This window comes from Mesorhizobium sp. WSM4850 (assembly GCF_055811735.1).
Map to the genome: position 1 here is coordinate 1 of NZ_JBVVPV010000041.1, position 56,243 is coordinate 56,243.

At 61.7% G+C, this 56,243-nt stretch carries 54 protein-coding genes, 1 tRNA gene and 1 riboswitch (1 of these 56 running past the window's edge); of the genes, 27 read left to right on the forward strand and 28 right to left on the reverse strand.

The annotated features are described in order from the left end of the window. Nucleotides 1-203, reverse strand: a 203-nt coding sequence (locus tag AC0L2Z_RS27835) for a hypothetical protein (protein WP_473629847.1), incomplete at its 3' end; no start/stop codon positions are given. 735 nt (nt 204-938) lie between these two features. Here AC0L2Z_RS27835 and AC0L2Z_RS27840 point away from each other — a divergent pair. Both AC0L2Z_RS27840 and AC0L2Z_RS27845 read left to right on the forward strand, forming a co-directional pair. Then, nucleotides 939-1,649 carry a response regulator transcription factor gene (locus tag AC0L2Z_RS27840; protein ID WP_287250799.1) on the forward strand — a complete coding sequence of 237 codons (711 nt, stop codon included), beginning with the start codon at nt 939-941 and terminating at the stop codon, nt 1,647-1,649. Nucleotides 1,650-1,657: 8 nt separating this feature from the next. Then, on the forward strand, nt 1,658-2,140 hold the full coding sequence (locus tag AC0L2Z_RS27845) for a hypothetical protein (RefSeq protein ID WP_287068788.1): 483 nt from the start codon (nt 1,658-1,660) through the stop codon (nt 2,138-2,140). Between the two features lie 213 nt (nt 2,141-2,353). Here AC0L2Z_RS27845 and AC0L2Z_RS27850 read toward each other — a convergent pair whose 3' ends face one another. Further along, nucleotides 2,354-2,833 (reverse strand): transglutaminase-like cysteine peptidase, encoded by a 480-nt coding sequence (locus AC0L2Z_RS27850; protein ID WP_287068792.1) that lies wholly within the window; start codon nt 2,831-2,833, stop codon nt 2,354-2,356. 529 nt (nt 2,834-3,362) lie between these two features. On the opposite strand from AC0L2Z_RS27850, the gene AC0L2Z_RS27855 reads away from it, so the two are divergent. The 4 genes from AC0L2Z_RS27855 (at nt 3,363) to AC0L2Z_RS27870 (ending at nt 8,146) form a co-directional block, all read left to right on the forward strand. After that, entirely contained in the window at nt 3,363-3,779 is a 417-nt protein-coding gene (locus AC0L2Z_RS27855; RefSeq protein WP_473629848.1) for a hypothetical protein, read from the forward strand. 359 nt (nt 3,780-4,138) lie between these two features. After that, the gene (locus AC0L2Z_RS27860) at nt 4,139-5,203 is read left to right on the forward strand and encodes a glycoside hydrolase family 88 protein (protein ID WP_473629849.1); all 1,065 of its coding nucleotides are present in this window, start codon (nt 4,139-4,141) and stop codon (nt 5,201-5,203) included. A 213-nt stretch (nt 5,204-5,416) separates the two neighbouring features. Then, nucleotides 5,417-6,400: a D-alanine--D-alanine ligase family protein gene (locus AC0L2Z_RS27865; RefSeq protein ID WP_473629850.1), complete on the forward strand. Its 984-nt coding sequence runs from the start codon at nt 5,417-5,419 to the stop codon at nt 6,398-6,400. Between the two features lie 51 nt (nt 6,401-6,451). Then, nucleotides 6,452-8,146 carry a GNAT family N-acetyltransferase gene (locus tag AC0L2Z_RS27870; protein ID WP_473629851.1) on the forward strand — a complete coding sequence of 565 codons (1,695 nt, stop codon included), beginning with the start codon at nt 6,452-6,454 and terminating at the stop codon, nt 8,144-8,146. Nucleotides 8,147-8,225: 79 nt separating this feature from the next. Here AC0L2Z_RS27870 and AC0L2Z_RS27875 read toward each other — a convergent pair whose 3' ends face one another. Then, nucleotides 8,226-9,290 carry a DUF2332 domain-containing protein gene (locus tag AC0L2Z_RS27875; RefSeq protein WP_473629852.1) on the reverse strand — a complete coding sequence of 355 codons (1,065 nt, stop codon included), beginning with the start codon at nt 9,288-9,290 and terminating at the stop codon, nt 8,226-8,228. A 136-nt stretch (nt 9,291-9,426) separates the two neighbouring features. Between AC0L2Z_RS27875 and AC0L2Z_RS27880 the strand changes: the two genes are divergently transcribed. After that, the gene (locus AC0L2Z_RS27880) at nt 9,427-10,359 is read left to right on the forward strand and encodes an alpha/beta hydrolase family protein (RefSeq protein WP_473629853.1); all 933 of its coding nucleotides are present in this window, start codon (nt 9,427-9,429) and stop codon (nt 10,357-10,359) included. Nucleotides 10,360-10,448: 89 nt separating this feature from the next. Here the strand turns inward: AC0L2Z_RS27880 and AC0L2Z_RS27885 are convergent, their stop codons facing one another. Then, nucleotides 10,449-11,177: a S1 family peptidase gene (locus AC0L2Z_RS27885; protein WP_473629854.1), complete on the reverse strand. Its 729-nt coding sequence runs from the start codon at nt 11,175-11,177 to the stop codon at nt 10,449-10,451. A gap of 371 nt (nt 11,178-11,548) precedes the next feature. Beyond that, nucleotides 11,549-11,755, reverse strand: coding sequence for a ribbon-helix-helix domain-containing protein (locus AC0L2Z_RS27890; protein WP_473629855.1), 207 nt, complete (start codon nt 11,753-11,755; stop codon nt 11,549-11,551). 112 nt (nt 11,756-11,867) lie between these two features. On the opposite strand from AC0L2Z_RS27890, the gene AC0L2Z_RS27895 reads away from it, so the two are divergent. Together AC0L2Z_RS27895 and AC0L2Z_RS27900 are read left to right on the forward strand one after the other, a co-directional pair. Next, entirely contained in the window at nt 11,868-12,203 is a 336-nt protein-coding gene (locus tag AC0L2Z_RS27895) for a hypothetical protein (RefSeq protein ID WP_473629856.1), read from the forward strand. After that, complete coding sequence (locus tag AC0L2Z_RS27900; RefSeq protein WP_473629857.1) at nt 12,200-12,493, forward strand: hypothetical protein; 294 nt, start codon at nt 12,200-12,202, stop codon at nt 12,491-12,493. The genes AC0L2Z_RS27895 and AC0L2Z_RS27900 overlap by 4 nt, the downstream gene beginning before the upstream one ends. Before the next feature lie 296 nt (nt 12,494-12,789). Here AC0L2Z_RS27900 and AC0L2Z_RS27905 read toward each other — a convergent pair whose 3' ends face one another. The 5 genes from AC0L2Z_RS27905 to phaC form a co-directional block, all read right to left on the reverse strand. Next, entirely contained in the window at nt 12,790-13,098 is a 309-nt protein-coding gene (locus tag AC0L2Z_RS27905; protein ID WP_473629858.1) for a hypothetical protein, read from the reverse strand. 115 nt (nt 13,099-13,213) lie between these two features. Further along, nucleotides 13,214-13,486 (reverse strand): hypothetical protein, encoded by a 273-nt coding sequence (locus AC0L2Z_RS27910; protein WP_473629859.1) that lies wholly within the window; start codon nt 13,484-13,486, stop codon nt 13,214-13,216. Nucleotides 13,487-13,608: 122 nt separating this feature from the next. Then, a tRNA-Glu gene (locus tag AC0L2Z_RS27915) sits at nt 13,609-13,683 on the reverse strand. A 189-nt stretch (nt 13,684-13,872) separates the two neighbouring features. Beyond that, nucleotides 13,873-15,129 carry a YcbK family protein gene (locus tag AC0L2Z_RS27920; RefSeq protein WP_473629860.1) on the reverse strand — a complete coding sequence of 419 codons (1,257 nt, stop codon included), beginning with the start codon at nt 15,127-15,129 and terminating at the stop codon, nt 13,873-13,875. Nucleotides 15,130-15,343: 214 nt separating this feature from the next. Next, nucleotides 15,344-17,179 (reverse strand): class I poly(R)-hydroxyalkanoic acid synthase, encoded by a 1,836-nt coding sequence (gene phaC, locus AC0L2Z_RS27925; RefSeq protein ID WP_473629861.1) that lies wholly within the window; start codon nt 17,177-17,179, stop codon nt 15,344-15,346. Between the two features lie 172 nt (nt 17,180-17,351). On the opposite strand from phaC, the gene AC0L2Z_RS27930 reads away from it, so the two are divergent. From AC0L2Z_RS27930 to recJ, 5 genes are all read left to right on the forward strand, one after another. Further along, on the forward strand, nt 17,352-17,669 hold the full coding sequence (locus AC0L2Z_RS27930; protein ID WP_473629862.1) for a hypothetical protein: 318 nt from the start codon (nt 17,352-17,354) through the stop codon (nt 17,667-17,669). A gap of 93 nt (nt 17,670-17,762) precedes the next feature. After that, nucleotides 17,763-18,980, forward strand: coding sequence for an LL-diaminopimelate aminotransferase (locus AC0L2Z_RS27935; RefSeq protein WP_077383891.1), 1,218 nt, complete (start codon nt 17,763-17,765; stop codon nt 18,978-18,980). A gap of 47 nt (nt 18,981-19,027) precedes the next feature. Further along, nucleotides 19,028-20,341: a homoserine dehydrogenase gene (locus tag AC0L2Z_RS27940; protein ID WP_473629863.1), complete on the forward strand. Its 1,314-nt coding sequence runs from the start codon at nt 19,028-19,030 to the stop codon at nt 20,339-20,341. Nucleotides 20,342-20,483: 142 nt separating this feature from the next. Continuing rightward, nucleotides 20,484-21,467, forward strand: coding sequence for a class II fructose-bisphosphatase (gene glpX, locus AC0L2Z_RS27945; protein WP_473629864.1), 984 nt, complete (start codon nt 20,484-20,486; stop codon nt 21,465-21,467). A gap of 61 nt (nt 21,468-21,528) precedes the next feature. After that, nucleotides 21,529-23,313, forward strand: coding sequence for a single-stranded-DNA-specific exonuclease RecJ (recJ, locus tag AC0L2Z_RS27950; protein ID WP_473531066.1), 1,785 nt, complete (start codon nt 21,529-21,531; stop codon nt 23,311-23,313). 45 nt (nt 23,314-23,358) lie between these two features. On the opposite strand, the gene AC0L2Z_RS27955 is transcribed toward recJ, so the two are convergent. The 3 genes from AC0L2Z_RS27955 to folE form a co-directional block, all read right to left on the reverse strand. After that, the gene (locus AC0L2Z_RS27955; RefSeq protein WP_128186154.1) at nt 23,359-24,327 is read right to left on the reverse strand and encodes a patatin family protein; all 969 of its coding nucleotides are present in this window, start codon (nt 24,325-24,327) and stop codon (nt 23,359-23,361) included. 84 nt (nt 24,328-24,411) lie between these two features. Continuing rightward, nucleotides 24,412-24,882, reverse strand: a complete 471-nt coding sequence (hisI, locus tag AC0L2Z_RS27960) for a phosphoribosyl-AMP cyclohydrolase (RefSeq protein ID WP_473531065.1) — start codon at nt 24,880-24,882, stop codon at nt 24,412-24,414. 138 nt (nt 24,883-25,020) lie between these two features. Continuing rightward, complete coding sequence (gene folE / locus AC0L2Z_RS27965; RefSeq protein ID WP_023801043.1) at nt 25,021-25,656, reverse strand: GTP cyclohydrolase I FolE; 636 nt, start codon at nt 25,654-25,656, stop codon at nt 25,021-25,023. A 240-nt stretch (nt 25,657-25,896) separates the two neighbouring features. Here folE and AC0L2Z_RS27970 point away from each other — a divergent pair, with 240 nt between their 5' ends. From AC0L2Z_RS27970 to AC0L2Z_RS27990, 5 genes are all read left to right on the forward strand, one after another. Next, a complete protein-coding gene (locus AC0L2Z_RS27970; RefSeq protein ID WP_023801044.1) occupies nt 25,897-26,343 on the forward strand; it encodes an iron-sulfur cluster assembly scaffold protein in 447 nt (148 codons plus the stop codon). Between the two features lie 7 nt (nt 26,344-26,350). Continuing rightward, entirely contained in the window at nt 26,351-26,728 is a 378-nt protein-coding gene (yidD, locus tag AC0L2Z_RS27975) for a membrane protein insertion efficiency factor YidD (protein ID WP_128244790.1), read from the forward strand. A 124-nt stretch (nt 26,729-26,852) separates the two neighbouring features. Beyond that, on the forward strand, nt 26,853-27,692 hold the full coding sequence (gene blaOXA / locus AC0L2Z_RS27980; RefSeq protein WP_473531063.1) for a class D beta-lactamase: 840 nt from the start codon (nt 26,853-26,855) through the stop codon (nt 27,690-27,692). Nucleotides 27,693-27,858: 166 nt separating this feature from the next. Continuing rightward, entirely contained in the window at nt 27,859-29,835 is a 1,977-nt protein-coding gene (gene thrS, locus AC0L2Z_RS27985; RefSeq protein WP_473629865.1) for a threonine--tRNA ligase, read from the forward strand. A 115-nt stretch (nt 29,836-29,950) separates the two neighbouring features. Next, nucleotides 29,951-30,889: a lysophospholipid acyltransferase family protein gene (locus AC0L2Z_RS27990; protein WP_473629884.1), complete on the forward strand. Its 939-nt coding sequence runs from the start codon at nt 29,951-29,953 to the stop codon at nt 30,887-30,889. 50 nt (nt 30,890-30,939) lie between these two features. Here the strand turns inward: AC0L2Z_RS27990 and AC0L2Z_RS27995 are convergent, their stop codons facing one another. Next, on the reverse strand, nt 30,940-31,905 hold the full coding sequence (locus tag AC0L2Z_RS27995; RefSeq protein WP_473629866.1) for a hypothetical protein: 966 nt from the start codon (nt 31,903-31,905) through the stop codon (nt 30,940-30,942). A 156-nt stretch (nt 31,906-32,061) separates the two neighbouring features. Between AC0L2Z_RS27995 and AC0L2Z_RS28000 the strand changes: the two genes are divergently transcribed. Together AC0L2Z_RS28000 and AC0L2Z_RS28005 are read left to right on the forward strand one after the other, a co-directional pair. Next, nucleotides 32,062-32,646 carry a nitroreductase family protein gene (locus AC0L2Z_RS28000; protein ID WP_128244793.1) on the forward strand — a complete coding sequence of 195 codons (585 nt, stop codon included), beginning with the start codon at nt 32,062-32,064 and terminating at the stop codon, nt 32,644-32,646. After that, a complete protein-coding gene (locus AC0L2Z_RS28005) occupies nt 32,647-33,255 on the forward strand; it encodes a flavin reductase family protein (protein WP_128172304.1) in 609 nt (202 codons plus the stop codon). A gap of 12 nt (nt 33,256-33,267) precedes the next feature. On the opposite strand, the gene AC0L2Z_RS28010 is transcribed toward AC0L2Z_RS28005, so the two are convergent. Both AC0L2Z_RS28010 and AC0L2Z_RS28015 read right to left on the reverse strand, forming a co-directional pair. Further along, nucleotides 33,268-34,149 (reverse strand): HpcH/HpaI aldolase/citrate lyase family protein, encoded by an 882-nt coding sequence (locus AC0L2Z_RS28010; protein ID WP_473629867.1) that lies wholly within the window; start codon nt 34,147-34,149, stop codon nt 33,268-33,270. A 3-nt stretch (nt 34,150-34,152) separates the two neighbouring features. Beyond that, nucleotides 34,153-34,626: a MaoC family dehydratase gene (locus tag AC0L2Z_RS28015; protein ID WP_461435579.1), complete on the reverse strand. Its 474-nt coding sequence runs from the start codon at nt 34,624-34,626 to the stop codon at nt 34,153-34,155. Between the two features lie 238 nt (nt 34,627-34,864). Between AC0L2Z_RS28015 and AC0L2Z_RS28020 the strand changes: the two genes are divergently transcribed. Beyond that, a complete protein-coding gene (locus tag AC0L2Z_RS28020) occupies nt 34,865-35,986 on the forward strand; it encodes a DUF2336 domain-containing protein (RefSeq protein ID WP_473629868.1) in 1,122 nt (373 codons plus the stop codon). 77 nt (nt 35,987-36,063) lie between these two features. Here the strand turns inward: AC0L2Z_RS28020 and dapB are convergent, their stop codons facing one another. From dapB to AC0L2Z_RS28035, 3 genes are all read right to left on the reverse strand, one after another. After that, entirely contained in the window at nt 36,064-36,846 is a 783-nt protein-coding gene (gene dapB / locus AC0L2Z_RS28025; protein WP_473629885.1) for a 4-hydroxy-tetrahydrodipicolinate reductase, read from the reverse strand. 144 nt (nt 36,847-36,990) lie between these two features. Further along, the gene (locus AC0L2Z_RS28030; protein ID WP_473629869.1) at nt 36,991-37,872 is read right to left on the reverse strand and encodes a dienelactone hydrolase family protein; all 882 of its coding nucleotides are present in this window, start codon (nt 37,870-37,872) and stop codon (nt 36,991-36,993) included. 159 nt (nt 37,873-38,031) lie between these two features. Next, complete coding sequence (locus AC0L2Z_RS28035) at nt 38,032-38,262, reverse strand: hypothetical protein (RefSeq protein WP_473629870.1); 231 nt, start codon at nt 38,260-38,262, stop codon at nt 38,032-38,034. Between the two features lie 183 nt (nt 38,263-38,445). Between AC0L2Z_RS28035 and AC0L2Z_RS28040 the strand changes: the two genes are divergently transcribed. After that, nucleotides 38,446-38,778 carry an Imm8 family immunity protein gene (locus tag AC0L2Z_RS28040; protein WP_473629871.1) on the forward strand — a complete coding sequence of 111 codons (333 nt, stop codon included), beginning with the start codon at nt 38,446-38,448 and terminating at the stop codon, nt 38,776-38,778. Nucleotides 38,779-38,859: 81 nt separating this feature from the next. On the opposite strand, the gene parE is transcribed toward AC0L2Z_RS28040, so the two are convergent. Then, complete coding sequence (gene parE, locus AC0L2Z_RS28045) at nt 38,860-40,911, reverse strand: DNA topoisomerase IV subunit B (RefSeq protein ID WP_236374409.1); 2,052 nt, start codon at nt 40,909-40,911, stop codon at nt 38,860-38,862. A gap of 267 nt (nt 40,912-41,178) precedes the next feature. Here parE and AC0L2Z_RS28050 point away from each other — a divergent pair, with 267 nt between their 5' ends. Together AC0L2Z_RS28050 and AC0L2Z_RS28055 are read left to right on the forward strand one after the other, a co-directional pair. Then, complete coding sequence (locus tag AC0L2Z_RS28050; RefSeq protein ID WP_473629872.1) at nt 41,179-41,739, forward strand: hypothetical protein; 561 nt, start codon at nt 41,179-41,181, stop codon at nt 41,737-41,739. Further along, the gene (locus AC0L2Z_RS28055; protein WP_473629873.1) at nt 41,700-42,347 is read left to right on the forward strand and encodes a GGDEF domain-containing protein; all 648 of its coding nucleotides are present in this window, start codon (nt 41,700-41,702) and stop codon (nt 42,345-42,347) included. The genes AC0L2Z_RS28050 and AC0L2Z_RS28055 overlap by 40 nt, the downstream gene beginning before the upstream one ends. Before the next feature lie 71 nt (nt 42,348-42,418). Here AC0L2Z_RS28055 and gcvP read toward each other — a convergent pair whose 3' ends face one another. From gcvP to AC0L2Z_RS28095, 8 genes are all read right to left on the reverse strand, one after another. Further along, entirely contained in the window at nt 42,419-45,229 is a 2,811-nt protein-coding gene (gene gcvP, locus AC0L2Z_RS28060) for an aminomethyl-transferring glycine dehydrogenase (RefSeq protein WP_473629874.1), read from the reverse strand. Nucleotides 45,230-45,248: 19 nt separating this feature from the next. Continuing rightward, nucleotides 45,249-45,617: a glycine cleavage system protein GcvH gene (gcvH, locus tag AC0L2Z_RS28065; protein ID WP_027156276.1), complete on the reverse strand. Its 369-nt coding sequence runs from the start codon at nt 45,615-45,617 to the stop codon at nt 45,249-45,251. A gap of 5 nt (nt 45,618-45,622) precedes the next feature. Beyond that, nucleotides 45,623-46,738, reverse strand: coding sequence for a glycine cleavage system aminomethyltransferase GcvT (gene gcvT, locus AC0L2Z_RS28070; protein WP_473629875.1), 1,116 nt, complete (start codon nt 46,736-46,738; stop codon nt 45,623-45,625). Nucleotides 46,739-46,890: 152 nt separating this feature from the next. Beyond that, a riboswitch (glycine riboswitch) is annotated at nt 46,891-46,978 on the reverse strand. Between the two features lie 78 nt (nt 46,979-47,056). Then, nucleotides 47,057-47,845, reverse strand: a complete 789-nt coding sequence (locus AC0L2Z_RS28075; RefSeq protein ID WP_473629876.1) for a molybdopterin-binding protein — start codon at nt 47,843-47,845, stop codon at nt 47,057-47,059. A 1-nt stretch (nt 47,846) separates the two neighbouring features. Beyond that, entirely contained in the window at nt 47,847-48,719 is an 873-nt protein-coding gene (locus AC0L2Z_RS28080; RefSeq protein WP_287238169.1) for a cytochrome b/b6 domain-containing protein, read from the reverse strand. 123 nt (nt 48,720-48,842) lie between these two features. Next, on the reverse strand, nt 48,843-49,526 hold the full coding sequence (locus tag AC0L2Z_RS28085) for a DUF1345 domain-containing protein (RefSeq protein ID WP_473629877.1): 684 nt from the start codon (nt 49,524-49,526) through the stop codon (nt 48,843-48,845). 130 nt (nt 49,527-49,656) lie between these two features. Then, nucleotides 49,657-50,124, reverse strand: coding sequence for a YaiI/YqxD family protein (locus tag AC0L2Z_RS28090; RefSeq protein ID WP_091597173.1), 468 nt, complete (start codon nt 50,122-50,124; stop codon nt 49,657-49,659). 150 nt (nt 50,125-50,274) lie between these two features. Further along, nucleotides 50,275-51,402, reverse strand: coding sequence for an S-(hydroxymethyl)glutathione dehydrogenase/class III alcohol dehydrogenase (locus tag AC0L2Z_RS28095; protein ID WP_128172311.1), 1,128 nt, complete (start codon nt 51,400-51,402; stop codon nt 50,275-50,277). A gap of 202 nt (nt 51,403-51,604) precedes the next feature. On the opposite strand from AC0L2Z_RS28095, the gene AC0L2Z_RS28100 reads away from it, so the two are divergent. Together AC0L2Z_RS28100 and dnaE are read left to right on the forward strand one after the other, a co-directional pair. Then, nucleotides 51,605-53,617 carry an acetyl-CoA carboxylase biotin carboxylase subunit gene (locus tag AC0L2Z_RS28100; RefSeq protein WP_473629878.1) on the forward strand — a complete coding sequence of 671 codons (2,013 nt, stop codon included), beginning with the start codon at nt 51,605-51,607 and terminating at the stop codon, nt 53,615-53,617. Between the two features lie 347 nt (nt 53,618-53,964). Next, nucleotides 53,965-56,243, forward strand: the 5' portion of a protein-coding gene (dnaE, locus tag AC0L2Z_RS28105; protein WP_473629886.1) for a DNA polymerase III subunit alpha. The gene runs 1,201 nt beyond the window's last position; the window shows 2,279 of its 3,480 coding nt (coding positions 1-2,279); its start codon is at nt 53,965-53,967; the stop codon falls past the right edge of the window.

Genomic DNA, 56,243 nt, shown 5'->3' on the forward strand with positions numbered 1-56,243 from the left:
ACACCGGTGGCGTCAGCGTCGCTCTTGGCGTCAGCGTCGGATTTGGCATCGGCTTTGGCGTCGGCGCTGGCGTCGCTCTTGGCGTCGGCGCTGGCGTCGCTCTTGGCATCGCCATCTCCGATATCGATTACGGTGTCGTCATCGGAGACATCGCCGATGAACTGCCAACCGGTGTTGGAGTTATTGCTGTTGCGAGTAGTCATTGTCGTTCCCTCGGTTAGAGGCCACGACAACCGAACCACATTCAATCTGACGTGGTCTTGGGCTGCTCGCGGCCGTTAAGTTTTCTCGGTAAGAGGCCGCGACAACCGAACCACATTCAATCTGACGTGGTCTTGGGCTGCTCGCGGCCATTAAGTTTTCATGTGGTTGGTTTTGGATCGCCTGCGCCTAGGGGACTAAGGCCGGAGATCCGGTCATCGTCTGTTTTTATGGCGTCACCTCCCTTTGACGGGGGAGCGAGGCAGCCAGATTGCGCACGAGTTACCGCCTGCGCCGCCCAACGGTGCGGTCGCTCGCTGCTCTCGTGATCTCTGGATGTTCCCCAAACTCCCAATACGGAACATTGGAAGTCTGTGACCGTCAGCCGTAAATTGAAAGCTGATAGTTGGAGCTAGCCCGTTTGGGACGATCTGCTCGCCATGAAGGGTTAAATCCTGGGCGGAAAACCGGGTCGGTAGCAATGGTGATTGGCGGACAGTTGCGCGCCGCGCCGCTGCCAGCATAGGGTTGCCTAGCAATTGCCTAGCTCGTCAGGACTATATTTTTTCGCCTAGTTTTGAGTTAGGAAGTAGTTAACGTGTGTCGTCCGGGTTAGGGGTTCCCGGCCTTTAGTGAGGTTAGTAGACAGGTGGGCCATGAATGGGGTGGATGGGGTGGAGGCGAGCGGACGAGGTCGAGCTGATTCCGCCGATAGAGAATCCTGGGCCCGACGAACCTTGCTGTTCATCGCCCCTGACGACACGATCTCCGAGAGCCTGGTGCATGCCGTCGAAAGGGAATTCCCGTGGATCGGGGTTGAGCGCGTTCGCGACCTGTCCGCCACCTGGACGGCGTTCGAACCTTCGGTTTCCCTTATTCTGATCGATGCGGTGTTTCTGAGCGAGATCGATTCCTGTTCCGCCCAGCTGGCCCGCTTCCACCCGGCAGCCATGACCGCTGTGATGCAGGACGACGGCAGGAGGCCGCTTATCCCCGATGAGGTCTTTGCGTCGCGAGTGGTGCGCGGCGTGCTTCCCATGAACCTGAAGCTGGATGTGTGGCTTTCCGTGATCAGGCTCATGCTGCGCGGAGGCGAATATTTCCCCTTGGCCATGTTTCAGCCGTACCTGAACAACGGCATGCCCCATAGCGAGGCGAAGGAGTCGAAGCCCGCCATCAAACGGCAAGCCGCACTCGAGGAGTCTGGCCAACTGACATGTCGAGAGATTCAGATCCTGGAGATGGCGTCGCAGGGACTTCAGAACAAAACCATAGCCGCCGCACTTCGCCTTTCCGAACACACCGTCAAAATTCACATGCACAACGTCATCAACAAGCTGGGCGCCCACAACAGGACTGAAGCCGCAGCCCTTTTTCATGCCCGACGGGTTGCGGCCGCTGGAATGGTTCCCAGTGCGGATCGCCCGGTGATCTCAACTCTCACGTGAGCAGGTCGATGCCACGCTTCCAGGAGATTTTACTGCTTGTTGGTCAATTGAACTACACATGGACCAACACAGAAAGCTTGCTGATCTACCTGATTGCCGGTCTGGCGAAAGTAGACAAGGAGACTGCGATCGTCATTTTCCTGACGCTGAACACCACGCGTGCACGGATCGAGTTGGTCGAGCGGTTGGCGAAGATGGCGGGAACACCGGTCGAATGCCGACGCCAGGTCCTGGAGATTGCCAGTCAGCTTACCCGGCAGGGAAAGCTGCGCAACAAGTACAGCCACTGCATCTATTCGTTCGACGAAACGGGAACGCACGCGAGCACGCAACTCATGCGCATCTTCGACAGCAAGGATGCAATCAAATATGGGAAGATCGAGGAGCTCGACGATTCCGAGATGAAGCGGATCAGCGCCTCCATCCAGGCGATCAGCGCAATCAACAAGGATATTTGGCGGGTCGTCGAAAGCCATTCCTTTCCGCATTGAATTGCTTGTCCTGTGACGCCGCGCATCGAGGTTGACATAGGCAGCGATCGGGTCCGGGCCGCCGTGACCTCTGCCTGAACGCATTATCGCGCAGAGCCGGTGACGGTCGCGGCCAACCGTCGGGCTGAGGACGCCAGATCGAAGATAGATCCGGTTTGCGCCCCCAGGAAATCGGCGGGGCGAAATCGACGCGGGGCGATCAAGGCACGGGTGTCAGGTTCTTATCCGCGTCCACTTGCCGTTTTCGGACTGGGACTGCCGAGCAAAATAACGGTACGACGTCCGTGACCAATTCCTGATCGCGCCCGTCCTGTTGTCCAGCACCAGGTCGCCCTTGCTGGTCCGCACCGTCAGGACCGTATGACCTGCGCCGCCAAGCGTCGCAACGGTCAGCAACAGGGCGGATGCGGGCCAGCCGCGTTTCAACAACTCGGCTTTCTTGAGGATGGCGAAATCCTCGCAATCGCCTTCGCCGGTCGGCAAGCCCCAAACGTCGGCTCGGCCTGCGGAGTCTCTGTCGCCTCTCTCCTTGATGCGGCGATTGACCGAACTATTCACGCTCGCAAGTTCCGCTTCCAGCCTCGGCGTGAGTTCGACCGCTTTGACCTTGCCGCGGGTGCTGCAGAGCGCCGGATCGCTGGCGCAGAATTTGTAGAAGGCGGCCGGTGCAAAGGCGTAGCCCTGCGTGGCCATCTTCGTTGCTGTTCCAGTGGTTTGATTGCTGCAGCCGGCCAGCAAAATGGCCGCCGCGAGAAGCGCCGCTGAACGATTCACTTAGTGTCCCCTTTAGTAGGTCATCATAATGTTGAAGGGGGTTGGTAAATCAACCCTGAGAATCGCAATTGCGCAGGAACAAATTGTTTGCCATACTTAACAAAGTGTTACCGATGGTCGGCAACATTGACCCTTCGCGCAACCAAAGGGGACGGGAGCGCCTTTTTCCCTCAAAAGGAGGAAGAAATGCACCTGTACCCTGAGGTATCGAGCACGATTCTAAGAATACTGCTCCTTTCATCCGCCGCCTTCACGGTGGCAACGATCACACCGGCAACCGCGCAGCAGAGTCCACGTCCGCGGCTTGCGGCTGCACAGTGCCAACCTCTCACTGAAGCCAATTTCGCGCTTTGCTGTATTGCAGCCAACCGCACCAGCATTCTTTCCGCCGAACAGATCGACATGTGCCCGCCGATTACCACGGCCCTTGTCGCCGCCGCCTTGAACGATGGCGGTGACGGCGATGGCGATGGTGATGGCGACGGCGACGGTGATGGCGACGGCGACGGTGATGGCGATGGCGACGGCGATGGCGACGGCGATGGCGACGGCGATGGTGACGGCGATGGTGACGGCGATGGCGGCGGCAGTGGCGGCAGTGGCGGCAGCGGCGGCAGTGGCGGCAGCGGCGGCAGCGGCGGCGACGGTGGCAGCGGCGGCGACGGCGGCAGCGGCGGCGACGGCGGCAGCGGCGGCGACGGTGGCAGCGGTGGTAGCGGCGGCAGCGGTGGTAGCGGCGGCAGTGGCGGCAGCGGCGGCAGCGGCGGTGGCGGCGGCAGCGGCGGCTAACGACCCCACCAGATATTCGCTCGATAATCGCGAAGGTGAGCGTCTAAAGGCGCTCACCTTCCGTTTGGGATACTGAACTGGAGGGCCGGCGCGAGGCTGACTATCGGCCGCGAAGCTATCTTCACTCCTCCGCGCCGGGCTTCGTCGCAGACCGGCCCTTCAATTGCAGCGACAAACCAGGATCTTCACGGCTCTCTACGCTCATTTGGAGCCCGGCCCTACAGCCGAGGCCGTTGCCACCGCATAGACCCTGCCATTACAGTCGACGGTTGAAGAGCAGCCCAAAACTCGATCAATCTCAGCGAAACCATGTCCGCCCAACGGATTCAAACCTCCAAACGCCTCATGCCAAAGACGAACTTTCATCGCGCCGAGCGGTCTCCCGAACGACGGACGGACGTGTCGCTGCCGGAGGAGATGGCAAGGATCCGAGACTTGGCGGAAGTCTGGATAATCCGCAATATTGGAAAAAATGGCCTGTTTACCTACAGTATCAATCCGTATACGGGCGAGAAATCTGAAAAAAACAATGAACTAAGACAGCTTATGTCATCGCGCACGTTGGCGGAAATGAGCGTAGGAAATCTCTCGCTTCGCCCTGTTCATCGCCGGAATTTGTCATTCATCATGAATACATGGTATCGGGAGGAGGGTGGTATTGGTTATATTGAATATGATGGCAAGTCAAAGCTCGGGGCAAATGCGATGCTGCTTCGCACATTCGCGGCAAGCCCTCATTTTGAACAGTTCCAGTCAAAGGCCAGTGCGGCCGCGGAGGGCATCCTTGCGCTCCAGAATGCAGACGGGTCCTTTCGCCCTTGGCTAAAGGAGCCGAATTATTCCTTCGACGCAAAATACCTCTTAACATTTTACTCAGGGGAAGCACTGGTTGCTTTGCTCGAATATTATATCCGGACTGGATTGACCCGTTATTTCGAGGAAGCGGCGCGCAGTGCAGAATTCTATTTAGAGGAATATGTCCGCAATATCGCAGATAATTATTACCCGGCATACGTGCCTTGGCACACCATCGCTTATCGGCATCTATATGAGTTGACGAAAGCCGATAAATTCGCCGAGGCGGTGTTTACTCTGAACGACAAATTGCTTGAACTTCAGGACCGGTCGTACAGGATTGGACGATTCTTCAATCCAGCAACCCCTCAGTACGGCCTTCCGCACGCGTCCTCGGACGGAGTTTATACCGAGGGGCTGGTTTATGCATTCGAGATGGCGCAGCGGACAGGGGATGAGGTGAGGGCAGGGCGATACCTTGACGCTATTATGCTCTCGTTGAAAAACATCGCATCCTTGCAGTATAGAGAAAAACTGGATGAATCTTCTCTTCCTTTTTATGCGTACAGAGGAGCCATCAGGACCAATGCAGAGAAAAATAGGTGGGCTCGCATAGACAATGCCCAGCATACGATAGACGCTATCCAGGCCTTGGGGAATTTTCTCGGAAGCAAGCAGGCTTCTACATTCGAGCTGGGGCTTTGACTCCCGTCAAAGGACAGCCGGGAGCCCCGAACTGCTCCTGCGTTTCTTCACCGGGCAGTGCGGCCAGCATCCCAGTCTGGATCTGTACCATTTCGACCTTCAACGCCACCCAAAATATTGCCCGTGTTCTGCTTGACCGGCTCAAGCCATGATGCAAGCATGGAAAGCGTTTTGAACACATCAGGCTCATAAATGCCGACGTTGGAATACCTGTTGACCCCATCGCCGGAAGAGCTGGCGCAAACCCATGTGCTGTTTTTGGCGCGTCATGCCCTCGACTCCAGCCCGGAGCGCAGGGCCAAGTACGGCTACCACGTCGTCTACCATGCCATCATGCTCGAAACGCTGCGCGGGCTGGGTTTCAGGGTCACGCCGGCGAGCGAGCACGAGGTGCTGTTCGGGCCTCTCGACTTCGATTTCCTCTATGCCATTCACTCGCATGCGATATTCGATGGTCACGAGCTCCTGGCGCCGGCAATCGCGGCCTATCGTGGCGTCCCGTGTCTCGGCGCATCGGCGTCAAGCCGGGCGGTCTCGGAAGACAAGGTATTGGCCAAGCAACTGGCTGCTTCGCTGGGGCTCGATGTCGCCAAGCACAGGATCATGCAGCCCGGTGAGGTCAGCAATGACAAGTTCAGCCTGCCCGGTTCGTGGATTGTCAAGCCGCGAGGGGGTATCGCTTCCGACGCAATTGTAAAGGTCGAGAATGAAGCGGATTGGCGGGATGCGCTGACAACCATCTCGGATCCGCGTCACGGCGGCCGTGAATTCATTGCAGAAGAGTTTGTGCCGGGCCTCAATCTGACGGTTCCAATTGTCGAGGGCTTCCCCCCGGGTTCATTGGCGGTCTTCGAGGAGAGCGGCCGCCCTGGCGACAATGTTCTGACCAATGAAGCAAAGCGAGGGCTCAACAGTTCCTACAAGTCCGCTCCTTACGACGGACCGGGAGCCGAAGAGGTTTCGGAGGCAGCCGCACGAATGGTGGCCGAGATGTCGCCATTCGACTATGCCCGCTTCGACTTCCGTTATGATCCCGACACGCGGCGGACCGTTTTCATCGAAGTGAACATCGCCTGCAATATGGCGCCGGCCTCGGCGGTCTATCGTTCGGCCGCCCTGCATGGGATCAAGTATGAAGAACTGGTGGGACATGTTTTGACGCACAGTCTCAGGCGTCAGAGAAGGCGGCAAAGATAACCGCAACGCTCGATAAGGCACTTCAGTGATGGTCAGCGCATGCAAATCGATATGGTCGACAAATTCGAAGCGTTGGAGCCGCTGAGAGAGAATTGGGACCGGATATATGACTCCGATCCGGAGGCGAACTTCTTCCTGTCGTGGCCATGGATGTCGAATTGGCTGCGACGCCCAGGTTGGGTGATTTTGGCCGCGCGGTCTCCCGGGTCGAACGAGTATGTCGCCTTCTTCCCTTTGCAACTCGTCACCGGGCTTGATGAGCAGACGGGGTTTTATAGCAGCATAAGGATGGCCGGCTCGTATTTCGCCACCTATACGGGCTTCATCTGCGTTCCCGAATTCGAAGAGCAAGTCGTTTCGTTGTTCGCCGATCGCCTGCAGGCGCTGAATTGGACAACGTTACACTGCGACGACATTTCGATATCGGCCAGGCGCCGTCAAATGCTGCTTGGAAGCTTTTCTGACAACGATTTTGTGAAAGAAAAGATTGAACGACGTCGCCATACAACCCGAACAGGCGAAAATATAAACCATGACATCTATATGTATGTCGATTTGCCAGCCGATTGGGACGAATTCCTGGATGGCAACCTTGGCTCGAAAACCCGTCGTGATGTCCGCCATTTTCTTCGTCAGGTCGAAAATAGCGGAGAATACCGGATAAGTTTGGCAGACTTCGAGACAATCCAAAGCGACCTGGAGGTTTTCTATCAACTTTGGCTTGCGCAGTGGGAGGCCAAAAGCCGCGTCTATGCTCAGGGTGTTATTACCAACTGCCGCCATATGTTACTTGAATGCCACAAGGCGGGTGTGCTGTTCGCGCCCGTATTGTGGAAAGGCGATACTCCATTAGGAGTACACATTGCGTTTATCGACAGGTCAAAGGGTTCACTCGTCTGTTTCCTCGTCAGCCGCAATCTCGCAATTCGGAAGCCTCCACCCGGCTTGGTGCTTCACGCCTACAGCATCCGTTGGGCAATTCAAAATGGCCTCAGGACTTACGACCTTGGCACTGGAGATTTTTCGTACAAGTACAGTTTCGGATCGAAGGAGCGGCTTGTAGAGGGTGTCCGGATCGACTCCACCAACAGCCGCGGAAACAGGCTGGATCGAAGAAGCCTTCCCTCGGTGATTTCGTCGGTGCGAAAGCTGCGTCAGGAGGGGAAGTTCCAACTGGCTGAGCGCGGTTGCAGGCAGGTGCTCGAAACTGAGCCGAGCAATCTGGAGGCGCGCCGGCTTCTGGACGAGCTTGTGGCGGCTAGGCCTATTGAGGAGCAATTTGCGCGTGCGTTGCAATGCCATCGGAGCAAGCAATTTTTGGATGCCCAGAGGATTTATCTGCAGGTACTGGCAGCAAATCCCCGGCATTACGACGCTAATTATCTGTTGGGCGTTCTATGTCTTCAGGCCGGTCGGTATCAGGCAGCGGACACTTACCTGGCTCGCGCCACTGAGATCAATCCGAAAGCCGCAACTGCGTACAACAACAGGGGGCATGCCTTGCGCGGCCTGAAACGGTATGACGAGGCTCTCGCGTGCTACGAGAAAGCCATCGGGGTGAAACCCGATTTCGTGCAGGCAATGAACAATCGGGGGGTGACGCTGCGGGCGTTGGGGCGCGTTGATGAGGCACTCGCCAGCTTCGACGAGGCGCTGACGCTCAAACCGGACTTTGCCAAGGCCTTGTCCAACCTCAACCAGTTGCGAGATGCCTCTGCCGCGCGACCGTTTGTCCATCGCCGATGATGTGGACACCTTAGAGTAAAGCGCATCGCGTTTTGCATCTGGTCAAGGACAGGAATGGCTGGGTAAACCCGTCGACCTGCTAACCTTTCCACTCCATCGATAGTCCATGCGGATCGCAGATCGCGAGCGTTTTGACCCTGCGCTCGCCATTGAAGTATCTGCTGACCTTGAGAGGATTGAACGTCTCAGTGGGGTTGGGGTGTGCGACCTCGCCTTCCACGGTGACGCGCCAGACCGGCGCCGTCTTGCTCGCCTCCAACAGGATATCGTTTATGCGTCGGTGTTGATCGCCGGAAAGCTGATAGCCCATTATCGTGTGATACACGCACCGGGCTTGATAAGGCGGAATCTCCGCCAGCGCAGAGCTCAGGTTCAACACGGCGTCGCCGCCTTTGATCCGGGGCGGATGCGCGGCGGCGACCTTCAAGGCGCCATCCAGTTTTGTAAGCCGGTCAATGCGCTCGGGCCAGACAAGCGCCTTGAGCCACCGGCGTTCATTTTCATCCCGAACATCGGTCGGATAAAGTTCGAGGCCGATCCTCGTTGAAACGGGGGGCGGGAACATCCCCAATACAGGCACCCCAGGCCCTTCAAGGATGCAGGAAAGGACAAAATCCGCATCGGTCCACCGCTCCAGCTTCGGAGCGCCTTTCCCGTCCGTATACCGATATCCATAGCTGTCGAAGTTCAGGTTGAGGCCGGCGCTGGATCCGATCTCTATGAGGCCAAGCGGAGCGGCGGCTTCGCGCGCAACCAGATCGAATGCGGGCAGCAGCAGCGCGCTGCGGCCAGCCTCGTTGGTGTTGGTGGCGCGCTTCGCGATGATGTCGACGAGTTCGGCTTCGTGGGCACCGCAAAAAGCCGCGAAAAGTTCGAATGCGCGATCGTCGGCCGGCCGCGTTCCGCCCAGACTCGGATAATAATCCTTGAGAGGATGATCGACGCCGCCAAGCAGGAGATACTGTACCGCGCCGAAGACCAGGTTCGCCGCCGGCTGACCCTTCCTGCGCCCTGCCGCCAGGCGCTGGAGCGCGACGTTGTCCGCAATCCCGAGCGACAGCTTTTCATAGAGGGGAGAGCCGCCACGACGAGACTCGTTGGCAAAGAAGCGGTAATAGTGAGCGCTTGTTTCAAACACCACCATAGCATGAACCTAGCGGGCAATAGATGTCTTGGATGTGGATTCCACCTGTAATTGCCTTAATGCTTTCGGTCCAGCAGGTCAAGGAACCGGGCGAACAATAGAGGTTTTCGAACATACATTCCTGAGAGACTGGCGGATGAACGAAACCGTGGATGATACACCTTCGGGATATACTGTCATTGATGGCGCCTTTCGCGATGAATCGCGCAGCCGTTCCGTGCCGTACCGGCTTTATGCCCCCGCTCCCCTCTCTGGCGCTTGCCCGGTGATCCTTGTGTCGCATGGCATTGGCGGATCGCGCGAGGCGATGCCTTACCTCGGGCGGCGCCTGGCGGAAAGCGGTTACGTGGCGGTGCACCTGCAGCATACCGGGACGGACAGTTCGATCTGGCAACAGGCAAACTCTCTTGCGGAAGTCTACCGCATTCTTCGTGAAGCCATGTGGGACGCCAATGCGGCGCGCGCGCGATTTCAGGACGTGCCCTTTGCCCTGCGCGTGCTTGCGCGCATGAACGGCGAGGGGCGGCTCGCCGGCCGCCTGGATTTGACACGCATCGGCATGGCCGGACACTCTTATGGAGGCGTCTCGACGATGGTTGCAGCAGGGCAGAGAATGGGTCCGGGCGGGCAGTGGTCGTTCAAGGAGCCAGGAATTCGCGCTGGCTTGGTCATGAGCCCGAACATACCCATCCAGGGCGGCGACTTGGCCGCCCTTTACCGCGATATCAGTATCCCGCTGTTTCACATCACGGGCACGAAAGATGGCAATGCGGTGCCCGGCAACAAGGAATTCGATCCGATACAGCGGACCCTTCCTTACGCAGCGCTGACCATCCCTCATCAATATCTGCTGGTTCTCGACGGTGCTGGCCACAATGCGTTTTCCGGCCTGAAGCACGGACCACACGCCCACGGCCCCGAGGAAGAGACCCGCTACACGCGGATTGTACAAGACGCAGCAGTGTCGTTCTTCGATGCCTACCTGAATGGGAAAACGGCGGCTCTGGCGGCTCTTCGCCAAACGTTTCAATCCAGCCTTGAGCCGACCGACAGGTTTGAATGGAAATAGCGGGAAGTCCGCCAGCGTGAGGCACGCCGGGATTTCGAGCAGGCAGACGCCTTTGGCGAGGCTATGAAATCGTTGGCGGTCTGCCTGGTCTAGATCCGCTCGGCCGTGATGGGGGCTCGGCTTAAATCGAGGAGGCTGGTCGCACCTCCGGCGATGCCCGGCTTCCAGTCGAGCAATCCTCGGATGTCGTGTGCAAAACCAAACTCCTCTATCCTTAATCGCCGCTCCGTGTACTTTTGACCGTTTTCAGCGACTTCTGAAATCTCTGACTCGGTAGTTTCACCTCGGAATGAACTTACCGCAACTCCAAGCAGCAAATCCGTTTCGCCTTGATGTTGGAACACAGGCGCCCCACTCATCCCCGGGCTTATGTTGAAACTCAATTCGTAGCCATTTGGATGGCTCCCGATGCGCATGTCTTGAGGCAACGTTTTGCGCTGTACATAACCTCTTAGAGCTCTCAAGTTGAGCCGAAATCCGCTAGGCGTGCCGCCGTGTGCTGAAATGGGATAGCCAATAGATGCAACGTCCTGCCAGACCTCAATATCAAAGCTTTGCAACCGTATCTTGGTTGGAGCGAAATAAGCCGTCCTGGCGATGGCAACATCGAACGGAGGCGGGGCGTTTTCGATTTGAAGAAATTCCGCAAGTACGCTTGTGGCTGCCGTGCCGTTGTCAGCTTTTCCAACAACTCCAGCATGCATTCCTTTTATACTGTTGACGCGTTGGAGCGCTTGATCGGCCACGTGCCGAGCGGTCAAAATCCAGCCTTGGTCGTTAATCAGAAAAGCGGTGCCCACGGTTCCAATGACGTTCACACTGTCAGGGCCACGGACTTCCCATATAGCAACGGGCATAACATACGTTTGTAGAAACATAATGCTAGTATTCCTTGCGCAATGCTTCGCCCCCGCAAGGGCGTGGTTCGCATTCACCCATAGTTTTTAAGCACGGTGCAGCCGATAACAGAACAAGACTTCACGGAGCCTGTGAAGCGGTCGACGACGTAGGCGCTCTCTCCGACGGCTACCGTCTGATAGCGTCCGCCATAAAGGAAGGGCGCAACTCCGAGCGCGGACGCGATGAGACCATCTTCATTTCGGTAGCCTCACTCCAGCTTCGCCACCATTTTCGGGAATGAACTCGACGCCGGCGGATTCGAGGGCAGCACGGAAAGTCGCCCGGGTTTTCACTCAGCCTTCAGTACCTGGTGTCTGATCAACCAATCACGAATGATCAATCGGACGGCTTCAGGTCGCGAAACATCATGCTCGGCAACAAATTGATCGACGCCCGCGAGCATGTCCGGTTGAAGGCGGACCATGATCGGCACGCCTTTTCCCGTTGGGGCTGGTCCCCGCCGTTTCCTTGATGCCACGGTTTCTTGTTTTGCCATAAAACTCTGATATCAGAATTCCCGTTCTGGCGGAAGCCGCTAGAACCTCACATGAAACCGAATTGGAGAAGATCCGATGCCGAACACCCATGTTCGGGCAGCCGCCGAAGACATGCCCGCAATCAACCGCCGCCGCCTTCTGCTTGGCCTCGTGGTTACCTCAACCGCCGCTGCCGCTGCGGCGGCCTTGGCTGCCGCTTCAACGCTCATCGACGCGACCGCAGCGCCGTCTGTCGCTGGCGCGATCCCATCTACGGGCAGAGCCAGTCTCGATGCAAAGCTGCTGTTGCTGCCGCCGGAAGAGGCGAACCAACTGAGGATAGAATTCATAGCGATCATTTCCGCTGTCAAAGAGATGTGCGCCCGAGGCGAAGATCGCCAATCGACCAGGGATTTTGTCAGAACGCGGTTGCAGCAAAATGAGATGGAGAGGGCACGGGGAATATGAGCACCGCACCGATCGTCGAACCATGTGTCTGCTCTGATGTCTTCGTCACTGGGGCCGCGCCGCTCACGTTCATGGGCGACAATCTCAGGCTGACTTTGTTCGTCTCGCAGCGATCCTATGACGGCAGCCCTGAAAACTCCGTGGTGACCAAGCTTGTCGGAAGCCGATCGGACATGCTGGAGATCGCCGCCGCCATCGTGCGAGGCTGCTACACCCTTCCAGGAAAGGCCGAGCGAAACGGCGAGCGCATATTCCTCGAATTTCTCGACGCACCGGCAGAGCGCCACTGACGACTTCCAACCCGTTTAGCCCGCTGCCTCACGGTGGCGGGTTCTTTTTATGTCCTGCCCGTGACGCTGAACAGGATGGCCAGTGCTATGCTCGCCACGGCGATCGCCCCAAACGTGAGTGACAACGGCGAACCAACCCAGAAAAGACTGCCGGCCACGAGACCGAAGCAGATGGCGCCACACCAAAAGAACCCTTTCGGATCGGAAAATGGTGGGAAACCGCTTAAGAATTTAAGAATTCTGCTTCTGCTCAGCGGCCTCACGGTGGCGGGTTTTTCTGTCGGAGCAATCACTATTCAGCGTGCGTTAAACCAACCGCTTGCACGGGCGGCATCGAAGCAAACTTTGCTGGGGTGGGGACCCTTTAGTGCGGCTCTTAAAGCAGCAAAACCTCGTTTGTACTCGCTGGTCTTATCGTACTTGTTGAAGTTCTTCATATCAGAATACTTATACACGGAAGGACACAGCAGAAAAGCTGCCATTTGGTACCCGGTGTCGAAGGCCTCCGATCCGGCTTGGGCATTGATTGATCCGAGCGAGGTGACGGCAAGGGCCAACGCAGCAATCGAAATGCTAGCAGTGCGAATGTGCTTAATTGTCTTCATAGTAGCCTCCTTACCCGCATCGACACTAGCAAACAGCGGAGAATTCCTACAAGCACGCAGAATGGGATAGCGCTCTTGTCCGGCCCGCGCACTGTGCCTCACGGTGGCGGGCTTTTTAGTGCGTAATCAAGCCGGCGGCGCGCCCGATCTCGATTCCGGCCATGACGACTGTAGCAATGGTGACTGCCAGCGCCATGCGTCGCTCAAAATTGGCGAGTCGCTTCTCCGTCGCAAGCTCTTGGCCGTCCCAATAGAGTTTGTTGGTTTTTGGGTTGACGCCTAAGAGCGTAACACCTTCCAGGCTTATGGCCCTGACGCCCTCAGGCCATTCTGGCGGTGGGGCACCCTTCGTATATCGATATTTTCGGATCTCGTCCCAATCGATCATTTTCCCCTCCGGTGGTGACGAGAGGAGTGTGACAGGAATCGCTGGACTCGACAAAGGCCAGAAGGAAATTGGCCAGATATTGGACAGTAAGGTGGGATTTTCAGCTAAGTGTTTGATTTTACTGGTACGCCCAAGGGGAATCGAACCCCTGTTACCGCCGTGAAAGGGCGGTGTCCTGACCGCTAGACGATGGGCGCGCTCAGATGTGAGCGCTTATAGTTGCGTTGCACCAAACCGGCAACCCGTCTGCCGCTACCTGCGACAACTTTTTTCGGTGACCGCAAAACCGCGCATTTTCGGCGATTTCCCCCCGGTTCGACGCAGCATCGCGTGCCGTGTTGAGACAGCACACTGCGGCGTTGCATAGACGAGAGGAGAACCAGCCGTTACCGCCGCCGACGGCAGCGCCAGTTCCAGTCGCGCTCGGGACCGACGTCGATGTGGACGGATTCGGTATGGCAGTAGGTGCCGACGCCGCCGCGCCCTGGCATGCTGCGGATGTAGCTTGCCAGTTGCGCTTTCGAGACGCCTGGAACCTGGATGTCGGCGGCGGCGCAATACATGTGCAGCGAATTCTTGGCGCCGTTGGCGCGGCGGTTGCGGGCCGGATCACGATAGCCGGAGGTGACGATCATCTTCTTGCCGTAGTGGCCCTCGATCGTCTTCAGCACACGGACCAGCGAAGGTTTCAGGCAGGCAACGTCGACATTCTCGGTCTGCTTCAAAAGACCGTTCGGCGCCAGCCGGGCAAGACCGGGAGCGTATGCCACCTGATAGGCGCCGCCTTCATCCTCGTTCAGATCGACGTCGCTGTCGTCGTCGAGGCCGGATTTGCGCTTGATCTCGAAAAGTGCGGTCTTGCGCACGCCAGGCAGCGCGTCATCGGTGAAGCGGCTGGTATCGCCGAGCGAAGCCAGTTGCACCGGCTTTTCAGCCGATTTGGCCGAGGCCAGGGTGATGGCCGGTTTTGCCTCCGCCTTGGGCTGAGCCGCCTTGGGCTGAGCGGCCTTGGGCTGCGCCGCCGGCGGCTGCTCGCCCGACCTGTTGCTGGCCTGCGGGGCAGGTGCTGCCGAGGCAGGCGTGCTGAACAAAGAGGCGAGGAACCCCTTCTTCTTCGGCGCATAGGCCTGCGGCTCTGCGGCGGTCACATAGACCGGGTTGTTCATCGCCGGCGCGGCGGAGTTCGGCGCGGCCGTGCCGGCATCGGCGGTTTCAGTCTTCTGCGCAGCAGCGTCGGCCTGTTCAACCGTCTGCGCCGCCTGTGGCTGCGTCGTCTGGCCCGCAGCCGTCTCTGCGCCCGCTTTGGCCGGGACGGGGAAGCCGGCATCCGATTTGGTGCCTCCCTGGAGGGCCTGCGCCCCTGGCTTGGCCGCTGGCACATGAGCGACCTGCTCGGGAAGGCTTGCGTCGCCCTTGGCGGTCATCGTCATTTGTGAAGTCGTCATCTGCGACGATGAATCAGTGGTGACCTGTTGGCTGCCGGAGGCTGTGTCCGCAGCCGAGGCATTGTAGCCGGGCATGCCGACGGACAGTGACGGGTCGCCGGCCGAGGTGCAGGACGCCAGGAGCACGGAGAAAAGCGCGGCCGCGATGGCGCGGCTTTCTCCCTTCGCGAGGCGCGATCCTGCTGATTTCAAAACCAAATTCCCCCTCGATGTCCGGTCGGTACTTCATTGGCGGCACCGAAAATGTCTCGCCGCAATGAACCCTTGTCCCCGAACGGAAACGAGACCTGTGTCAAATCCGCAAGCCCCAGAGTATTTCGACGGCTAGAGAAGAATCGGGAGTGCTTAAGGGTTGACGAACCCATTTCGCCCTCTTTTACCGGCGCGTCAACTCACCACACATTACAGAAGGTTACACTCGCACCTTGACATAGGTGCCTGGCGCATCGCCCAGGGTTTTCATGTGCTTGCCGGGTTTGCGGGCCGGCACGCGGGTGTCGTCCCTGGCTTCGACCCAGCGTTGCCAGTGCGACCACCAGGAGCCGGGATGGTTGGTGGCCTTGGCGAGCCACTCGTTGAAGTCGCCGGTTGGCTTGCCGCCGGTCCAGAAGTGATATTTCTGCGCCGCCGGCGGATTGACGACGCCGGCGATGTGGCCGGAGCCGGCCAGGACGTAGTCGACCTCGCCGCCGAAATATTTCGATCCGAGGAACACCGAAAGCGCCGGCGCGATATGGTCTTCCTTGGAGGCGAGGTTGTAGACCGGGATGGTGACATCCTTCAGCGATACGACGCGGCCCGCCAGTTCCATCTCGCCTTGCGAAAGTCTGTTCTCGAGATAGCAATTGCGCAGGTAGAAGGAATGGTTGGCTGCGGCCATGCGGGTCGAATCGGCGTTCCAGTAGAGCAGGTCGAAGGGCAGGGGATCCTTGCCGCGCATGTAGTTGTTGACGACATAGGGCCAGATCAGGTCGCCCGAGCGCAGCATGTTGAAGGCGGTCGCCATCTTGGTGCCGTCGAGATAGCCTTTCTCGTTCATCGCCTTTTCGACGGCCGCGACCTGCTCCTCGTCGACGAACACTTTCAGGTCGCCGGCATGGGTGAAATCGACCTGCGTGGTGAAGAAGGTGGCCGATTTGATGCGGTGGTCGCCCTCCTGCGCCAAAAGCGCCAGGGCGGCTGCCAGCAACGTGCCGCCGACGCAATAGCCGACGGCGTTGACGTCCTGTTCGCCGGTGGCCTTTTCGATCGTGTCCAGGCCGTATTGCAGGCCCTCTCTGATATAGGCCTCCCAGCTCTTGGTGCCGTGCCGCTCGTCCGGGTTGATCCAGGAGATGACGAAGACGGTGTGGCCCTGCTCGACCGCCCAGCGGATGAAGGATTTTTGCGGGTTGAGATCGAGAATGTAGAATTTGTTGATCCATGGCGGGCAGATCAGCAGCGGCCGCTTGAGCACGGTTTCGGTCGCCGGATCATATTGCAGGATCTCGGCGACGTCGCTGCGGCCCACCACCTTGCCGGGTGTCGTGGCCAGGTTCTTGCCGATCTCGAAGGACGAATAATCGGCCTGCCTCAGTTTCAGGTCGCCCTTGCCGGCGGCGATGTCCTCGGCCAGCATCTTCATGCCGCGCACCAGGTTTTCGCCATTCGAAGCGATGGTCTCGCGAAACAGTTCCGGGTTGGTCAGGATGAAATTCGACGGCGAAATGGCGTTGGACACCTGCTTGACGTAGAAACCGGCCTTGTGGCGGGTGTGCTCGTCCAGCCCGTCGGCGTGCTCGACCAGGTCGTTCGCCCAGCGCGAGGTGACGAGATAGGCCTGCTTGAGGAAATCGAAAAAGGCATTGCGGCCCCATTCCGGGTCCTGGAAACGCTTGTCGCCGGGCTCGGGCTTGAACGCGCCTTCGGCGTCTTCGCCGCCGTCGCTGAGGCGCTGGATGGAGTTGGCCCAGACGGTCATGTAGCCGGAAAACAGCCGCGTTTGCGCCTCCAGCGCGCGCTGCGGATCGGAAAGCCAGTATTCGCTGAGCTTGGAGAAGGTTTTCACCATATCGACGACCGGCTCGGCGACATGATCGCGCACATCGCCTTTCTCGCGCGGCTCGGCCCATGCGGAAGCCGCCTTGCCGGCCTGCTCGATCATGCGCGCCATGTTCAAGGCGAAGCGCTCCGGATCCTTGACCAGATATTGCTCGACGGTCGAAGGCCGGTCATCTTCCGCTTTGCCCGAATCGGGTGTTTTGGACATGGTTCGCGGGGTTCCTCCCGAAGCGTTTTCTTGACATAGTATCATGGCACATCCAACAGGGTCCAACGCGCTCTATCTTGGCTGCCCGGGAAACAATATGACGACTGATACTGGCAAGACTGTTTTTTCTGGCACTGGTCGTTTTTGCCGCACAGGCGCGGCGGTCGTCTTTTTGGCGATCGCCGGCTGTTCGAGCACCAACATCGAGGGCGCCACGCCTGTCGCGGCTACCGACGGGCCGAAGAACACCGGCGCCTATCCGAACCTGAATATCCCGCCGCAGGCGGCGGCGGAGCAATTCACCGAGGCGGAAAAGAACGCCAACCTCGCCCAGTTGAAGGCGGAGGCACGGGCGCAGGGCTCAAAGGGCGGCGCGGTCAAGGTCGCGAACCCGGCGGCGCTGAACACATTGGCGAAGCAGCACGGCGCCGATGCGCTGAAGCAGATCGAAGCCAAATGCGATCCCGCCCTCGACCCTACCTGCAAATAGGATTATATCGCGCGACCGACAAGCACCACCGACGGGCACCTTTGCCAAAAACCACTTTGACCGTCTGGAATTGAACCCACCACTGGAAACGACATGGAAGAATTTCACAAGGTCCGCCGGCTTCCGCCCTACGTCTTCGAGCAGGTCAACCGGCTGAAGGCCAGTGCCCGATCGCGCGGCGCCGACATCATCGACCTTGGCATGGGCAATCCGGACCTGCCGACGCCCAAGGCCATCGTCGACAAATTGTGCGAGGTCGTGCGCGACCCGCGCACGCACCGCTATTCATCGTCGCGCGGCATTCCGGGCCTGCGCCGCGCCCAGGCCAATTACTATGCCCGCCGTTTCGGCGTGAAACTCGACCCGGACACGCAAGTGGTGGCGACGCTGGGCTCGAAGGAGGGCTTCGCCAATATGGCGCAGGCGATCACCGCGCCAGGCGACGTGATCCTGTGCCCAAACCCGACCTATCCGATCCACGCTTTCGGCTTCATCATGTCTGGCGGCGTCATCCGCTCGTTGCAGGTGGAACCGGACGACGGCTTCATTCCGGCGCTGGAGCGCGGCATCCGCCATTCGATCCCGAAGCCGCTGGCGTTGATCCTCAATTATCCGTCGAACCCGACGGCGCAGGTCGCCTCGCTCGATTTCTACAAGGAGGTGGTGGCCTTCGCCAAGAAGAACGACATCATCATCCTGTCTGACCTTGCCTATTCGGAAATCTATTTCGACGGCAATCCGCCGCCCTCGGTGCTGCAGGTGCCGGGCGCGATCGACGTGGCGGTCGAGTTCACCTCGATGTCGAAGACCTTTTCGATGCCCGGCTGGCGCATGGGTTTTGCCGTCGGCAACGAGCGGCTGATCTCGGCGCTGACGCGGGTGAAATCCTATCTCGACTACGGCGCCTTCACGCCGATCCAGGTGGCTGCCGCGCACGCGCTCAACGGCGACGGCGCCGATATCGCGGAAGTGCGCGACATCTACCACAAGCGTCGCGACGTCATGGTCGACGCCTTCAGCCGCGCCGGCTGGGTCGTCCCGGCGCCGGCGGCGTCGATGTTCGCCTGGGCGCCGATCCCGGAGCCGTTCAAGCATCTCGGCTCGCTCGAATTCTCCAAGCTTCTGATCGAGCACGCCGACGTGGCGGTGGCGCCGGGCGTCGGCTTCGGCGAGCATGGCGACGATCATGTGCGCATCGCGCTGGTCGAGAACGAGCACCGGATCCGGCAGGCGGCGCGCAACATCAAGCGCTTCCTGGCGTCCAGCGCCAAACAGCCCAACAATGTGGTGCCGCTCGCCGCGCATCGTTGAGTTGCCACAGATCACATCGACCAAATTCTTGAGGGGCGTCGCCGGACATGGCTGAAGCGTTGCGTGTTGGAATCGCCGGTCTCGGCACTGTCGGCGCTTCGGTGGCGCGCGTGCTGCGCGACAAGGCGGCGGAACTGACTCGGCAATGCGGCCGCGAGGTCGTCGTGTCGGCCGTTTCGGCCCGGGATCCCAAACGCGACCGCGGCGTCGATCTCGGCGCGGCCAAGTGGTTCGACGATCCGGTAAGAATGGCGCAGACCGCCGAGATCGATGTCTTCGTCGAATTGATCGGCGGCGACGAAGGGCCGTCGCATTCATCCGTGAAAGCGGCGCTTGAAGCCGGCCGCCACGTCGTCACCGCCAACAAGGCGCTGCTCGCCAAACATGGCGTGGCGCTGGCCGAGACCGCCGAGAAGAAGGGCGTACTGCTCAATTACGAGGCGGCGGTGGCGGGCGGCATTCCGGTCATCAAGACGATGCGCGAGGCGATGGCCGGCAATTCGGTGACCCGCGTCTTCGGCATCCTCAACGGCACCTGCAACTACATCCTGACCCGCATGGAAGCCGAGGGCCTGTCGTTCGACGACTGCCTGAAAGATGCGCAGCGGCTGGGCTATGCCGAGGCCGACCCGACCTTCGACATCGAGGGCCACGATACCGCGCACAAGCTGTCGATCCTGACCAGCCTTGCCTTCGGCACGAGGATTGCCGCCAACGACATCTACATGGAAGGCATTTCCAACATCAGCCAGGCCGACATCCGCGCGGCCGGCGATCTCGGCTACCGGATAAAGCTGCTCGGCGTCGCCCAGCGCACGGAAAGCGGTATCGAACAGCGCGTGCACCCGACCATGGTGCCGACGGCCTCGGTCATCGCGCAGGTGCACGGCGTCACCAATGCGGTGGCCATCGAAACCGATATCCTTGGCGAGCTTTTGCTCTCCGGTCCGGGTGCCGGCGGCAACGCCACCGCATCGGCGGTGGTCGGCGACATTGCCGACATCGCCAAGAGCCGGCCCGGCTTCCAGCACGGTCCGGTCTTCGGCCTGCCGGCGAAGGAATTGCGGCCGTACAAGAAGGCGCAGATGCGCAGCCATGCGGGCGGCTATTTCATCCGGCTGACCGTGCATGACCGCATCGGCGTCTTTGCCGCCATCGCCAAGCGCATGGCCGACAACGACATTTCGCTGGAATCGATCGTGCAGCATGCCGCCGGGCCGGATACCGCCTTGCAGAAGACAGTGATCCTCGTCACCCACGAGACGACGGAAGCGGCGGTCCGCAGGGCTGTCGACGGCATCACCAGGGACGATCATCTGACCGACAAGCCGCAGGTCATCCGCATCGAGCGGGCGGAATAGGCGTATCTCTTTTCTCCTTCAATCGATTGATATCGTTGTGTTTTCAAAAAAGACCCGCTGAGGTCTTGCTGTTGTCATGGAGCTTTGACACAACCGGCGCGCCTCTGGCGGGAGGCAATGTGCCAACGAGGATTGTCCACCGATGAACGTTGCCCAGAACATCGTCGCCGGCCTCGACCGGATACTCACAATGGAACTGGTGCGTGTCACCGAACGCGCCGCCGTTGCGGCAGCCAGATTGCGCGGACGCGGCGACGAAAAGGCCGCCGACCAGGTCGCGGTCGACGCGATGCGCGAAGAGCTCAACCGCCTCGCGATCAACGGCACGGTGGTGATCGGCGAAGGCGAGCGCGACGAGGCGCCGATGCTCTATATCGGCGAAGAGGTCGGTTCCGGCAAAGGCCCGGCGGTCGATATTGCGCTCGATCCGCTCGAAGGCACGACGATCTGCGCCAAGAACCTGCCCAATGCACTGGCGGTCATCGCCATTGCGGAAAAGGGCAGCCTTCTGTTCGCGCCCGACGTCTATATGGACAAGATCGCCATTGGCCCGGGTTATGCGGACGGCGTCATCGACATCGATGCCGCGCCCGCCGAAAACATCGCCAGCCTGGCAAGGGCCAAGGGCGTGGCGGTGTCGGAGATCACCGCCTGCATCCTCCACCGGCCGCGCCATGGCGCGCTGATCGAGGCGGTGCGCGCCACGGGCGCTGCGATCCGGCTGATCGGCGATGGTGACGTCGCCGGCGTCATCCATACCACCGATCCGGACGAAACCGGCATCGACATCTATCTCGGCACCGGCGGCGCGCCGGAGGGTGTGCTGGCGGCGGCAGCGTTGCGTTGCACCGGCGGCCAGATGCAGGGAAGGCTGATCCTCGACACGCCGCAAAAGCTGGCGCGCGCGGCGAAGATGGGCATCCTCGATCCGAAGCGGGTCTACCGCGCGCAAGACATGGCGCGCGGCGACGTGCTGTTCGCGGCAACCGGCGTGACCGACGGCAACATGCTGGCCGGCGTCAAGTTCGGCCGCAATTTTATCACCACGCATACGATCGTGCTGCGCTCGTCGTCGCGCACCGTGCGCGAGATCAAGGCCAGGCACCAGGATCTGGAAAAGTTTTGATTCCCGACTCGGCTGGCCGTCGCATATCGTGAGAAATGACAATCCGCAGACGGCGCGTCGCATGACGGGCGAAAACCGTATCTTCCTCGATGTCAGGCAGTCGGCATCAGGTGTTTCCTGGGAGCACCGGTTGACCGAGCGGCAGGACATGACCGCGCTTGCCATAGCGCAAGGCTATGGCGTGCCGGACATCGTTGCGCGCGTGCTTGCCGGGCGCGGCGTGACCGCCGAGCAGACCGAGCGGTTCCTGGATCCGACCATCCGCGATCTTTTGCCGGACCCGGCGTCGCTGACTGACATGGACAAGGCCGCCGCCCGCATCGCCGGGGCAGTCGTTGCCAGGGAAAAGGTGGCGATCTTCGGCGACTACGATGTCGACGGCGCCGCCTCGTCGGCGCTGCTCAAGCGGTTCCTCACGCATTTCTCGGTGCCTGCGGAGATCTACATACCGGACCGTATCTTCGAAGGGTACGGCCCCAACCCGGAAGCGATGCGTGAACTCGTCTCGCGCGGCGCGACGCTGATCGTCACCGTCGATTGCGGCACCAACAGCGCCGTATCCATCGACGCGGCGAACGCTGGCGGCGCCGATGTCGTGGTGCTCGATCATCACCAGCTCGGCGGTCCGCCGCCGGCAGCGGTTGCGGTCGTCAATCCCAATCGCGAGGACGACCTTTCGGGGCAGGGCCATCTTTGTGCCGCCGGCGTCGTCTTCCTGGCGCTGGTGCAGACGGCGAAGATCCTGCGCGGCCGGTTGCCGGATGCCGCACCGCCGGACCTGCTCGGCTTGCTCGACCTCGTTGCCCTGGCCACCGTTTGCGACGTGGTGCCGCTGACCGGCGTCAACCGCGCCTTCGTGGTCAAGGGACTGCAGATCGCACGCCAGCAGAGGAACGAAGGATTGGCGGCATTGGCGCGGGTCTCGCGCATCGGCGAGCCGGTCAGCACCTTTCATCTGGCCTATCTGATCGGCCCGCGCATCAATGCCGGTGGGCGCATCGGCGACGCAGCACTCGGCAGCCGCCTGCTCGCCACCGACGATCCCGTCGAGGCCCGCACCATCGCCGAGACGCTGGACCGGCTCAATCAGGAGCGGCAGCAGATGGAACTGGAAATGCTGGCCGCGGCACGCGTCGAGGCCGATGCCGAGCTTGCCGGCGGCAACGGGCCAGCCATCGTCGTCACCGCCAGCTCCAACTGGCATCCCGGCATCGTCGGCCTGCTGGCCTCGCGGCTCAAGGACCATGCGCGCCGACCGGCTTTCGCCATCGCCTTCAACGCCAATGGTGTCGGCACCGGGTCGGGCCGTTCGGTGACGGGCTTCGATCTTGGCCGGCTGGTGCGCGAGGCGGCCATTGCCGGGCTGATCGTCAAGGGCGGCGGCCATGGCATGGCGGCCGGCATCACGGTGGAGCGGGCGAAACTTGGCGCGCTCAGGGCCTTCTTCGAGGAACGAGCGGCGGCCGAGGTGTTCCGGCTGCAAGGCGAGGAAAGCCTGGCGATCGACGGCGCGCTGGCCGCCGAGGGCGCGACGCTTGGCCTGCTCGATGCACTGGAGAAAGCCGGCCCGTTCGGCGCCGGGCATGTCGCACCGGTCTTCGCGCTGCCGCGCCATCGCCTTGCCGATGCGAGGCCGGTCGGCACCAATCACATCCGCGCCGAGTTGCAGTCGGAAAGCGGTGGCCGCATCCAGGCGATCGCGTTTCGCGCCGTCGACACGGCGCTCGGCGAATTCCTGTTCAAGAACAGGGGCAAGCCGGTGCATGTCGCCGGTTCGCTGTCGGGCAATCACTGGAACGGCAACCGCACGGTGCAGTTCCGCATCGTCGATGCTGCACGCGCCTGAGGATAGCTTCCGTTTTCTGCGCGGACCTTCAGTTCGGATCGCGCTTCAGGCCAGAACCGCCTGCAGGCGGGCCAACTCGTCGATCTGGGCCATTGTCACCTGATAGCCGATGCGGATCGCCTCGTCGGCGCGATGGAATTCGGTCAGGCCGATGTGGCTGAGTTTTGGCTGCAGCGACATATCGGGCGGGTCGCCGGCAAGTCGCGCCCGCGAAATGCGATCCTGGATGATGTTGAAGGCTTCGACCATAACGCCGGTGATGCCGAGCCGTGTCTGGTACTGGTGCCCTGTGTCGATCAGGCCGGGCCTTGGCGCGTCCTTCTCGACGACCAATTCGCCGGCGCTATGCTTGATGACGGCGGCGCGGCCGAACAGATCGTAGTGAAGGTTCACCGCGACCACGAGCGGCTGCTCGTAGGCGCGGCAGACCGAGACCGGGACCGGATTGACCAGCGCGCCGTCGACCAGCACGCGCCCGTTGCAACTGACCGGTTCGAATACGCCGGGCAGGGCGTAGGAGGCGCGCATGGCGGTGATCAGCGAGCCGCCCGACAGCCAGATTTCATGGCCGGTGCGGATCTCCGTGGTGACGCAGACGAAAGGTTTTGGCAGATCCTCGAAACGGATGCCGGCCATGTGCTCGCGCAGCCGTGCATCGAGCTTCATGCCGCCGAACAGTCCGCTGCCGCGCAGATTGAGATCGAGAAGACCAAAAATACGCCGCTTGGTCAGGCTCCTGGCGAATTCTTCCAACTCATCCAGCTTGCCGGCAAGGTAGCAGCCGCCGACCAGCGCGCCGATCGAGGTGCCCGCGATCATCGACACTTCGATGCCGGCTTCGTCGAGCGCGTGCAGTACGCCGATATGGGCCCAGCCACGCGCGCAGCCGCCGCCCAGCGCCAGCGAAATGCCTGTTTTCCTGGCGGGGCTCTTTTCGGATGCACCGGCGGACGATGACAGGCCATTGGCCTCCCGAACGTCAGGTCTGTTATGCAATGACGCCCATTCGAGCATCACAATCTCCCTTGTCCCGCGGCTAAATTATCTGCAGGCCGTATCGAAATCATGAATATACGTGATTGCAGTTCGGCGAATGGTTCAAATAGATGGTTCATGAGGCTTTCGATACGTTTCTTGCGCATCGAACAGCGGCTTGCTGCCATCGCTGGCAAGCGTCCCCTTGCCGTCGATCAGTCCCACCGTCCGATAAAAGCAGGAACGCCGGCCGGTGTGGCAGGTTGCGTCGTGGCCCATCACTTTGACGCGCAGCCATATTGCGTCCTGGTCACAATCCGTGAGCATCTCGACGATTTTCTGGACATTCCCGGACGTTTCGCCCTTCTTCCACAGAGCGCTGCGCGAGCGCGACCAGTAGTGGGCAATGCCGGTTTCCAGCGTCAGCGCCAGCGCTTCGGCGTTCATATGCGCGACCATCAGCAGCATGCCGTCTTCGGCATCGGTGACGACGACGGTGACCAGGCCGCCGGCATCGAAGCGCGGCGAAAAGACCGTGCTTTCTTCCAGTGTTTTCTTGTCTGATGGAGCTTTTCGAAATTTCACTGCCGACATCGCCGGTCCTTGTTCAGAGCCTCGCCCAGTCCGAAAGGATCGGAATGGGCGAGGCTCTGTCTTGTTGTTTGGCCATGATCTGATCCGAGAACCGGTTCTCATTTCTCGCGACCATGGCTGGCGGCCGGCGAGGCTCGTTCAGCCCCTGCCGCCGCGCACCATGGTGACGAAACGGACCTGTTCCTCGGGCGTGTCCTTAAAGACGCCGGTGAAGGTCGAGGTCAGCGTCGTGGAGCCTTCCTTGCGGATGCCGCGCATGGCCATGCACATATGCTCGGCTTCGAGCATGACGGCGACGCCGCGAGGATTGAGCACATCCTGGATGACGCCGGCGATCTGTGCGGTCATCGCTTCCTGGGTCTGCAGGCGCTGGGCAAAGATATCGACGACGCGGGCGATCTTGGACAGGCCGACGACCTTGCCGTCCGGCAGATAGCCGACATGCGCCTTGCCGATGATCGGCACCATGTGGTGCTCGCAATGCGAATGGAACGTTATATCCTTGACGAGGACAAGGTCGTCATAGCCGGCGACTTCCTCGAAGGTGCGGCCGAGTTCTTCGGCCGGGCACTTGTCGTAGCCGCCGAACATTTCACGATAGGCCTTCACCACACGCTTTGGCGTATCGACCAGGCCCTCCCGGTCCGGATTGTCGCCGGTCCAGCGCAACAGCGTGCGCACCGCGGCCTCGGCTTCGGCTTCGGTCGGCCGATCGGTGACCGGCTTTTCCATATAGGCAGAAGGGGGCATGAATTTCTTGATGACGGCATCCATAAAGGCGTCTCCCGTAGTTCCCCTCTCAGGAGGAACGAGTTGAACGGACCACGACCTTTCGGGTGTTAGAAACGTGCCCTGTTTCCAGCCCGTAAGCGGCGTGAAGTGAATTGAGCAGGGACGCGGTCGTTGGTCGCCTTGTCCATACCCGAGTACCAGCATTATATATGATCGTTGCGAGCGAAAGGAAGGCCGCCTGCGGCAATCGCTGTTCGCTCGGCGGCAACGGATTGGAAAAATATGATCGACGACGTCTACAATGCGAAAATTCTGGGATTTGCCGGGAATATCGCGCGGATCGGCCGGCTCGACCATCCCGATGCAACCGCGCGCGCGCATTCCAAGCTGTGTGGCTCGACGGTGACCGTCGATCTGAAGATGGATGACGGCATCGTCACCGATTTCGCCCATGACGTCAAAGCCTGCGCGCTTGGCCAGGCGTCGTCCTCAATCATGGCGCAGCATGTCGTCGGCGCCAGCGCGGATGAATTGCGCAGCGTTCGCGAGACCATGCTGAAGATGCTGAAGGAAAACGGCGCGCCGCCACAAGGCCGCTTCGCCGACCTCAGATACCTCGAACCGGTGCGCGACTACAAGGCGCGCCATGCCTCGACCATGCTGACCTTCGATGCGGTGGTCGACGCGATCGGCCAGATCGAGAAGAAGCGCGCCGAACAGGCGGCGTAGCCGTCAAATGGCGACGGATCACACGCATCAGCGGCCGCGATACACGCGCAACTGGCCAGGTCCCTGGCGCAAGACGCCCGGCCGAATTTTGGGCACCTCGCTCGTGCGTTTTTATCAGCTGACGCTGTCCGGCTTTGTCGGCAATTCCTGCCGGCATTTGCCGACCTGCTCCGAATACGCGCACGAAGCGATTGCCCGCCATGGGCTATGGGCCGGCGGCTGGATGGGTTTTTTCCGCGTGCTGCGCTGCGGGCCGGGCGGAACGCATGGCATCGACCGGGTGCCGGAGGTGCTGGCCGAGCGCTATGCCTGGTTCACGCCCTGGCGGTACTGGCGGATCGGAAAGAAGCGCAGTGATCCGGAACCCGATGCCGGTGGGGCGTAAGCTCTGCAAACAGAGCAGGATCTTTACGATTTGCTAAGGTTAACCGCACGTTGCCCATTTAAGACAAAATCGAGACAAGCCGCCTCGCTAAGCCGCTCCTGATAGCCATCAGGAGAGATTGCCAATGCGCCAGATAGACCGCCGTCCATTCGTTTTCGCCGTGGTTATCTACCTTCTGGCCTGGTTTTTGGGTTTTCCGATCCGCGCACAATCGGCGCCGCTGGGGGAGGTCGAATGCACGCTGATCCTGGATGCTGCAAGCGGTGAAACGCTGTATCGGGACGGGGTCTGCGACCAGCGCTTCAGCCCCGCCTCGACTTTCAAGGTCCCATTGGCCCTGATCGGCTATGATTCGGGAATCCTGAGCGACGAGCACACGCCGGCTTGGGACTACAAGCCCGAGTTCAAGGCGGTCAAGCGGGACCAGAAAACCGTAGACCCGACGATCTGGGAAAAGGATTCGGTGCTGTGGTTTTCGCAGGAAATCACCCGCCGGCTCGGCAGCGAGCGGTTTGCCGGCTACGTCTCGAAATTCGACTACGGCAATACCGATGTTGCCGGCATTGCCGGCAGGAATGATGGCCTCACCCGGTCCTGGGTGAATTCTTCCCTTGAGATATCGCCGGTCGAACAGGTGAATTTCCTGCGCCGGCTGCTTGCCGGCGAACTGCCGGTTTCGGCCAAAGCCCACGCGATGACCAAGGCGATCTTGCCGACCTTCCGGTCAGGTGGCTGGACGGTGCAGGGCAAGACCGGGACCACCAGGCTTGGCGAAAGCGCCGACAAGGGCCCGCTTGGCTGGCGCTCGCTTGGCTGGTTTGTCGGCTGGGCGAACAAGGATGCGCGCAGCATCGTCTTTGCCCGCCTGGTAATCGATACGAAACGTTCCGATACGCCGAAGGGTCCTCAGACGCGGACGATATTCCTGAAAGAGCTGCCGAATCTCATCAACAAGAGCAAGTGATCGGCCATTCGCCTTTACGGCACGAAAATCTGCCCATAAAAGACTGCCGCCGGACGCATCCGGCTTTTTACTTTATGCATGTCGGTCGAGCCAAAACCGCTGCACACTTTGGGCGACATGCATTTCACCACCCGCGCTCGTTTGCGGGACTGGATAGGAGAATTTTATGCTGAATTCCGTTTCCCTGACATTTCCCGATGGCTCCGCCCGCGACTACGATGCGGCGATGACCGGCGCCGGCCTGGCGGAATCGATCTCCAAGTCGCTGGCCAGGAAGGCGGTCGCCTACTCGATCGATGGCGTGGTGCGCGATCTTTCCGACCCGCTCGGCAAGTCCGGCAAGATCGAGATCATCACCCGCGAGGATCCGCGCGCGCTGGAGCTCATCCGCCATGACGCAGCGCACGTGCTGGCCGAAGCCGTGCAGGAATTGTGGCCGGGTACGCAGGTGACCATCGGCCCGGTGATCGACAACGGCTTCTACTATGATTTTGCCCGCAACGAGCCGTTCACGCCCGACGATTTCCCGGTGATCGAGAAGAAGATGCGCGAGATCATCGCGCGCAACAAGCCGTTCACCAAAGAGGTGTGGTCGCGTGAGAAGGCGAAAAAGATCTTTGCTGACAAGGGCGAGCGCTACAAGCTGGAACTGATCGACGCCATTCCCGAAGATCAGGACCTCAAGATCTATGCGCAGGGCGATTGGTTCGACCTCTGCCGCGGCCCGCACATGGTCTCGACCGGACAGATCGGCAGCGCCTTCAAGCTGATGAAGGTGGCCGGCGCCTATTGGCGCGGCGATTCGAACAATCCGATGCTGACCCGCATCTACGGCACGGCCTGGGCCGATCAGGCGCAGCTCGATGCCTATCAGACCATGCTGGAGGAAGCCGAAAAGCGCGACCACAGGAAGCTCGGCCGGGAGATGGACCTGTTCCATTTCCAGGAGGAGGGGCCGGGCGTCGTCTTTTGGCATGCCAAGGGCTGGAGGCTGTTCCAGAACCTGGTCAACTACATGCGTCGCCGCCTCGACGAGCAGGGTTATCAGGAAGTCAACGCGCCGCAAGTGCTCGACAAGAGCCTGTGGGAGACGTCAGGTCACTGGGGCTGGTACCGGGACAATATGTTCAAGGTGACGGTTGCCGGCGACGATACCGACGACGACCGGATGTTTGCACTGAAGCCGATGAACTGCCCCGGCCACGTCCAGATCTTCAAGCACGGGCTGAAGTCCTACCGCGATCTGCCGGTAAAACTTGCGGAATTCGGCAATGTGCATCGCTATGAGCCGTCCGGCGCGCTGCATGGGCTGATGCGCGTGCGCGGCTTTACCCAGGACGATGCCCACATCTTCTGCACCGAGGAACAGCTCGCCGACGAATGCATCAAGATCAACGACCTGATCCTGTCGACCTATGCCGATTTCGGCTTCGATGAAATCACCGTCAAGCTGGCGACCCGTCCCGAAAAACGGGTCGGCACCGACGCGATGTGGGATCATGCCGAGGGCGTGCTGCAGGACGTGCTCGACAAGATCGCGGCGCGGTCGGGCAACCGGATCAAGACCGGCGTCAATCCGGGCGAGGGCACGTTCTACGGGCCAAAATTCGAATATGTGCTGAAGGACGCCATCGGCCGCGACTGGCAATGCGGGACCACGCAGGTCGATTTCAACCTGCCGGAACGGTTCGGCGCCTTCTACATCGGCTCGGATTCGGAAAAAAAGCAGCCGGTGATGGTGCATCGCGCCATCTGCGGTTCGATGGAGCGCTTCCTCGGCATCCTGATCGAGAACTATTCCGGCCATTTCCCGCTGTGGTTCGCACCGCTGCAAGTGGTGGTCGCAACGATCACCTCCGATGCCGACGATTACGCGCAAAAGGTCGTCGCGCAGCTGAAGGCGGCTGGACTGCTGGCGGAAGCCGATCTTCGCAACGAGAAGATCAACTACAAGGTCCGCGAGCACAGCCTGGCCAAGGTTCCGGTCATCCTCGTCTGCGGCAAGCGCGAGGCGGAGGAAGAGACGGTCAACATCCGCCGGCTCGGCTCGCGCGACCAGGAGTCGCTTGGCCTTGGCCAGGCAGTGGCAATGCTTGCCGAAGAGGCGGTGACGCCCGACCGCAAGCGCAAACGAGCGGCCTGAGTTCAGCCGGATTGTCGATGAAATGGCGGTGGAGCGATCCACCGCCATTCACATGCACGCCATTCACATGCCCGCCATTTCACACGCTTGTCACGCCGGTCTTGTAACGAGCCTCATGCTCAAGCTGAAGATGCGCGAAAGACCGTTTCCCGAGCTTTCCTATGCCAGCCCGCATCAGCCGGCATTGACGCGCTGGTTCATCCACTCCATTGAAGGCCTGTCCGGCCGCGATCGCTTCGCGGCGCTCTATGACTTTTGGCGCCGTCATGTGGTGCCGAGCGGCGAGCGCGTGTTCAGCCGCATGCTGGAGCTGATCGATGTCAGGGTGCGGACCACCGGCCAATGGCCGCCGGAAAAATTGCCCGACACGCCGCTGGTGATCGTCGCCAACCACCCGTTCGGCATCGGCGACGGCATTGCGGTGCTGTCGCTGGCCGAGCAGCTTCAGCGCCCGTTCCGTGTCATGATCCACAAGGATCTGCTCAAGATTCGCGAGATAGAGCCCTATTCGCTGCCGATCGACTTTTCCGAGACCAAGGACGCGCTCCGGAACAACATGGCGGTGCGCCATGAGGCGGTGCGGCTGCTGAAAGACGGCGTCATCATCGTCGTCTTCCCCGCGGGCGGCGTCGCCACCGCGCCGAAAGGTTTTGGCCGGGCGCGCGACCTGCCGTGGAAGATGTTTCCGGCGCGTCTCGTTAGGGATGCCAAGGCGTCGGTTGTCCCAATGCACTTTTCCGGCCAGAACGGGCGGCTGTTCCACCTGGTCAGCGGACCCATGAACCTGGCCGAGCGTGACGGGCGCGTGGCGAAGTTCGTCGGCAGGGCTTCGCTGACGCTGCGTACTTCGCTGCTCATCCACGAATTCGGTCGGCTGTCCGGCAAATCGATCGACGTGCGCGTCGGCGACGTGCTGGGATGGGACGAACTGGAGCAGGTGCGCGACCGCAAGGCTTTGCTCGAGCGGCTTTACCGGGCTGTTTTCGATCTGGCTCCGGCGGAACCGCGCGACCGCGGCCAGTTTCTGCCGCGACGCATGCGCAACGCCGCCTGATCGGCAAATCATACGCTGCTGGACCGGTTCCCGCACAGGGGTTCGGACGTCTAGTCCGCGCCTTCTTGAGGATCGATCGCCGAGGCTTCCGTGGCCAAAACCTGGATTTCCTGGTTCTGCCCGGCCACGACCGTAAAATCTTTCTGGTAGATGCGGTCGCGGTTCTTGGCGATGATGGTGTAGTCGCCCTCGGCAAGCACCATCGAAGCAAAGGCGCCGACGGTTTCCTGGATGGGGTCGCCGGATTCGTTGAGCAACGACCAGGAGGTGTCGGCGATCGCCTCTCCGCCCGGCTCGCGCACCAGCTTCATGGTCATCTCCGCCGCACGATGCTCGACGGCCGCTTCGGTCAGCTTGCCGGCCTCGACGCGGATATCGGAGCGGATGACCGCATTCACCGAGCCATAGGTCGAGACGACATGATAGACGCCCGCGTTCAGCCGCACGACGCTGTTCGGCTCGACGTCGGGTATGATCAGGGCGCGATCGTGATTGGCTTCGGCCTGGCCTTCATAGATCGAAAAGCGCAGTTTCTTCGGCGGTATGCGCACCCCGCCCGACAGCACGGCGTCGAGCTTGAGTCCGCCGGCATCGAGCACGAGGCTTTCGCGCTTGGCGTCCTTGCCGACGGTGATGCGCTTTGTGGCGCCGGCCCGGCCGTAAGAGGCGTGGACCAGATAGCTGCCGGGCTCGAGCTGGAACACCGCGCTGCCGCCATGGGCGGAGGCGACCATCGGCAGCTTGCCGTCGCCGGTGGGGTCGGGCCTGAAGACGCGCCAGACGATGCCGCGCGTGATGTCGGCGCCCTTGTCGGTCAATTGCGCCGACAGCGTGATCGCCCCGCTGCTCGCCGCTGCCAGCGGTGCCTCGCTTTTCGGAGGCGCATAGTTCGACATTCCGGGAAGTTTCAGATCACCGAGGCCGTCCGCATCCTGCGCGACGGCAAGCGAAACCGGCACCATCAACAGTGCGGCAGCGAGCCAGATCGGGAAAAGTCGCAATGTCCCCTCAAACATGGCTTGCGTTGAAGCCCAAGGCGGTGGCAATTTCAAGGCTCAAAAGTCCGATCAGCTTCTACTGGAGGGCTCTTTGTGCGGCGCGCCGCGCCAAGCCCGAGCCGCCCGATGCCCCGATGGTGCGCTTCAGCTCAAATTCCAAGGAGACTTGCGCCCATGGCGTCGCCGATCATCGACTTTCTGCTGACCCGAAATTCCGCGCCGATCCCGGAGTTGAAGGAACCGGCGCCCAGCGACGCTGACATCGCGACGATGATTGCCGCCGCCTCGCGGGTGCCGGACCACGGCCGGCTCGAGCCGTGGCGCTTCATCCTGTACCGGGGCGAGGCGCGCGTCGAGATCGGCAAGAAGCTGGCGGCCCTTGCCGCACAGCGCGAAGGGCCGCTGCCGGAAGGCCGCCATAACCAGGAACTGGCGCGCTTTTCGCGCGCGCCTCTGGTGATCGGCGTGGTGTCGAGCCCGAAGGAAAACCCAAAAATCCCGCAATGGGAGATGTTCCTGTCCGGCGGCATGGCGGCGATGAACCTGATGCTATCAGCCAATGCGCTGGGCTATGGCACCAACATGATCAGCAACTGGTATTCCGACGTGCCGGAGGGCAGGGCGATCCTGGGGCTGGCGCCGCATGAGCGGGTGGTCGGCTTCATCCATATCGGCTCCTATCAGGGGCCGGCGCCCGAGCGGCCGCGGCCGGATCCGGCAAAGCTCTATGGCGATTATGCAGGGCCATGGGTGGGCTGAATGTTCTACGAGCCGTCTAAAGGCCACGGGCTGCCGCATGACCCGTCTAAGGCGATCGTGGCGCCACGGCCGATCGGCTGGATCTCGACGGTGAACAAGGCCGGCGAGGTCAACCTCGCCCCCTATTCATTCTTCAATGCGTTTTCGACGCGGCCCTTCATCGTCTGGTTTTCATCCGAAGGCGAGAAGGACAGCGCCACATTCGCCGAAGAAACGGGCGAGTTCGTCGCCAATCTCGTCAGCCGCGATCTCGCTGAAAAAATGGTCCGCACCGCGGTCGATGCGCCGCGCGGCGTCACCGAATTCGACTATGCCGATCTCGCCATGGCGCCGTCGCGGCTGGTTGCGCCACCCCGCGTGGCGGCGGCGCCCGCGGCGCTTGAATGCCGGGTGACGGAGATCATGCGTCCAAAGGCGCTGGACGGGACACCGACCGGCGCCATCGTCGTTGCCGGCGAAGTCGTCGGTGTGCATATCGACGATGCCTTCCTGAAAGACGGCATCTTCGATATCGTCAGGGCGGGCAATGTCGGCCGTCTCGGCTATATGGATTATGCCAGCGTCAGCGAGATCTTCTCGCTGCGCCGGCCTCATTGGGGAAAAGACTAGGCTGGGAAAATATTAGGCCGAAATCCCTGCCGCCCTGGCGCGTGCCAGAAGCCGCTCTGCCAGCTTGAGATGCGGCCGGTCGTACATCTTGCCGCCGATGCCGACGACGCCGGGATTTCCAGCCGCCTCGAATGCCTGGACGATCGCCAGGGAGTGTTTCACCGCCTCGGTCGACGGCGTGAAGGCGGCGTTGATGACAGGCACCTGCGCCGGATGGATCGCCATCTTGCCGGTGAAGCCGTCGCGCTCGGCCTCGGCGCATTCCGCCGCGAAGCCGGTCATGTCGCGAAAATCTGGGAAAACCGTGTCGATCGCCGCGACTTCCGCGTCACCGGCGGCGAGGATGGTCATGGTGCGGGCGAAGCGGAACACATCGGTGTAGCGGCCATTCTCGTCGCGGGCCGTGCGCGCACCGATTGCTGCCGAGAGATCTTCCGCACCCCAGGTCACGCCGACAAGCCGCACACTTGCCTTGGCGTAGCTCGCGGCCGCCAGCACGCCGGCAGCTGTTTCGGTGATGATCGGCAGGATTTTTATCGCACCGTCCGGCACCCCGCTTTCGGCCTCGTGCACCCTGAGCTTGGCCGAGAGCTGCTGGACATCCTGTCCGCTGTTCGACTTCGGCAGCATGATGCCGTCGGGTTTCACTGGCACGAGTGCCGCCAGATCGTCATCCGCCAGGCCGGTCGAGAGATCGTTGATGCGGACATAGATTGCGGAACTGGTTTGATGCCCGTGTTCGGTGATGAAGCGTGCGGCGATATCGCGGGCCAAGGTTTTGTTTTGTGGCGCGACCGAATCCTCGAGATCGACGATGACCACGTCGGCGTCGGCGCCAATCGCCTTTTCCAGCTTCTTTTCCGAATCGCCGGGAACGAACAGCAGCGAGCGCATCGGTCAGGCCTTCTTCATCATCATCGCCTGCCTCGTGCATTTGGCGACGAGCACGTCGTCCTGGTTGTAGGCGCGGTGCTCGAATTCGACGATGCCGCGGTCCGGCTTCGACCTGGAGTCGCGCACCGACACCACCGTCGTCTCGACGCGGATGGTGTCGCCGTGGAAGACCGGATGCGGAAACACCGTCTCCTTCATGCCGAGATTGGCAACGGTGGTGCCGACGGTGATGTCGTTCACCGAAATACCGATCATCAGGCCCAGCGTGAACAGCGAATTGACCAGCGGCTTGCCCCATTCGCTTTTGGCGGCGAAATCGAAATCGATGTGCAGCGGCTGCGGGTTCAGCGTCATTACCGAGAACAGCATGTTGTCGCTTTCGGTGACGGTTTTCCGCAGCGTGTGCTGGAAGACGTGGCCGACGACGAACTCTTCCAGATAAAGCCCGGCCATGGTCGATCTCCTCCGCTGCCGCATCGCCCCGAAAATCGGAATCGATTTTTTGGACAGTACGATGCTTCAAAGTGTTAGCGTGCTTTGTGCGTCCGAAAGCGCGCAAGTCGCTCTAAGGGTTGATAGGCGCTGCCTACCGCGCTCGCAAGCCAGTTAACAAAGAGGGGCAGTTAACAAAGATGGTGAACCGTTCGTAAACCATTTCTGCCTACGGTCTTCACTGGGGCGGGAACGGACTCGGGCTAGGGGCATAGCGGACGGCATGGTTGTTTCGCATTTCCTGAAATGGATTCATACGGCAAGGGTCTCTGAGCGCGCCGCGGCAGCAAGCGCATTGGCCCGCGCCTACATCAATGCCGAACTGCCTTTCGAGGATCGCTGCGCGGCGGAGGCGGCGCTGACGCTGCTGCTCGACGATGCCTCGTCGAAAGTGCGGCTGGCGATGGCAGAGGCGCTGTCGATGAGCCATCACGCGCCGCTGCAGATCATCAGCGCGCTGGCGTCCGATCAGCCGGAAGTCGCCAGCCTGGTGCTGGCACGTTCGCCGCTGCTTACCGATGCCGATCTGACCGACCGGGTTGCCGGCGGCCAGAAGGCGATCCAGAAACTGATCGCCGATCGTCCGCGCGTCTCCATGGCGGTCGCCGCCGCGATCGCCGAAATCGGGGAGCCGGAAGCCTGCGCCACGCTTCTCGCCAACAGCGGCGCCGACATCGCTTCGCTCAGCTTCCGCCGTATCGCCGAACGCCATGGCCATCTGCCTTCGCTGCGCGAAGCGCTGATATCGGATGCGCGTCTGCCCGCTGACTGCCGGCATATGCTGCTGATAAAAGTTGGTGAAACGCTCAAGGGTTCGCCGCTGGTCCTGGCGCTGATGGGCCGTGCCAGAACCGAGCGCGTCATGCGCGACGCCTGCGTCAAGGCTTCCCTGACGCTGATCGAAGGCACGCGCCAGGAAGAACATGCGGCGCTCATCGAGCATCTGCGCCTGCGCGGCGACCTGACCGCAAGCTTCATCATTCGCACCATCGCGCACGGCAAGGTCGATTTCTTCGGCTCGGCGCTGGTCGCGCTCAGCCAGCAATCCGAACAACGGGTGAGGGCGCTGCTGGCCGGCGGGCACGACGTGGCGCTGCAGGCGCTGCTCCGCAGCGCTGGCCTGGCCGCGGCCACGCACGCCATCATCCTGCGCGCGCTGAAGGTCTGGCGCGAGGTCGCCAATGGCAAGCGCCTCGCCGGCGTCCAGGAAGTCAGCTGGCTGATGCTGAAGGAATTGGGCGGGCAGTCCGCCGAAGGCGATCTCGCCGAATTGGTCAAATCGATCCACCTCGATGCGCTGCGCGAAAACGCGCGCGGTCACGCGCTGGCGATCGCTGCTGCCTAGTGGTGAAAATCTGACGGTTGATTCCCAAATCGAATTGCAGCAATGGGTGAAGAGCAGTCCTTGCGGCAGTTGCAAACTCAGCGGGAGATTGGCGACAACCCGAGAACGTCCTGCATGTCGTATTCGCCGGGTTCATGGTCTGAAACCCAGCGTGCGGCAGTCAACGCACCGCGCGCGAACATGCCGCGATCCAAAGCGGAATGCGACAATGTCAGAATCTCTTCGTCGGCGGCAAATACCACACTGTGCTCTCCAACGATGCCGCCGCCTCGCAATACGGAAAACCCGATTTCACCAAGCGCTCGCTCGCCAATAATACCATCGCGCCCGCGCCGTTCGACGGGAGCAAGCGGAACGCCCCGACCACTGGCCGCTGCTTCGCCTAGCATCAGCGCCGTTCCAGATGGTGCATCGATCTTCCGGCGATGGTGAGCTTCATGGACCTCGATATCCCAAACTTCAGCTGGGAAAGAGCGCGCGGCGCGCTCAACTAGGCCCACCAGCATGTTCACGCCAAGGGAGAAGTTGCCTGAACGCACGATCGCTATTTTACGTGCCGCCTCGGCGATCCGAGCGAGGTGAGTGTCCTCAAACCCTGTCGCGCCGATCACCATTGCTGGTCGACCCATCGCGGCGCACTTTTCTGCAAGCGCCGCCGATGCTTGGCCGGTCGTGAAATCCACGACGACATCCGCAGCGCGGAGCGCTGCGTCAACATCAATCAATCCGTCGACGACTTTTTCGGGGCGTCCGAAGCCTCCTACGAGCGAAAAGGCAGGTGCTGCGGCCACAGCAGCGAGTAATGCTCTGCCCATGTGGCCCTGCGCGCCAGCGACAGCGATTCTAATAGCAGGCACCAATGTTCTTCCCTTAGCAACATCCAGATTAAAATCGACGGTTTCGTATCGATTTTGTACCGTCGCAGAAGTGGCGCATCGGGACAACGTCTAAGGTCCGCAACGGGGTGATGGAAAGCGGCCTTGCGGCACAAGAGTCTGTCTGGATCAGCGTCCAAGCGTTTCACTCAGGAAAACGTGTGAATCCTGAAACGAGCGATTGGCGGCGAGTTCATTGTATTGCAGGAAGTGGCCGAAAGACGAGATGCCCGTTTTCAGGTTCTCGGCGTCGAATGCGTGCGGGGCGTCCGGGTAGACGATGAGTTTGACGGGGCTCCCTTTGCCGCTGCGTTGCTCCATCATTTTCCGGCAGGCCGCCGCCGGGGTCCAATCGTCGCGTTCGCCGACTAGGATCAAGGTCGGAACGGCCATCTCACCACTCGTTACCGAGCATGAGGGGTAGTAGGCAATCGCAGCTTGGAATTTCTGCTTCATAAGCGCTTCCGCAGCGCCAAGCTGGACGGCTTGCAGCACAGCGATTCCGCCAGCGGAGAACCCCATCAGCGCGACGCGTCGGGAGTCGACGAAGCCGAGCGTCGTGAGGAATTCCAAGGCGCCGTAGGCGTCGTTGACCCGAGCGGAAAACAGTCGGTTGCAGGTATGCCGGATGCCGCGCGTCGTGAAACTGTCGACGGCCAATACGACATACCCCCAGGACGACAATCTCCTTGACCAGGCCTCTCTTTCTCGGAGGCCAAGGCCGGCACAGCCGTGAAGCAGGACGACAGCCGGGAACGGTCCATCCCCCGCTGGGCGTCCCAGGAATCCTTGTATCGGCACGCCGGGAAAAATCATTGGTTCTTCGCCTCGCTGCCGCGCCATGCGCGTCTGAAACGGTGTCGGCTGGGATGTGGCGCTTTTGAACTTCACCAACTGGTCGGCATGCGAATGAAAAACTCCAAGACAACCAATGATACCGCACAAGAGTAGTCTGGCTGCCTTTCGAAGGAAGGCTGGTAGGCCAAAGGTCTCGATCCAGCGGGCGTGCATCTCGACTCCAGTCCCTCAGACTTCTTATCGACCGAGCTTATGCGCTGACCGGCAAGGTCGTCTCGCGTCCTTCCACATGGGTACAAGCGTCAGGTCTTCACCACTAGCTTGGGTTTGGTAGCCGCGATTGCGTTGCGTTGTAGGCGCAAAAAACTGCTACTATTTTAGGGCCATGCACGATTTTGCTTCGAAACGACTTAAGGTTCCGGCAGAGATCAAGCCGTTGATCGATGAGATCAGGCTTCGGTTGAGCCCCGATTCTATATGGCTGTTCGGCAGCCGAGCGCGGGGCGACAATCGACTCGACAGCGACTGGGAATTCTCGTTGCTTTGCCCGACGACGCCACGCCGGAACTGCTCGATCCGCTCGTCGGTTGGACGATTCTGCATGAAGTCGGAATTCCTGCCACAATCCTCTCGACCACGTCGAGTGAATTGGCGGCAAGCTGGGGTTCGCGGAATACGATCGCGTACGACGTTGCGCGGGACGGGCGCCAACTGGAAGTCTGACCCACCGGACCATGGCCAGTGCCCTTCGGTTGGCGAATGGGTGCATCACGGATGCACGCCTTCATGAGAGCACAGTACAAGGGTCACCGAATTCTAGACACCGATGCCGGGGCTTTTGCCCTCGATGCGTGGCACCCGCGCGATCCCACTGACTTCTCCGTCACTATTGCTTTCTATGCCGGTCCAGAAGGAGATAACAGCGCCGACGCATTTACAGCGACTGTCTGCTCTCCCAATTGGTTCCTTCGATCTCAGGGCGGTAAGGTATTTGCGGCGGAAAGTGTGATTTTCATGCCGCGTTTCGACTACGTCGAGCTCGAAAAGTTTCTCAGGGATCGTTGTGCTGCGCCGAGGGGGAAACTTGGCAGGCCATCGGCGCGCAACTCACCAGACTAGGGCGCTGGGAGTTCGACTATCGCCTTTGAAATTTCAAACTGAGACACTACCTGCCGTTGCGGTTCGCTGAGCCGAAGAAATTCAGATATCCAGCACTTCCGTCTCGGCGAATTCCGCGCGTTCCTGGATGAAGCGGAAGCGGGCTTCCGGCTTGGTGCCCATCAGCGCGTCGACCGCATCCTTGGTCGCCGCCTCGGCGTCGATCACATCGACCCTGAGCAGCGTGCGCTTTCTCGGGTCCATGGTGGTTTCCTTGAGCTGGGCGGCCATCATTTCGCCCAACCCCTTGAAGCGGCCGATTTCGACCTTGCCGCGCCCGGTGAACTCGGTGCGCAGAAGTTCTTCCTTATGCGCATCGTCGCGGGCATAGGCGACCTTGCCGCCCTGGCGGATCGAGTAGAGCGGCGGCACCGCCAGGTAGAGATGGCCGTCGCGGACCAGGCTCGGCATCTCCTGGTAGAAGAAGGTGATCAGCAGCGAAGCGATATGGGCGCCGTCGACGTCGGCGTCGGTCATGATGATGACCCGGTCGTAGCGCAGATCCTGATCGCGGTATTTTGACCGCGTGCCACAGCCAAGCGCCTGGATCAGGTCGGAAATCTGCTGGTTGGCAGCCAGCTTGTCGTTGCCGGCGCTGGCGACGTTGAGAATCTTGCCGCGTAGCGGCAGCACTGCCTGGCTGGCGCGGTCGCGCGCCTGTTTCGCCGAGCCGCCGGCCGAATCGCCCTCGACGATGAAGAGCTCGGCGCCGGCCGCGGCATTCTGCGTGCAGTCGGCGAGCTTGCCGGGCAGGCGCAGCTTGCGCACCGCGCTCTTGCGCGAGACTTCCTTTTCCTGGCGGCGGCGCACCCGCTCGTCAGCACGCGCGATCACCCATTCCAGCAGCTTCGAAGCTTCCTGCGGGTTGTCGGCCAGCCAGTGGTCGAAGGGGTCGCGGATCGCGGCCTCGACGATCCTGATCGCCTCGATCGTCGCCAGCCGGTCCTTGGTCTGGCCGACGAATTCCGGCTCGCGGATGAACACTGACAGCATGCCCGCCGCCGAGATCATGACGTCTTCCGAGGTGACGATCGAAGCGCGCTTGTTGCCGACCAGCTCGGCATAGGCGCGCAGGCCGCGCGTCAAGACGTTGCGGAAGCCAGCCTCATGGGTGCCGCCTTCGCCGGTCGGGATGGTGTTGCAGTAGGAGTTGAGGAACCCGTCGCCGCCGAACCAGGTCACCGCCCATTCGAGCGAGCCGTGGCCGCCTTGCCTGTCGCTTTTGCCGGCAAAGATTTCGCGGGTGACCTGGAATTCGTCGCCGAGCGAGGCTTTCAGATAATCCTTGAGGCCACCGGGAAAATGGAACTCGGCCTTGGCCGGCGTCGTGTCCTTCTCCTTGATCAGCGAGGGGTCGCAGGTCCAGCGGATCTCGACGCCACCGAACAGATAGGCTTTCGAGCGCGTCATCCGGTAGAGCCGCGCCGGCTCGAACGCCGCACCCTTGCCGAAGATCTGCTCGTCGGGATGGAAGCGTATCCTGGTGCCGCGGCGGTTATGCACCTCGCCGAGCTGCTCCAGACCGGTCACCGGAACGCCGCGCGAAAAGCGCTGGCGATAGAGCTGGCGGCCGCGCGCGACCTCGACCTCGAGATGGTCCGACAGCGCGTTGACGACGGAGACGCCGACGCCGTGCAGGCCGCCCGAGGTTTCGTAGACCTTGCTGTCGAACTTGCCGCCCGAATGCAGCGTCGTCATGATGACTTCGAGCGCCGGCTTCTTGAATTTCGGATGCGGATCGACCGGAATGCCGCGGCCATTGTCGGTCACCGCCAGGTATCCGTCGGCCGAAAGCTCGACATCGATGAAAGTCGCGTGGCCGGCGACCGCCTCGTCCATCGAATTGTCGATGACCTCGGCGAACAGATGGTGCATCGCCTTGTCGTCGGTGCCGCCGATATACATGCCGGGCCGCCGCCGCACCGGCTCCAGCCCTTCCAGAACCTCGATGTCGGCGGCACTGTAGCTCTCGCTGCCGTCGCGGGATGCCGGGCGCTTCGCCGCCTGCACCAGCGGGTCGGCCGGGCGCGCGGTGGCGCGAACCGGTTGCGGCTGCTTGTCCAAATTGCCGAAAAGATCGTTGCTGTCGTTCATGCTGGTCCTGGATTGCGATGCTGCGAATCACCACCCGATACTGCCACGCTTTTTGCGGGCAGGCGACGGAGGTTCCCGTTACGTTCGAGGATAGAGCCTCTTACTGCAAAACCATTCGACAACCAAGCGGCGGAAATGGGCCGAGGGCATCGACGCTTTGTAAACCTTGTCCGGAGGTTACGCCGGAAGGTTGGCCGAAAAAGGGTATTCGCGGATTGCTGCTGACCTAGAATGCGGCAGAACCCGAGAAGAGGCTGTCGCTTACGCATGTTGGATTACAGTTCGCTCCTGCTTGCGGCAGCGCTGTCGGGCACGTGCCTCAGCATCACCCTGTTTGCGATCTGGTGCACCGCGCCACAGGCACGCTTTGTGCTGACGGTGGCGTGCGGCATTCTCGTGCTCGTCCCACATGTGGTCTTCTTCTGGCACTATGCCAAGCATCCCAGCCCCTGGCTTTGCCAGATTGTACTTGCGCTTCTTAGCCTGGGCCTTCTGACCCTCTGCCTGTCGGCCATGCAGTATCTCGGCGTCCACGACTACAGGCGCGCCATCTTGCCGACCCTGGCTGCGATGGCGGTTTGCGCAGGCGCGACGTCGCTGGGCTTTGACGGCGTCGGCTTCATCGTCACCTACGCGACGGTAACGGCGCTGCTCTCGCTTATCGGGGTGATGTTCTGGATCAAAGGTGGTCATGATCGCCGGATATTGCTGGTCGTTTCGTTCCTGAGCGGCGTCTGTGCGCTGTCCTTCGACTTTGCGGCGCGGTCCTGCTGGTCAAGGGCCAATGGGTGCTCGGCGTTGCGCCCGACAACTGGGCCGAACGGTTGAATTCCGCCGTGGCGGTCGCCTGCATGACGGGGCTCGGCGCATTGACGCTCTCCCTGCACCATTTGCAGGCGCAGATCGAACTGAAGGCCGAGACCATGACCGACCCATTGACCGGGCTGATGAACCGGCGGGCGTTGACGGCATTCTACGGCGAGCGGATTTTCGGCCCGTTCATGTCCGTCGCCATGTTCGACCTCGATCATTTCAAGAAGACGAACGATGTATTCGGTCATCCGGTCGGCGATCAGGTTCTGCGCCGCTTCGCCGCTGTTGTCAGAAAATACTCCAGGACCGGCGTCGACGCCTTCCGGCTGGGCGGCGAGGAATTCGTCCTCGTCATGTCGCGGATGACTGAAGAGAAGGCTTACGACATTGCGAGCAAGATCAGCGTCGCCTTCGGCACGGAAGTCGTCGCCACCCAGCTTGGTCCGTTGCGCAGCACAGTCAGTGGCGGCATCGGCTTTGGCGGGACGGATGGCACCAGTCTCGACAATGTGCTGGCCGAAGCCGACGCCGCACTCTATGCGGCAAAGCGCGCCGGGCGAAATCGCGTCGTCGCCCAGAACAAGGCGAGCAAGGCCGACGCGCCGGCCTTGCGTTCTGCCTGATTGAGGCTTCTATCTTCTTGTTAGACCATGATCTTGTCCGAAAACCGGATTCCACTTTTCGGGATCATGGTCTACTCCGCCGCCCCCAGATATTCCGACAGCGGCGGGCAGGAGCAGACGAGGTTGCGGTCGCCGGCGACATTGTCGATGCGCGACACCGGCGGCCAGTATTTGGCTGACGTGTCGGCATCGCCGGCGGGGTAGGCCGCCTCCAGGCGCGAATAGGGATGGGTCCACTGGCCGGCCAGCGCCTCGGCGGCGGTATGCGGCGCATTGACCAGCGGATTGTCGGCTAGGGGCCATTCGCCTTCCGCCACCTTGGCTGCCTCGCCTGATATCGCGATCATCGCCTCGCAGAAGCGATCGAGCTCGCGCTTGGGCTCGGACTCGGTCGGCTCGACCATCAGCGTGCCGGCGACCGGAAACGACATGGTCGGCGCATGGAAACCATAGTCGATCAGCCGCTTGGCGACGTCGTCGACGCTGATGCCGGCACTGTCCTTGAGCACGCGGGTATCGAGGATGCATTCATGCGCGACGCGCTCGTGCCTGCCCTTGTAGAGCACCGGGAAATGCGCTCCGAGCCGCGTCGCCACATAATTGGCGGAAATGATCGCCGTCTCGGTCGCCTGCTTCAGGCCCGAAGCGCCCATCATCCGGATATACATCCAGGTGATCGGCAGGATCGAAGCGCTGCCGAACGGTGCAGCCGACACGGCATGGCCCGAGCCTTCGACGACGTGGCCGGGCAGATAGGGTTGCAGATGCGCCTTGACGCCGATCGGGCCGACGCCGGGACCGCCGCCGCCATGCGGGATGCAGAACGTCTTGTGCAGGTTCATGTGGCAGACGTCGGCGCCGATGTCGCCGGGGCGGGCGAGACCGACCAGCGCGTTGAGGTTGGCGCCGTCGAAATAGACCTGGCCGCCATGCTCATGGACAAGGGCGCAGAGGTCGCGCGCGCCTTCCTCGAAAACGCCGTGCGTCGAGGGATAGGTGAACATCAGCGCCGCAAGGTCTTGCGCATGCTCGTCCGCCTTGGCTTTCAGGTCATCGACGTCGATGTTGCCGTCTTCGGTGCAGCGCACGACGACGACGTTCATGCCGGCCATCGCCGCACTCGCCGGATTGGTGCCATGCGCCGATGACGGGATCAGGCAGACCGTGCGGTGAGCTTCGCCGCGTGAGCGGTGATAGCCGCGAATGGCGAGCAGCCCGGCATACTCGCCCTGGCTGCCGGCGTTGGGCTGCAGGGTCACCGCGTCGAAGCCGGTGATCTCCGCCAGCCAGGCTTCCAGTTCGTCGATCATGGCGCGGTAACCGGCCGAATGGCTTGCCGGGGCGAAGGGATGCAAATTGGCGATATCAGGCCAGCTTACCGGCATCATCTCGGCGGCGGCATTGAGCTTCATCGTGCAGGAGCCGAGCGGGATCATGGCGCGGTCGAGCGCCAGGTCCTTGTCGGCCAGCCGGCGCAGGAAGCGCATCATGTCGGTTTCCGAGTGGTTTTCGCGGAAGACAGGCTGCGTGAGAAACGCCTTGCCGCGCGGTTTTCCGGGCATGGTGCTGCCGACGGCTGCGCCCGGCTTGGCGCCGAACAGGGCCGCGATCGCCTCCAGATCGGCATCGGTCGAGGTCTCGTCGAAGCTGATGCCGATGTGGTCGGCGTCGATGACGCGCAGCAATCGGCCGGTCTTTTCGGCAGAGGCGCCAATCGCGCCGGCTCTGCCTTTCACTTCCACCGTCACCGTGTCGAATCGGCTTGCGCCAAGCACCGAGGTTCCTGCTGCCTCGAGACCGTCAGCCAGCCGGTTGGCCAATGCATGGATTCGGCCGGCAATCGCCTGCAGCCCGGCAGGGCCGTGCCAGATCGCATAGGCCGTCGCCATGTTGGCGAGCAGCGCCTGCGCGGTGCAGATGTTGGAGGTCGCCTTGTCGCGGCGGATATGCTGTTCACGCGTCTGCAAGGCGAGGCGATAGCCGGGCCGGCCCCTGCTGTCGGTGGACTGGCCGACCAGGCGGCCGGGCATCAGCCGCGTCAGCCTGTCGGAAACGGCGCAATAAGCGGCATGCGGCCCGCCAAAGCCCATCGGCACGCCGAAACGCTGCATCGGGCCGACGGCGATGTCGGCGCCAAGCGCAGCCGGCGCGTCGGTCAGCGTCAGGGAGAGCGGATCGGCAATGAAGACGACCAGCGCGCCGGTGGCGCGGGCCTTCTCGATTGCCGCCCTGTGGTCGCCATAGATGCCAAACGTATCGGGCCAGGAGACCAGCAGAGCGGCTGTGTTGTCGTCGATCGTGTCACCGTCGACCTCGATGCCGAGCGGCTCGGCGCGGGTGCGCACGACATCAAGCGTCTGCGGATGCGGCGTGCCGGCCAGCGCCACCTTGGTCCGATTGTCGCGGTGGTGGCGTAACGCGATGCCGACTGCTTCGGCCACCGCCGTCGCCTCGTCGAGCAACGAGGCCGACGCGACCGGCAGCCCGGTCAGTTCGGTGACCAAGGTCTGGAAATTGAACAGCATTTCGAGCCGGCCCTGGCTGATCTCGGCCTGGTAGGGCGTGTAAGCCGTATACCAGGCCGGGTTCTCGAACAGGTTGCGCTGGATGACCGGCGGCACGTGGACGCCGTGATAGCCGGCGCCGATGAAGCTCTTCAAAACTGTATTTTTCGCCATTGTCGCTGACAGCTCGGCCAGCGCCTCGGCTTCGCTCGCCGGGGCCGGCAAGGCCAGCGGCCGGTCGAGCCGGATCGATTTCGGCACAGCCTGGCTGATCAGCGTCTCGACCGACGGAACGCCGATCGTCGCCAGCATGGCTCTGACATCATTGAGGCCGGGGCCGATATGGCGGGCCGAGAAGGAGTAGGGTGCTGCGGTCATCTTTCCTGGTCCTGCTCTCTCAACCAATATGGGCTTTGTAGGCGGCCTCATCCAGGAGACCTTCGAGTTGGCTTTCATCGGCCAGCTTCATCTTCCACAGCCAGCCGTCGCTGGCCGCCGCCGAATTGACCAGGGACGGATCAGACGAAAGCGCGGTGTTGGCCTCGGTGATCTCGCCGTCGACCGGCGCATAGACGTCCGATGCCGCCTTGACCGATTCGACCACGACGGCGGTATCGCCCTTGGCCAGCTTTTTCCCAGGCTCCGGCAATTCGACGAAGACGAGATCGCCGAGCTGTTCCTGCGCGTAGTCGGTGATGCCGATGGTGGCGATACCGCCTTCGACGCGGAGCCATTCGTGATCTTCAGTGAAATAGGTCTTTGCCATGAAGTTCATCCTTTGCGGTAGCGATGCGGCGTGAAGGGCAGGGGATTGATATCGATCGGGATTTTGGTCCCGCGAACGTCGGCGAAGAGTTTTGCGCCGGGTTTGGCCAGCGACGCCTGGACGTAGCCCATGGCGACCGGATGGCCGGCCGAGGGGCCGAAGCCGCCGGAGGTGACGTGGCCGGCGGGATTGCCGTCGGCATCGAAAAGGGTTGCACCGGGGCGCACCGGCTGGCGGCCCTCCGGCTTCAGGCCGACGCGTTTTTGCGCCGGGCCGCGCTCCAGGATTGCACGCAATGCGTCGGCGCCGATGAAAGCGCCGGAGGCGCGAACCTCCTTCGGGATCGCCCACATCAGCCCGGCGCTGGCCGGGTCGATCTCAGGCGTGATGTCCAGTCCGTGCAGGCACAGCCCTGCTTCGAGCCGCAGGCTGTCGCGGGCGGCCAGCCCAACCCACATCACTCGCTCGTCCTCGAGCAGTTTGGCGACGAGATTTCGCGCATCCGCTTCCGGCAGGCCGACCTCGAAGCCGTCCTCGCCGGTATAGCCCGAGCGGCTCATGAACCAGTTTTCGCGCGGCTCGAAGCCGTGCATGAACAGCAGCGATCCGGTTTCGATGCCGGCGCGCGACAGGGCGGCCCAGGCTTCGGGACCCTGGATTGCCAGGAAGACGCGGTCGAGTGCTTCAATCTTGGCGTCAAACTCCGCCTTGGCATCAAAGTCGGCAAGCTCACGAAGGTGTTTTTCGTCGGCCTCGGCATTGCCGGCATTGGCGACGACCATGAAGCGTTGCCGGCCGAGCCTGGTGACGATCAGATCGTCGATGATGCCGGCGGCTTCATTGAGAAAGAACGTGTATTTGGACTGGGAAATCTCAAGCGCGCCGGCGTCGAACGGGCAGGCACGATTGAGCAGTGCTTCAGCGCCCAAGCCACTGATCTCGAACAGCTTCATGTGTGAGATGTCGAACAGGCCGGCATGTTCGCGGGTATGAAGGTGCTCCGTCATCACGCCGGCCGGATAGGTGAGCGGCATCGACCAGCCGGCGAACGCGCCAAAGCGCGCACTGGCGGCCACGTGCAGGTCTTCTAGGGGAAGGTGTTTGGTGTCGTCGCCCGTCATGTCGTCTCCAGAGTCGCACGCAATCGGCCGCGAATGGCGACCAGTCCGTGCCCCTCTGTCTGAAGCCTGAGAGACTCGCGCCCCGTAACTCTGTCGGCAGCGCTTACACCTTCGGCGCGGGGCGAAAAAAGCCCCGACTTTCCAGAGTGTCTTTCCCGTCAACGGTTCTTTTTGCCTGAGAGATTTCGGGCGATTTCCCCTTCGGCGGCAGCTCTCGCTGCTCTCTCCCGCAAACAGGTAGGACTCAATTTGAGCCCTCGACTCGTCATCCATAGCCTGTCGGCGACACCTTGTCACCTGCCAGCGACAGCGTTGCGATCAAATGCCGCCGTACCAGTCGTAGCCATTGTCCTCCCAGTAGCCGCCCCTGCCGCCGCCGATGGCGGCGAAACTGTCGACCAGTTCCATCTTGCGGAGATACTTTGGCATCTTGTAGCCGATCTGACGCTCGACGCGGACGCGCAGCGGCGCACCGTTCTCGACCGGCAGCGGCTTGCCGTTCACGCCATAAGCAAGGATCGTCTGCGGGTGACGGGCATCGATCAGGTCGATCGAGCCGTAGTATTTGATGTCGCCGGACAGGCTGCGGTCGATCGTGTCGAGGCAATGGAACACGACGTAGCGCGCCTGCGGCTTGACCACCGCCTGATCCAGCACCAGCGACAGCGGCGTGCCGGTCCATTTGGCGATGCAACTCCAGCCTTCGACGCAGTCGTGGCGAGTGATCTGGGTGCGGCTTGGCATGTTCATCAATTGCTCGCGGGTCAGCGACAGCGGCTTTTCGACGAGGCCGGAAATCTCGAGCCGCCAGTCGGCGAAATTGTTGGCGAGCAGGCCCTTGTAGACATCGTCGTCCGGCGCGGTGACGCCGTTCGGCCGCTGCGGCTGGCGAATGTCGGCTTCGGTGAATTCCGGCGCAAGCGAATAGCCGGCGATCAGGCGTTGCGCGCGCCAGGTCAGGCCGTTGGCGCCTTCAAGGAAGCTGCGCAGGCCATCGCCGACACGAAGCTGGCTGTCGAAGGCATCGCAACCCGACAGCATGATGCCGGAGACGCCGAGGCTTGCCGAGGTCAGGAATTTTCTGCGGCTGATTACAAACTTTGCCATCTCACGCACTCCTCTGCGGCGTCTTGCTGCCATGCTCCGGCGGATCGGTTCGGTACCAACCGGTGATGATGGAACGCAGCTCGTTGATCGGGCCGGCGGCGAAGATCATCAGCATATGGATGATGAAGAAGGCGACGAGCAGCAGCATTACTATGAAATGAATGGTCCGCGCCGTCTGTCGGCCGCCAAGCAGATCGTTGAGGAACGGCAGCGCCGCGTTCATGCTCGGCGACATGGCAAGGCCGGTGATGATCATCAGCGGCAGCAGCACGAACATCACGCCGCCATAGGCCATCTTCTGCAGCGTGTTGTACTCGCGCGTGTGGTGAAACTTGAATTTGGCATGATCGACGATGTCTCGCGGCAAGCGCCTGAGATCGGCGATGCGCGGGACAAGATCGCGGCGCAGATGACCGTTGATCAGGCTGGCGACCAGCCACACGACCAGGGTCGTGGTCAGTATCCAGGCAAAGAAGAAATGGACGACGCGGGCCGTGCCGAGGTCGTAGTAGGAGGGGATCGTCGCCCAGGACGGGAAGGCGCGGGCCGTCTCCCGACCCGCCGGCCCCGACCAGCCGAGCACACCGGTTGTGTCGAAGCGCTTGCCGAAGATTTCGGTGTAGCCGCGCGGGCCGTTTGCGGTGTTCTCGGCGCCGATGGCGAAGATGGTGTTGTTATAGGCGAATCCCGATTCCTTGCCGATATAGAGCTGCGGGCGGGCGTTGAAGATCTGCAGGCCGGAAAGCAGCATGAAGAACAGCGAAATGGCCCAGAGCCAGTGCGTCAGCCGCGTCCAGCGCGACTGCCGGTAGATCAGCGTCGCATCCTTCGGCGCGGCAGTATCTGGCCCGACGGTTGATTGGCTCCTGGCCATCGATTGCATTTTTTCGCGTCCTTCCGGCCGCTCAGTCGGCCTTTCCGATCGTTCTCCTCCCAATACGTCGCCGGCCAAAGCGATGTTTCATCCGATCACGGAATTATTACAGCCTGCCCGAGACTACTGGCTCCCGAAACTGACGGCGAGGTTGACCGCGGCAGCGACGATCACTGTATTGAAAAAGAACGACACGATCGAATGCAAAAGCACGATACGACGCATTTGCGTGGTCGAGACCGCGGTATCGGAGGTCTGTGAGGTCATGCCGACGGTGGCCGAGAAGTAGAGAAAATCCCAGCCGTCCGGCTCCTCCTTGCCGGGAAACGAAAGGCCGCCGACGGGCTTTTTCTGCTTCGATTTGCTGCCGGGATCGGTCTCTTCGTCGTTGACCCAGTAAACATGTGCGTAGTGCAGCGCGGTCATGGCGTGGATGGTGAACCAGCCGAGCGGGATCGACAGCAGCGCAAAGGTGAGTTCGACACGATGCGCGCTGCCCTCGCGATTGATCACTTGGAACAACGAGATCAAGGCGACGGCGACGACAATCAGAGTCACGGCAAAGATGACCAGCACCGGCTGGTCGGTGGCGCGGGCATGCTTGCTCAGATAGCGGCCGGTGAGCAGCGGCATCTGGGCGACGACAATGGCGGTGTAGGCGACGAAAAACGCATTGGCGCCGATGGAGAAGGCGAGCGGAGTGCGCAAGGCCAGCGCGATCGCCAGTGCCACCACGCCGATGCAGGCCGACACCGCGAACTGGATGTGGCGGTGCAGTGGTTTCTTCAGGGGCAGCTCGGTCGTCATGGCCCGGCCTCTGATGCGGTCCGTCTTCTACACCGCCGCTCGTCCTCTAAGACTCGGACATTATAGCACTTTTGATTGTGCGCATGTTATTCTGGTTTGCTGCGCTGACCTCCGGTCCGAGGTGAAAGCGCTAGCCCAGCGCGGCGGATTTCAGCGCACGCCGCAAGATGCGGTCGAGCTCGCCAAGAAACCGCGAGCGGTCCTGCGGCGCGAAACTGGCATTGTAGCCCTTGCTTTCGCCCGTCTCGCGCAGATGCTGCTTGAGGTCGCGCATCGCCACCGCCATGCCGATCGTTTCCGGCGTGAACGGGCGTCCGGTCGGCCCAAGCACATGGGCGCCGAGCGCCACCGTGCGGGCCGCAAGCGGGATGTCTGATGTCACAACGATGTCGTTGGGCTTGGCATTGTCGACGATCCAGTCGTCCGCCGCGTCGGCGCCTTTGGACACGACGACGTTGCGGATCATCGGATCGCGCGACGGGCGCAGGCCGCCATTGGAGACAAAGGTGACGACGACGCCATGGCGCTCGGCGACCTTCTCGACCTCGGCCTTCACCGGACAGGCATCGGCATCGACGTAAATGGCGGGTGCGGGCATGGTTCGTCCAACGCATATGGAGCCGGGCGATTGTGCCTGGCTCTGTCGATGATATTCGAGCGGTCGCCATCCCAGCAACGCTCCGGACCTGTTGGTGCAGCGCAGACCTGAAGCGATTGCCTTGCTTCCTCCCGGCCACGTCGCAAATTCTCAATAGACCACCACGCTCCTGATGCTCTTGCCCTCATGCATCAGATCAAAACCCTTGTTGATGTCCTCCAGCTTCAGCGTGTGGGTGATCATCGGGTCGATCTCGATCTTGCCGTCCATGTACCAGTCGACGATCTTCGGCACGTCGGTGCGACCGCGCGCGCCGCCGAACGCGGTGCCCATCCAGGTGCGGCCGGTGACCAACTGGAACGGCCGCGTCGAGATCTCCTGGCCGGCGCCGGCAACGCCGATGACCACCGACTTGCCCCAGCCGCGGTGCGATGCTTCTAGGGCCTGGCGCATCACCTTGGTGCTGCCGGTGCAGTCGAACGTATAGTCGGCGCCGCCGATCTGGTCGGCGCCGCGTTTTGTCATGTTGACGAGATAGGGCACTATATCGCCGTCGATCTCCTTCGGATTGACGAAATGCGTCATGCCGAATTTCTCGCCCCATTCCTTCTTGTCGTTGTTCAGGTCGACGCCGATGATCATGTCGGCGCCGGCAAGGCGCAGCCCCTGGATGACGTTGAGGCCGATGCCGCCGAGGCCGAAGACGGCGGCCGTGGCGCCGATCTCGACCTTGGCTGTGTTGATCACCGCGCCGATGCCGGTGGTGACGCCGCAGCCGATATAGCAGATCTTGTCGAAGGGCGCGTCGGGATTGACCTTGGCCAGCGCAATCTCGGGCAGCACGGTGAAGTTGGAGAAGGTCGAGCAGCCCATATAGTGGAAGATCTTGTCCTTGCCGATCGAGAAGCGCGACGAGCCGTCCGGCATCAGGCCTTGCCCCTGCGTCGCGCGGATCGCGGTGCACAGATTGGTCTTTCTGGACAGGCAGGACGGGCATTGCCGGCATTCCGGCGTGTAGAGCGGGATGACGTGGTCACCCTTCTTGACCGAGGTGACGCCCTTGCCGACATCGACGACGATGCCGGCGCCCTCATGGCCGAGGATCGCCGGAAAAATCCCTTCGGGATCGGCGCCCGACAGCGTGAACTCGTCGGTGTGGCAGATGCCGGTCGCCTTGATCTCGACCAGCACCTCGCCGGGCTGAGGGCCGTCGAGGTCGACCTCCAGGATTTCCAGCGGCTTTCCGGCGGCGACAGCGACAGCGGCACGGGTTTTCATCGGGGCTCTCCTCTCAAGCCAAAAACGGCAATCGGGGCGAGCTTTAGCGTATCTGCAGGTTCTGGACTATGGGACGAATTGACAGTTCGGTGCCGGGTTTTGGTCGTCACCAGGCGACTCGGCACCCCGGATATGCGCCTACGTGCCTTGACCGGCCGGGCCAAGCCCATAAAAGAAAGGCAGCCGAGGGAACAAAACCCGTATGTTCACAAAAATCCTGATCGCCAATCGTGGCGAGATCGCCTGCCGCGTCATCAAGACGGCGCGCAAGATGGGCATCGCCACCGTCGCGGTCTATTCGGACGCCGATCGTGACGCCGTGCATGTCGAGATGGCCGACGAGGCTGTCCATATCGGGCCTTCGCCGGCGTCTGAGAGCTATCTGGTGCCGGAGAAGATCATTGCCGCCTGCAAGGCGACGGGTGCTGAAGCCGTGCATCCCGGCTACGGGTTTTTATCCGAACGCGCCTCCTTCTGTGAAGCGCTGGAGAACGAAGGCATCGTCTTCATCGGCCCGAAACCCGGAGCGATCAGGGCGATGGGCGACAAGATCGAATCGAAGAAATTCGCCAATGCAGCCAGGGTCAGCACGGTGCCCGGCTGGCTCGGCGTCATCGAGAATGCCGGTCATGCCGAGAAAATAGCCGGCGAGATCGGCTATCCCGTGATGATCAAGGCCTCGGCCGGCGGCGGCGGCAAGGGCATGCGCATCGCCTGGAGCAAGGCCGAGGTGCGCGACGGGTTCGACCGGGCGCGGTCGGAGGCCAAAAGCTCGTTCGGTGACGACCGCGTCTTCATCGAAAAGTTCGTGGTCGATCCGCGCCACATCGAAATCCAGGTGCTGGCCGACGCGCATGGCAATGCGCTTTATCTCGGCGAGCGCGAATGCTCGATCCAGCGCCGCAACCAGAAGGTCGTCGAAGAGGCGCCTTCCCCTTTCCTCGACGCCAGGACCCGGAAAGCCATGGGCGAGCAGGCTGTGGCGCTGGCCAGCGCGGTCGACTACCAGAGCGCCGGCACGGTCGAGTTCATCGTAGATAGTGAAAAGAACTTCTATTTCCTTGAAATGAATACACGATTGCAGGTCGAGCACCCGGTGACCGAGCTCGTCACCGGCATTGACCTGGTCGAGCAGATGATCCGCATAGCAGCCGGCGAAAAGCTCGCCATCAAGCAAAGCGACGTCAAGCTGAACGGCTGGGCGGTGGAAAGCCGGCTCTACGCCGAGGACCCGTATCGCAATTTCCTGCCGTCGATCGGCCGGCTGACGAGATACCGGCCACCGCAAGAGGGACAGTTCGGCGACGTCGTCGTCCGCAACGATACCGGGGTTACCGAGGGTTCGGAAATCTCGATGTTCTATGACCCGATGGTCGCCAAGCTGTGCACCTGGGCGCCGACTCGGCTCGCGGCAATAGACGCCATGTCGGAAGCGCTCGACAGTTTTGTCGTCGACGGCATCGAGCACAACATGCCGTTCCTGGCAGCACTTATGCAGCATCCGCGCTGGCGGGAAGGGCGGATATCGACCGCCTTCATATCAGAGGAATATCCCGACGGCTTCGCGCCGATCGTGCCTGACAGCGAGGAAAAGGCCGTTCTCGCAGCGATCGCCGCCGCGGTCGAATTGCTGCGCCGCGACCGGCTCGACCGGCTCGGCGGGCGGCTGGCGCCGCATTCGGGTGTCCTGAAACGCGACTGGGTGGTCAAGATCGGCAAGGACTATCTTTCAGCCTCGGTTCTCGAAGGCATGATCTCAATTCCGCTGGCGATTGGTCTGTCGATTGACGGCGGCACGGCGCTGACGGTCACGTCCGACTGGCGTCCGGGCGACCTGATCTGGCGCGGCACGGTCGGCGACCGAAGAATCGCCGCGCAGGTCAGGCCGGTGCTGAACGGGCTTCGCGTCGCCTGGAAAGGCATGTCGGTGAGCGTACGCGCCATGCTGCCGCGCACCGCCGAACTCGAAAGGCTGATGCCGGAAAAAGTGGCGCCCGATACCTCGAAGATGCTGCTCTGCCCGATGCCCGGCCTTGTCCTGTCGATCGCCGTTGCCGAAGGGCAGGAGGTCAAGGCCGGCGAGACGCTGGCGGTCGTCGAGGCGATGAAGATGGAAAACGTGCTGCGCGCCGAGCGCGATCTCACCGTGTCGAAACTCAAGGCAAAACCGGGCGACAGTCTCGCCGTCGACGCGGTGATCATGGAATTTGCGTGAGGATACAAGGCAATCGCATTGGTTGGCGCTGCCCCTCATTGCCCTGCCGGGCATTTCTCCCCGTATAGTGACGGGGAGAAAGACGCCTTCGCACAGGATTTCGCCAATCTCCGGCGTTGCAGAAAGCGAGCCGAGGTTGCGGCCAGCCCCTTCGCCCCGTCACTATAAGGGGAGAAGGTGCCGGCAGGCGGATGAGGGGCAGCGCCAGCATCGACAATTGGCCTGTCGCTGGACTCGCATCGTCCAGTACCGGACAATACATCCTCATCGACTGAGTCCTCTCAAACGGCGATAAAAAAATGGCGAATGAGACACTTCCCCGCGATCCGTTGCGGCGCGAGGCCTTTATGAAGGCGTCGCGGCCGGAAGCGCCTGCGCGGCCGTTCATTCATCTGCGCGTGCATTCGGCCTATTCGCTGCTCGAAGGCGCTTTGCAGCTCGGCACGGTTGTCGGCCATGCGGTCAAAGATGACGCACCGGCCATTGCCGTCACCGACACCAACAATCTGTTCGGCGCACTCGAATTTGCGCAAAAGGCGGTGAAGGAGGGTATTCAGCCGATCATCGGCTGCCAGACCGCTCTGGCTTTTTCCGGTGAAGCCAGCGACAGCCAGCGCGACCGCAGGCGGCAGGGCCCGGAAATGCGGCCGGTGGTTTTGATCGCGGCGACCGAGGCCGGCTACAGCAATCTGGTCAGGCTGGTCAGCCGGGTCTATCTGGAAACGCCGCCCGGCGAGGCCGTGCATCTGACGACCGAGATGCTGCAAGGCCATTGCGACGGCCTGATCTGTCTCAGCGGCGGGCCGCGCGGCCCGATCGGCAACGCGCTGAAAGAGGACCGCCGCGACCTCGCCGAGACGCGGCTTCTGGCGCTCAAGGCGCTGTTCGGCGACCGGCTCTATGTCGAGCTGGAACGGGTTTCCGGTTATGACCGGGCCATCGAGAAATCGTCAGTCGACCTCGCCTATATCAATGACTTGCCGCTGGTCGCCACCAACGAGGCGTTTTTCTCCTCGCGCGACGACTATGAGGCGCATGATGCGCTGATCGCCATCGCCGAAGGGTCGGTCGTCGCCGTCGACAATCGCCGGCGGCTGTCGCCCGACAATTTTCTGAGAAGCCAGGCCGACATGGCGAGGCTGTTCGCCGATCTGCCGGAGGCGATCGACAACACCGTCGAGATCGCGCTGCGCTGCTCCTACTATCCCAAGACCCGCAACCCGATCCTGCCGCGCTTTGCCGGCGGCGATGTCGCCGACGCCGATGCGGCGGTGAAGGCGGAGGCGCAGGAGCTTGCCAGACAGGCGCATGAAGGGCTGGAGGCGCGGCTCGCCGCGCACGGCCTAGCCCCTGGCTACGCGGTCGAGCAATACCGCGAAAGGCTGGAATTCGAGCTCGGCATCATCGAGAAAATGAAGTTCCCCGGCTATTTCCTGATCGTCGCCGACTTCATCAAATGGGCGAAGGCGCAAGGCATTCCGGTCGGGCCGGGGCGCGGTTCGGGCGCCGGCTCGCTGGTCGCCTATTCGACGACGATCACCGACATCGATCCGCTGCGCTTCTCGCTGCTGTTCGAGCGCTTCCTCAATCCCGACCGCGTGTCGATGCCCGACTTCGACATCGATTTCTGCCAGGACCGGCGCGAGGAGGTCATCCGCTACGTCCAGCAGAAATACGGACGCGACCAGGTCGGCCAGATCATCACCTTCGGCACGCTGCAGGCCCGCGCGGTGCTGCGCGATGTCGGCCGCGTGCTGCAGATGCCCTATGGCCAGGTCGACAAGCTCAGCAAAATGGTGCCGTCGAACCCGGCCAATCCGGTCAAGCTCGCCGACGCCATCGCCAACGAGCCGCGCTTTGCCGAGGAGGCGGAGCGCGAGCCGATCGTGCAGACGCTGCTCGACATGGCGCAAAAGCTGGAAGGGCTCTACCGCCACGCCTCGACGCACGCCGCCGGCATCGTCATCGGCGACCGGCCGCTGTGGGAGCTGGTGCCGATGTACCGCGACCCGCGCTCCGACATGCCGGTCACCCAGTTCAACATGAAGTATGTCGAGCAGGCCGGCCTGGTGAAGTTCGACTTCCTCGGCCTGAAGACGCTGACTGTGCTGGAGACCGCGGTCAAGCTGATCCGCCGCCGCGGCGTCGAGATCGATCTTGCCCATATTCCGCTCGACGACCCCGACACCTATGCCATGCTGTCACGCGGCGAAGTGGTCGGCGTGTTCCAGGTGGAAAGTGCCGGCATGCGCAAGGCGCTGATCGGCATGCGGCCCGACTGCATCGAGGACATCATTGCGCTGGTCGCGCTTTACCGGCCGGGCCCGATGGAGAACATCCCGACCTACAACGCCAGAAAGCACGGCGAGGAGGAGATGGCGTCGATCCATCCGAAGATCGACCATCTGGTGAAGGAGACGCAAGGCGTCATCGTCTACCAGGAACAGGTGATGCAGATCGCGCAGGAGCTTGCCGGCTATTCGCTGGGCGAAGCCGACCTGTTGCGTCGCGCCATGGGCAAAAAGATCCGCGCCGAGATGGACAAGCAGCGCGAGCGTTTCGTCTCGGGCGCGATCGAGCGCGGCGTCGGCAAGCCGCAAGCCGACTTCATCTTCGACCTGCTGGC

Excerpts from the sequence above, each read along its gene's own strand:
- gcvH (WP_027156276.1), bottom strand. The coding sequence starts at position 45,617 with ATGGCAAAGACCTATTTCACTGAAGATCACGAATGGCTCCGCGTCGAA.
- AC0L2Z_RS28090 (WP_091597173.1), bottom strand. The coding sequence starts at position 50,124 with ATGCCCGCACCCGCCATTTACGTCGATGCCGATGCCTGTCCGGTGAAG.
- AC0L2Z_RS27850 (WP_287068792.1), bottom strand. The coding sequence starts at position 2,833 with ATGGCCACGCAGGGCTACGCCTTTGCACCGGCCGCCTTCTACAAATTC.
- AC0L2Z_RS27845 (WP_287068788.1), top strand. The coding sequence starts at position 1,658 with ATGCCACGCTTCCAGGAGATTTTACTGCTTGTTGGTCAATTGAACTAC.
- AC0L2Z_RS27880 (WP_473629853.1), top strand. The coding sequence starts at position 9,427 with ATGAACGAAACCGTGGATGATACACCTTCGGGATATACTGTCATTGAT.
- parE (WP_236374409.1), bottom strand. The coding sequence starts at position 40,911 with ATGAACGACAGCAACGATCTTTTCGGCAATTTGGACAAGCAGCCGCAA.
- AC0L2Z_RS28020 (WP_473629868.1), top strand. The coding sequence starts at position 34,865 with ATGGTTGTTTCGCATTTCCTGAAATGGATTCATACGGCAAGGGTCTCT.
- AC0L2Z_RS27890 (WP_473629855.1), bottom strand. The coding sequence starts at position 11,755 with ATGGCAAAACAAGAAACCGTGGCATCAAGGAAACGGCGGGGACCAGCC.
- AC0L2Z_RS28015 (WP_461435579.1), bottom strand. The coding sequence starts at position 34,626 with ATGCGGCAGCGGAGGAGATCGACCATGGCCGGGCTTTATCTGGAAGAG.
- AC0L2Z_RS27995 (WP_473629866.1), bottom strand. The coding sequence starts at position 31,905 with ATGTTTGAGGGGACATTGCGACTTTTCCCGATCTGGCTCGCTGCCGCA.
- AC0L2Z_RS28040 (WP_473629871.1), top strand. The coding sequence starts at position 38,446 with ATGAGAGCACAGTACAAGGGTCACCGAATTCTAGACACCGATGCCGGG.
- AC0L2Z_RS28050 (WP_473629872.1), top strand. The coding sequence starts at position 41,179 with ATGTTGGATTACAGTTCGCTCCTGCTTGCGGCAGCGCTGTCGGGCACG.
- AC0L2Z_RS27935 (WP_077383891.1), top strand. The coding sequence starts at position 17,763 with ATGGAAGAATTTCACAAGGTCCGCCGGCTTCCGCCCTACGTCTTCGAG.
- AC0L2Z_RS28005 (WP_128172304.1), top strand. The coding sequence starts at position 32,647 with ATGTTCTACGAGCCGTCTAAAGGCCACGGGCTGCCGCATGACCCGTCT.
- AC0L2Z_RS27855 (WP_473629848.1), top strand. The coding sequence starts at position 3,363 with ATGGCGGTGACGGCGATGGCGATGGTGATGGCGACGGCGACGGTGATG.
- blaOXA (WP_473531063.1), top strand. The coding sequence starts at position 26,853 with ATGCGCCAGATAGACCGCCGTCCATTCGTTTTCGCCGTGGTTATCTAC.
- AC0L2Z_RS27955 (WP_128186154.1), bottom strand. The coding sequence starts at position 24,327 with ATGCTCGAATGGGCGTCATTGCATAACAGACCTGACGTTCGGGAGGCC.
- AC0L2Z_RS28075 (WP_473629876.1), bottom strand. The coding sequence starts at position 47,845 with ATGGCAAAGTTTGTAATCAGCCGCAGAAAATTCCTGACCTCGGCAAGC.
- hisI (WP_473531065.1), bottom strand. The coding sequence starts at position 24,882 with ATGTCGGCAGTGAAATTTCGAAAAGCTCCATCAGACAAGAAAACACTG.
- thrS (WP_473629865.1), top strand. The coding sequence starts at position 27,859 with ATGCTGAATTCCGTTTCCCTGACATTTCCCGATGGCTCCGCCCGCGAC.
- phaC (WP_473629861.1), bottom strand. The coding sequence starts at position 17,179 with ATGTCCAAAACACCCGATTCGGGCAAAGCGGAAGATGACCGGCCTTCG.
- AC0L2Z_RS28010 (WP_473629867.1), bottom strand. The coding sequence starts at position 34,149 with ATGCGCTCGCTGCTGTTCGTTCCCGGCGATTCGGAAAAGAAGCTGGAA.
- recJ (WP_473531066.1), top strand. The coding sequence starts at position 21,529 with ATGACGGGCGAAAACCGTATCTTCCTCGATGTCAGGCAGTCGGCATCA.
- AC0L2Z_RS27940 (WP_473629863.1), top strand. The coding sequence starts at position 19,028 with ATGGCTGAAGCGTTGCGTGTTGGAATCGCCGGTCTCGGCACTGTCGGC.
- AC0L2Z_RS27875 (WP_473629852.1), bottom strand. The coding sequence starts at position 9,290 with ATGGTGGTGTTTGAAACAAGCGCTCACTATTACCGCTTCTTTGCCAAC.
- AC0L2Z_RS27870 (WP_473629851.1), top strand. The coding sequence starts at position 6,452 with ATGGTCGACAAATTCGAAGCGTTGGAGCCGCTGAGAGAGAATTGGGAC.
- folE (WP_023801043.1), bottom strand. The coding sequence starts at position 25,656 with ATGGATGCCGTCATCAAGAAATTCATGCCCCCTTCTGCCTATATGGAA.
- gcvP (WP_473629874.1), bottom strand. The coding sequence starts at position 45,229 with ATGACCGCAGCACCCTACTCCTTCTCGGCCCGCCATATCGGCCCCGGC.
- AC0L2Z_RS27970 (WP_023801044.1), top strand. The coding sequence starts at position 25,897 with ATGATCGACGACGTCTACAATGCGAAAATTCTGGGATTTGCCGGGAAT.
- AC0L2Z_RS28095 (WP_128172311.1), bottom strand. The coding sequence starts at position 51,402 with ATGAAAACCCGTGCCGCTGTCGCTGTCGCCGCCGGAAAGCCGCTGGAA.
- AC0L2Z_RS27990 (WP_473629884.1), top strand. The coding sequence starts at position 29,951 with ATGCTCAAGCTGAAGATGCGCGAAAGACCGTTTCCCGAGCTTTCCTAT.
- AC0L2Z_RS28000 (WP_128244793.1), top strand. The coding sequence starts at position 32,062 with ATGGCGTCGCCGATCATCGACTTTCTGCTGACCCGAAATTCCGCGCCG.
- glpX (WP_473629864.1), top strand. The coding sequence starts at position 20,484 with ATGAACGTTGCCCAGAACATCGTCGCCGGCCTCGACCGGATACTCACA.
- AC0L2Z_RS27905 (WP_473629858.1), bottom strand. The coding sequence starts at position 13,098 with ATGAAGACAATTAAGCACATTCGCACTGCTAGCATTTCGATTGCTGCG.
- AC0L2Z_RS28030 (WP_473629869.1), bottom strand. The coding sequence starts at position 37,872 with ATGCACGCCCGCTGGATCGAGACCTTTGGCCTACCAGCCTTCCTTCGA.
- AC0L2Z_RS27910 (WP_473629859.1), bottom strand. The coding sequence starts at position 13,486 with ATGATCGATTGGGACGAGATCCGAAAATATCGATATACGAAGGGTGCC.
- gcvT (WP_473629875.1), bottom strand. The coding sequence starts at position 46,738 with ATGACGGGCGACGACACCAAACACCTTCCCCTAGAAGACCTGCACGTG.
- AC0L2Z_RS28035 (WP_473629870.1), bottom strand. The coding sequence starts at position 38,262 with ATGCAGAATCGTCCAACCGACGAGCGGATCGAGCAGTTCCGGCGTGGC.
- AC0L2Z_RS28080 (WP_287238169.1), bottom strand. The coding sequence starts at position 48,719 with ATGGCCAGGAGCCAATCAACCGTCGGGCCAGATACTGCCGCGCCGAAG.
- AC0L2Z_RS27895 (WP_473629856.1), top strand. The coding sequence starts at position 11,868 with ATGCCCGCAATCAACCGCCGCCGCCTTCTGCTTGGCCTCGTGGTTACC.
- AC0L2Z_RS28085 (WP_473629877.1), bottom strand. The coding sequence starts at position 49,526 with ATGACGACCGAGCTGCCCCTGAAGAAACCACTGCACCGCCACATCCAG.
- AC0L2Z_RS28100 (WP_473629878.1), top strand. The coding sequence starts at position 51,605 with ATGTTCACAAAAATCCTGATCGCCAATCGTGGCGAGATCGCCTGCCGC.
- yidD (WP_128244790.1), top strand. The coding sequence starts at position 26,351 with ATGGCGACGGATCACACGCATCAGCGGCCGCGATACACGCGCAACTGG.
- AC0L2Z_RS27900 (WP_473629857.1), top strand. The coding sequence starts at position 12,200 with ATGAGCACCGCACCGATCGTCGAACCATGTGTCTGCTCTGATGTCTTC.